This is a genomic window from Streptomyces sp. NPDC014861 (genome assembly GCF_043081625.1).
In the GTDB taxonomy this organism is placed as follows: Bacteria; Actinomycetota; Actinomycetes; order Streptomycetales; family Streptomycetaceae; genus Streptomyces.
Window position 1 is genome coordinate 75320 of record NZ_JBIBWV010000020.1, and the last position, 56185, is coordinate 131504.

The 56185-nt window shown below is 73.7% G+C and carries 50 protein-coding genes (1 of these 50 only partly in view); 20 read left to right on the forward strand and 30 right to left on the reverse strand.

Annotation, left to right across the window (positions count from 1 at the left end; all coding sequences use genetic code 11):
* Positions 1–171: 171 nt before the first annotated feature.
* The 6 genes from hflX to miaA form a co-directional block, all read right to left on the reverse strand.
* Entirely contained in the window at positions 172–1680 is a 1509-nt protein-coding gene (gene hflX / locus ACF1BN_RS29190) for a GTPase HflX (RefSeq protein ID WP_392334584.1), read from the reverse strand.
* Positions 1681–1844: 164 nt separating this feature from the next.
* On the reverse strand, positions 1845–3506 hold the full coding sequence (locus ACF1BN_RS29195) for a M1 family metallopeptidase (RefSeq protein ID WP_392334585.1): 1662 nt from the start codon (positions 3504–3506) through the stop codon (positions 1845–1847).
* Between the two features lie 270 nt (positions 3507–3776).
* A complete protein-coding gene (locus tag ACF1BN_RS29200) occupies positions 3777–5909 on the reverse strand; it encodes a RelA/SpoT family protein (RefSeq protein ID WP_392334586.1) in 2133 nt (710 codons plus the stop codon).
* Between the two features lie 208 nt (positions 5910–6117).
* Complete coding sequence (gene dapF, locus ACF1BN_RS29205) at positions 6118–6993, reverse strand: diaminopimelate epimerase (RefSeq protein ID WP_392334587.1); 876 nt, start codon at positions 6991–6993, stop codon at positions 6118–6120.
* A gap of 419 nt (positions 6994–7412) precedes the next feature.
* Positions 7413–7865 carry a hypothetical protein gene (locus tag ACF1BN_RS29210; RefSeq protein WP_392334630.1) on the reverse strand — a complete coding sequence of 151 codons (453 nt, stop codon included), beginning with the start codon at positions 7863–7865 and terminating at the stop codon, positions 7413–7415.
* Positions 7866–7973: 108 nt separating this feature from the next.
* Positions 7974–8912 carry a tRNA (adenosine(37)-N6)-dimethylallyltransferase MiaA gene (gene miaA, locus ACF1BN_RS29215; protein WP_392334588.1) on the reverse strand — a complete coding sequence of 313 codons (939 nt, stop codon included), beginning with the start codon at positions 8910–8912 and terminating at the stop codon, positions 7974–7976.
* A gap of 171 nt (positions 8913–9083) precedes the next feature.
* Between miaA and ACF1BN_RS29220 the strand changes: the two genes are divergently transcribed.
* Together ACF1BN_RS29220 and ACF1BN_RS29225 are read left to right on the forward strand one after the other, a co-directional pair.
* On the forward strand, positions 9084–9608 hold the full coding sequence (locus ACF1BN_RS29220; protein WP_392334589.1) for a hypothetical protein: 525 nt from the start codon (positions 9084–9086) through the stop codon (positions 9606–9608).
* Positions 9609–9636: 28 nt separating this feature from the next.
* The gene (locus ACF1BN_RS29225; protein ID WP_392334590.1) at positions 9637–9951 is read left to right on the forward strand and encodes an antitoxin; all 315 of its coding nucleotides are present in this window, start codon (positions 9637–9639) and stop codon (positions 9949–9951) included.
* Between the two features lie 107 nt (positions 9952–10058).
* Here ACF1BN_RS29225 and ACF1BN_RS29230 read toward each other — a convergent pair whose 3' ends face one another.
* On the reverse strand, positions 10059–10868 hold the full coding sequence (locus ACF1BN_RS29230; protein ID WP_392334591.1) for a class III extradiol dioxygenase subunit B-like domain-containing protein: 810 nt from the start codon (positions 10866–10868) through the stop codon (positions 10059–10061).
* Positions 10869–10996: 128 nt separating this feature from the next.
* Positions 10997–12526, reverse strand: coding sequence for a tRNA (N6-isopentenyl adenosine(37)-C2)-methylthiotransferase MiaB (gene miaB, locus ACF1BN_RS29235; RefSeq protein WP_392334592.1), 1530 nt, complete (start codon positions 12524–12526; stop codon positions 10997–10999).
* Positions 12527–12658: 132 nt separating this feature from the next.
* Between miaB and ACF1BN_RS29240 the strand changes: the two genes are divergently transcribed.
* The 5 genes from ACF1BN_RS29240 (at position 12659) to ACF1BN_RS29260 (ending at position 17253) form a co-directional block, all read left to right on the forward strand.
* Positions 12659–13702 carry a GlxA family transcriptional regulator gene (locus ACF1BN_RS29240; protein WP_392334593.1) on the forward strand — a complete coding sequence of 348 codons (1044 nt, stop codon included), beginning with the start codon at positions 12659–12661 and terminating at the stop codon, positions 13700–13702.
* A 176-nt stretch (positions 13703–13878) separates the two neighbouring features.
* Positions 13879–14499, forward strand: coding sequence for a cysteine hydrolase family protein (locus ACF1BN_RS29245; protein ID WP_392334594.1), 621 nt, complete (start codon positions 13879–13881; stop codon positions 14497–14499).
* 150 nt (positions 14500–14649) lie between these two features.
* Positions 14650–15309, forward strand: coding sequence for a DedA family protein (locus ACF1BN_RS29250; protein ID WP_392334595.1), 660 nt, complete (start codon positions 14650–14652; stop codon positions 15307–15309).
* A gap of 10 nt (positions 15310–15319) precedes the next feature.
* Complete coding sequence (locus ACF1BN_RS29255) at positions 15320–16618, forward strand: sensor histidine kinase (protein ID WP_392334596.1); 1299 nt, start codon at positions 15320–15322, stop codon at positions 16616–16618.
* Positions 16609–17253 (forward strand): response regulator, encoded by a 645-nt coding sequence (locus tag ACF1BN_RS29260; RefSeq protein WP_392334597.1) that lies wholly within the window; start codon positions 16609–16611, stop codon positions 17251–17253. The genes ACF1BN_RS29255 and ACF1BN_RS29260 overlap by 10 nt, the downstream gene beginning before the upstream one ends.
* 143 nt (positions 17254–17396) lie before the next feature.
* Here the strand turns inward: ACF1BN_RS29260 and ACF1BN_RS29265 are convergent, their stop codons facing one another.
* Positions 17397–18572, reverse strand: a complete 1176-nt coding sequence (locus tag ACF1BN_RS29265; protein ID WP_392334598.1) for a four-carbon acid sugar kinase family protein — start codon at positions 18570–18572, stop codon at positions 17397–17399.
* 513 nt (positions 18573–19085) lie between these two features.
* Here ACF1BN_RS29265 and ACF1BN_RS29270 point away from each other — a divergent pair.
* Complete coding sequence (locus tag ACF1BN_RS29270; protein ID WP_392334599.1) at positions 19086–20084, forward strand: TAXI family TRAP transporter solute-binding subunit; 999 nt, start codon at positions 19086–19088, stop codon at positions 20082–20084.
* 177 nt (positions 20085–20261) lie between these two features.
* Here the strand turns inward: ACF1BN_RS29270 and ACF1BN_RS29275 are convergent, their stop codons facing one another.
* The gene (locus ACF1BN_RS29275; protein ID WP_392334600.1) at positions 20262–21656 is read right to left on the reverse strand and encodes an ATP-binding protein; all 1395 of its coding nucleotides are present in this window, start codon (positions 21654–21656) and stop codon (positions 20262–20264) included.
* 18 nt (positions 21657–21674) lie between these two features.
* Positions 21675–22403: a response regulator transcription factor gene (locus ACF1BN_RS29280; RefSeq protein WP_392334631.1), complete on the reverse strand. Its 729-nt coding sequence runs from the start codon at positions 22401–22403 to the stop codon at positions 21675–21677.
* A gap of 262 nt (positions 22404–22665) precedes the next feature.
* Here ACF1BN_RS29280 and ACF1BN_RS29285 point away from each other — a divergent pair, with 262 nt between their 5' ends.
* The 8 genes from ACF1BN_RS29285 to ACF1BN_RS29320 all read left to right on the forward strand — a co-directional run bounded on the left by ACF1BN_RS29285 (position 22666) and on the right by ACF1BN_RS29320 (position 29401).
* On the forward strand, positions 22666–23451 hold the full coding sequence (locus ACF1BN_RS29285; RefSeq protein WP_376601693.1) for an amino acid ABC transporter ATP-binding protein: 786 nt from the start codon (positions 22666–22668) through the stop codon (positions 23449–23451).
* Between the two features lie 54 nt (positions 23452–23505).
* Positions 23506–24327, forward strand: coding sequence for a glutamate ABC transporter substrate-binding protein (locus tag ACF1BN_RS29290; protein ID WP_392334601.1), 822 nt, complete (start codon positions 23506–23508; stop codon positions 24325–24327).
* A gap of 167 nt (positions 24328–24494) precedes the next feature.
* Positions 24495–25169, forward strand: a complete 675-nt coding sequence (locus tag ACF1BN_RS29295; protein ID WP_392334602.1) for an amino acid ABC transporter permease — start codon at positions 24495–24497, stop codon at positions 25167–25169.
* Positions 25166–26053, forward strand: coding sequence for an amino acid ABC transporter permease (locus tag ACF1BN_RS29300; RefSeq protein WP_392334603.1), 888 nt, complete (start codon positions 25166–25168; stop codon positions 26051–26053). Before ACF1BN_RS29295 ends, ACF1BN_RS29300 begins: the two co-directional genes overlap by 4 nt.
* Positions 26054–26386: 333 nt before the next feature.
* Positions 26387–28141 carry an FAD-dependent monooxygenase gene (locus tag ACF1BN_RS29305; protein ID WP_392334604.1) on the forward strand — a complete coding sequence of 585 codons (1755 nt, stop codon included), beginning with the start codon at positions 26387–26389 and terminating at the stop codon, positions 28139–28141.
* Between the two features lie 47 nt (positions 28142–28188).
* A complete protein-coding gene (locus tag ACF1BN_RS29310) occupies positions 28189–28260 on the forward strand; it encodes a putative leader peptide (RefSeq protein WP_350813796.1) in 72 nt (23 codons plus the stop codon).
* A gap of 185 nt (positions 28261–28445) precedes the next feature.
* Positions 28446–28991: a cysteine dioxygenase gene (locus ACF1BN_RS29315; protein WP_392334605.1), complete on the forward strand. Its 546-nt coding sequence runs from the start codon at positions 28446–28448 to the stop codon at positions 28989–28991.
* Positions 28988–29401: a rhodanese-like domain-containing protein gene (locus ACF1BN_RS29320; RefSeq protein ID WP_392334606.1), complete on the forward strand. Its 414-nt coding sequence runs from the start codon at positions 28988–28990 to the stop codon at positions 29399–29401. The genes ACF1BN_RS29315 and ACF1BN_RS29320 overlap by 4 nt, the downstream gene beginning before the upstream one ends.
* Before the next feature lie 163 nt (positions 29402–29564).
* Here the strand turns inward: ACF1BN_RS29320 and recX are convergent, their stop codons facing one another.
* The 6 genes from recX to ACF1BN_RS29350 all read right to left on the reverse strand — a co-directional run bounded on the left by recX (position 29565) and on the right by ACF1BN_RS29350 (position 34791).
* Positions 29565–30131, reverse strand: a complete 567-nt coding sequence (gene recX / locus ACF1BN_RS29325) for a recombination regulator RecX (RefSeq protein WP_392334607.1) — start codon at positions 30129–30131, stop codon at positions 29565–29567.
* Between the two features lie 4 nt (positions 30132–30135).
* Positions 30136–31272: a recombinase RecA gene (gene recA, locus ACF1BN_RS29330; RefSeq protein ID WP_392334608.1), complete on the reverse strand. Its 1137-nt coding sequence runs from the start codon at positions 31270–31272 to the stop codon at positions 30136–30138.
* Between the two features lie 196 nt (positions 31273–31468).
* Positions 31469–32065, reverse strand: coding sequence for a hypothetical protein (locus tag ACF1BN_RS29335; protein ID WP_392334609.1), 597 nt, complete (start codon positions 32063–32065; stop codon positions 31469–31471).
* A 147-nt stretch (positions 32066–32212) separates the two neighbouring features.
* Positions 32213–32986, reverse strand: a complete 774-nt coding sequence (locus ACF1BN_RS29340; protein WP_392334610.1) for an SGNH/GDSL hydrolase family protein — start codon at positions 32984–32986, stop codon at positions 32213–32215.
* Positions 32987–33088: 102 nt separating this feature from the next.
* Positions 33089–34225, reverse strand: coding sequence for an AI-2E family transporter (locus tag ACF1BN_RS29345; RefSeq protein ID WP_392334632.1), 1137 nt, complete (start codon positions 34223–34225; stop codon positions 33089–33091).
* Between the two features lie 371 nt (positions 34226–34596).
* Positions 34597–34791: a DUF3046 domain-containing protein gene (locus ACF1BN_RS29350; RefSeq protein ID WP_376606151.1), complete on the reverse strand. Its 195-nt coding sequence runs from the start codon at positions 34789–34791 to the stop codon at positions 34597–34599.
* Positions 34792–34870: 79 nt separating this feature from the next.
* Between ACF1BN_RS29350 and ACF1BN_RS29355 the strand changes: the two genes are divergently transcribed.
* A complete protein-coding gene (locus tag ACF1BN_RS29355; RefSeq protein ID WP_392334611.1) occupies positions 34871–35821 on the forward strand; it encodes a hypothetical protein in 951 nt (316 codons plus the stop codon).
* 51 nt (positions 35822–35872) lie between these two features.
* On the opposite strand, the gene ACF1BN_RS29360 is transcribed toward ACF1BN_RS29355, so the two are convergent.
* The 3 genes from ACF1BN_RS29360 to ACF1BN_RS29370 are packed head-to-tail and all read right to left on the reverse strand — an operon-like array spanning position 35873 to position 37888.
* A complete protein-coding gene (locus ACF1BN_RS29360) occupies positions 35873–36199 on the reverse strand; it encodes an AzlD domain-containing protein (RefSeq protein ID WP_392334612.1) in 327 nt (108 codons plus the stop codon).
* Positions 36196–37017 carry an AzlC family ABC transporter permease gene (locus ACF1BN_RS29365; protein ID WP_392334613.1) on the reverse strand — a complete coding sequence of 274 codons (822 nt, stop codon included), beginning with the start codon at positions 37015–37017 and terminating at the stop codon, positions 36196–36198. The genes ACF1BN_RS29360 and ACF1BN_RS29365 overlap by 4 nt, the downstream gene beginning before the upstream one ends.
* A 10-nt stretch (positions 37018–37027) precedes the next feature.
* On the reverse strand, positions 37028–37888 hold the full coding sequence (locus ACF1BN_RS29370) for an AraC family transcriptional regulator (protein ID WP_392334614.1): 861 nt from the start codon (positions 37886–37888) through the stop codon (positions 37028–37030).
* Positions 37889–38292: 404 nt separating this feature from the next.
* Here ACF1BN_RS29370 and ACF1BN_RS29375 point away from each other — a divergent pair, with 404 nt between their 5' ends.
* From ACF1BN_RS29375 to ACF1BN_RS29385, 3 genes are all read left to right on the forward strand, one after another.
* Entirely contained in the window at positions 38293–42939 is a 4647-nt protein-coding gene (locus tag ACF1BN_RS29375; protein WP_392334615.1) for a DEAD/DEAH box helicase, read from the forward strand.
* A 19-nt stretch (positions 42940–42958) separates the two neighbouring features.
* Positions 42959–43753, forward strand: a complete 795-nt coding sequence (locus ACF1BN_RS29380) for an Fpg/Nei family DNA glycosylase (RefSeq protein WP_392334616.1) — start codon at positions 42959–42961, stop codon at positions 43751–43753.
* Between the two features lie 196 nt (positions 43754–43949).
* Positions 43950–44714, forward strand: coding sequence for an SDR family NAD(P)-dependent oxidoreductase (locus tag ACF1BN_RS29385; protein ID WP_392334617.1), 765 nt, complete (start codon positions 43950–43952; stop codon positions 44712–44714).
* On the opposite strand, the gene ACF1BN_RS29390 is transcribed toward ACF1BN_RS29385, so the two are convergent.
* The 10 genes from ACF1BN_RS29390 to ACF1BN_RS29435 form a co-directional block, all read right to left on the reverse strand.
* Entirely contained in the window at positions 44662–44919 is a 258-nt protein-coding gene (locus ACF1BN_RS29390) for a hypothetical protein (protein WP_392334618.1), read from the reverse strand. The genes ACF1BN_RS29385 and ACF1BN_RS29390 overlap by 53 nt on opposite strands.
* 234 nt (positions 44920–45153) lie before the next feature.
* Positions 45154–45624 carry a Dps family protein gene (locus tag ACF1BN_RS29395; protein WP_392334619.1) on the reverse strand — a complete coding sequence of 157 codons (471 nt, stop codon included), beginning with the start codon at positions 45622–45624 and terminating at the stop codon, positions 45154–45156.
* A gap of 180 nt (positions 45625–45804) precedes the next feature.
* On the reverse strand, positions 45805–46188 hold the full coding sequence (locus tag ACF1BN_RS29400; RefSeq protein ID WP_392334620.1) for a helix-turn-helix domain-containing protein: 384 nt from the start codon (positions 46186–46188) through the stop codon (positions 45805–45807).
* Between the two features lie 109 nt (positions 46189–46297).
* Positions 46298–46822: a CinA family protein gene (locus tag ACF1BN_RS29405; protein WP_392334621.1), complete on the reverse strand. Its 525-nt coding sequence runs from the start codon at positions 46820–46822 to the stop codon at positions 46298–46300.
* Positions 46819–47493 carry a CDP-diacylglycerol--glycerol-3-phosphate 3-phosphatidyltransferase gene (gene pgsA, locus ACF1BN_RS29410; protein ID WP_392334622.1) on the reverse strand — a complete coding sequence of 225 codons (675 nt, stop codon included), beginning with the start codon at positions 47491–47493 and terminating at the stop codon, positions 46819–46821. Before pgsA ends, ACF1BN_RS29405 begins: the two co-directional genes overlap by 4 nt.
* Positions 47490–49013: a 30S ribosomal protein S12 methylthiotransferase RimO gene (gene rimO, locus ACF1BN_RS29415; RefSeq protein ID WP_392334623.1), complete on the reverse strand. Its 1524-nt coding sequence runs from the start codon at positions 49011–49013 to the stop codon at positions 47490–47492. Before rimO ends, pgsA begins: the two co-directional genes overlap by 4 nt.
* Before the next feature lie 122 nt (positions 49014–49135).
* Entirely contained in the window at positions 49136–49957 is an 822-nt protein-coding gene (locus tag ACF1BN_RS29420) for a helix-turn-helix domain-containing protein (RefSeq protein ID WP_392334624.1), read from the reverse strand.
* Between the two features lie 253 nt (positions 49958–50210).
* Entirely contained in the window at positions 50211–53030 is a 2820-nt protein-coding gene (locus ACF1BN_RS29425) for a DNA translocase FtsK (protein ID WP_392334625.1), read from the reverse strand.
* A 156-nt stretch (positions 53031–53186) separates the two neighbouring features.
* Positions 53187–53861 carry a two-component system response regulator gene (locus tag ACF1BN_RS29430; protein WP_392334626.1) on the reverse strand — a complete coding sequence of 225 codons (675 nt, stop codon included), beginning with the start codon at positions 53859–53861 and terminating at the stop codon, positions 53187–53189.
* Between the two features lie 300 nt (positions 53862–54161).
* A protein-coding gene (locus ACF1BN_RS29435) for a HAMP domain-containing protein (RefSeq protein ID WP_392334627.1) crosses the window boundary here: on the reverse strand, positions 54162–56185 show its 3' end. The gene runs 3493 nt beyond the window's last position; 2024 of the gene's 5517 nt are visible here — the last part of the coding sequence; its start codon lies off the right edge, out of view — the gene reads right to left on this strand; the stop codon is at positions 54162–54164.

Sequence of the window (56185 nt, forward strand, 5' to 3'; positions counted from 1 at the left end):
GTGGGGGTGTTCGGGGGGGGGGGGGGGGGCGCGGGGGGGGGGGGGGGGGGGGGGGGGGGGGGCCGGGGGGGGGGGGCCCCCCCCCCCCCCGGGGGGGGGGGGGCCCCCCCACGCCTTCCTACGGCGGTCCGTGCCTCGTACGGCGGTCCTTGCCCGTACGGGGTTCCGAGCTCAGTGCGCGGCGGGGACGTACGGCGCGAGCGCCGCCGCCAGTTCCTCGTGCACCCGGGCCTTGACCAGGGTGCCCTCGGGGGTGTGCTCCTCGGAGAGCATCTCGCCCTCGGCGTGGACGCGGGAGACGAGACCGCCCTGCGTGTAGGGCAGGAGGACCTCGATCTCCACCTCCGGGCGGGGCAGCTCGCGGTCGATCAGGGCGAGCAGCTCCTCGATGCCCTCGCCCGAGCGGGCGGAGACGGCCATGGAGTGCTTCTCGACACGGAGCAGGCGCTGGAGGACCAGCGGGTCGGCCGCGTCGGCCTTGTTGACGATCACGATCTCCGGCACGTTCACCGCGCCGACGTCCCGGAAGACCTCGCGCACGGCGGCCAGCTGCTCCTCCGGGGCGGGGTGCGAGCCGTCCACCACGTGCAGGATGAGGTCGGCGTCGGCGACCTCCTCCATGGTGGAGCGGAAGGCCTCGACCAGGTGGTGCGGCAGGTGCCGGACGAAGCCGACGGTGTCGGCCAGGGTGTAGATCCGGCCGGACGGCGTCTCGGCCCGGCGGACGGTCGGGTCGAGGGTGGCGAACAGCGCGTTCTCCACCAGGACGCCGGCGCCGGTGAGGCGGTTGAGCAGGGAGGACTTGCCGGCGTTGGTGTAGCCGGCGATGGCGACGGACGGCACCTTGTTGCGGCGGCGCTCCTGCCGCTTGATGTCGCGGCCGGTCTTCATCTCCGCGATCTCCCGGCGCATCTTCGCCATCTTCTCGCGGATGCGGCGCCGGTCGGTCTCGATCTTGGTCTCACCGGGACCACGGGTGGCCATGCCGCCACCGCCGCCGCCACCCATCTGCCGGGAGAGCGACTGACCCCAGCCGCGCAGGCGCGGCAGCATGTACTGCATCTGCGCGAGGGCGACCTGTGCCTTGCCCTCTCGGGACTTGGCGTGCTGGGCGAAGATGTCGAGGATCAGGGCGGTCCGGTCGACCACCTTGACCTTGACGACGTCTTCGAGGGCGATGAGCTGGCCGGGGCTGAGCTCGCCGTCGCAGACGACGGTGTCGGCGCCGGTCTCGACGACGATGTCCCGCAGCTCCTTGGCCTTGCCGGAACCGATGAAGGTGGCCGGGTCGGGCTTGTCGCGGCGCTGGATGACGCCGTCGAGGACGAGGGCGCCCGCCGTCTCGGCGAGGGCGGCGAGCTCCGCGAGGGAGTTCTCGGCGTCCTGCACGGTCCCCGAGGTCCAGACTCCGACGAGCACGACGCGCTCCAGGCGCAGCTGTCGGTACTCGACCTCGGTGACGTCCTCGAGCTCGGTGGAGAGGCCGGCGACACGGCGCAGCGCGGCGCGCTCGGAGCGGTCGAACTGCTCGCCGTCCCGCTCTCCGTCGACCTCGTGGCTCCAGGCGACGTCCTCTTCCATCAGGGCATCGGCCCGAAGGCTCTCGGTGCGGCGGGACTGAGCGAGGCTCTCGTCCGCGAAGCTCTGCTCGTCCTGGGAAGGGGAAGAAGAGGAGGTCATTGGATCCTTACGTCGGTCGGAACGATGATGTCGGTACAACGTGCGGCGGCTCCGGATGATTCCCCCGGAAACCCCAGGGGGGTCCCTCGCGGGTCCGGCGTCCGGCCGCGTCGCCGACGTGAAAATGGTGACACGCCCGCCCGGCGCCCGTCACCCGGGTTTCCTCAGCGTTTCGCCTCCGTGGGCGGGAGGCTGCGCCAGTCCGGGTGGCCGGGCATGGGCGGGGTCTTCTCGCCGTGCAGCCAGCCGGCGAAGAAGGCGTCGAGCTCGCGTCCCGAGACCTGTTCGGCCAGGGCCGTGAAGTCGGCGGTGGAGGCGGTGCCGTCGCGGTGGACGGCGACCCAGCGGCGTTGCAGGCGGTCGAAGGCGTCGGTGCCGATCTCGTGCCGGAGGGCGTAGAGGACGAGGGCGCTGCCGTCGTAGACGACGGGCCGGAAGAGGCTGATCTTGGCGCCGGGCGTGGGCGGGCGGGGCTCCGCCGGCGGCCCTCCGTTCGCGCGCCAGCCGTCGGAGGCGGCGTACGCGGCCTTCATCCGCTGTTCCATGGACCGGCTGGCCTTCTCGTCGGCGTACAGGGCCTCGTACCAGCTGGCGTGTCCCTCGCTCAGCCACAGGTCGGACCACATCCGGGGGGTGACGCTGTCACCGAACCAGTGGTGGGCCAGTTCGTGGACCATGACCGCGTCCACGTACCACTCGGGGAAGCGGGGGTCGGTGAAGAGGCGCCGTTCGAACAGGGAGAGGGTCTGGGTCTCCAGCTCGAAACCGGTGGTGGCGTCGGCGACGAGCACGCCGTACGTCTCGAAGGGGTACGGGCCGACCTTGCCCTCCATCCACTCCAGATGGCCGGGGGTCTTGCGCAGCCAGGGCTCCATCAGGTCTCGGTCCTCGGTGCGGACGACGTCCCGGATCGGGAGGGAGCGGGGGCCCGTGCGGTGCAGGACGGTGGAGCGGCCGATGGAGACCTGGGCGAGCTCGGTGGCCATGGGGTGGCGGGTGCGGTAGGTCCAGGTGGTGGTGGCGCCGTGGTCGGCGCGGCCCGCGGGGAGGCCGTTGGCGACGGCGGTGAGCTCGCGCGGGGCGGTGATCCGGAAGGTGAAGTCGGCCTTGTCGGAGGGGTGGTCGTTCGAGGGGAAGACCCGGTGGGCGGCGTCGGCCTGGTTGGCCATCGCGAGTCCGTCGGAGGTGCGGACCCAGCCGCCGCTCGCGGCGGGGCCGCTCGGGTCGCTGGTGTGGCGGACGGTGACGGTGACGGGTTCGCCGGCGTCGATCGGGACGGCCGGGGTGACGACCAGGTCCTCGCCGCTGGTCTCGTACGCGGCGGGGAGGCCGTCGACGGTGACGGCGGAGACCGTGCCGTGGGCGAAGTCGAGGTGGAGCCGGTCGAGGTCGGCGGTGGCGAGGGCGTCGACCCGGGTGACGGCGGCGAGGGGCTCGGTGTTCACGCCGGAGTAGGTGAGGGCGATGTCGTACGCGCGGACGTCGTAGCCGGGGTTGCCCAGGTGGGGGAAGAGCGGGTCGCCGATGCCGAGGGGCGCGGGGGCGGGCAGCGCGGCGGCGACCAGGCCGACGGAGGCGGCGACGAGGACGGCGGACCGGAGCCAGGGCCGACGGGCCCTCCGGCGCGCGGCGGCGCCGGAGGCGGTGAGGGCAGTGAGGGTGCCGGGGGCATGGGGGGTGCCGGGGGCCGTGGGGTCGCCCGGGGCGGTGGGGGCGCCGGAGGCAGCGGGGGCGCCCGGGGCAGTGGGAGCGGTGGGGGTGCCCGGGGCAGTGGGAGCGTCCGGGGCGGTGGGGGCCGGCGGGCGGGGCGGGGAAGTGTGCGCCATGGCCCCCAGGGCTACCAGGGCCCCGCCCCCTCCCCCGGCCGACGCGCGCGCCCACCACCCGAAGGGGTCACGGACGGGCCGGCGCGGAGGCGGTGGGGGCGGGCCGCAGGCGCGGCGCCGGTCATGGACGCGGCCCCGGTCCGGCGGCCTGCACCCCCGACGGCCGCCCCGCCGCACCCCGGGGTGTCGGGTCAGGGGCGGTGGGTGACGCGCCCCCGGTCCGGCGGCCTGCAACCCCAAGGCCGCCCCGCCGCACCCCGGAGTGTCGGGTCAGAGGCGGTGGGTGCGGGCGACGTCGTAGACGCCGGGGACGGCGCGCATGGCGCGCATGAGGTGGGGGAGTTCGGCGGCGTCGGCGAGTCGCAGGGTGTACGTGTGGCGGACGCGCTGCTCGCTGGGCGGCTCGACGGTGGCGGAGACGACCTCCGCGCCGGCGGTGGCGATGGCCTCGGTGAGGTCGGCGAGCAGACCGGGACGGCCGAAGGACTCGGCGACGAGGGTGACCCGGCAGTGGGCGGCGTCGCCCCAGCGGACGGGGACGGGTGCCCGGCCGAGCCGGTGCATGACGGCGACGGCCGGACAGCCGGTGCGGTGGGCGGTGACGGCGCCGCCCCGGACCCGGAAGCCGGTGATCGTGTCGGGGGGCACGGGCGTGCAGCAGCCGGCCGGGCGTACCGGGGGCGGCGGGCCGCCGTCGAGGTCGGCGTGGAGCTCCGCGCGGGAGCGGCGGTCGGCGGCCACGCTGAGCGGCGGGCGCGGCGCGGCGGCGGGTGGGGCGGCGGCTTCCGGATGGGCCTGGAGCCAGGCGGTGATGGCGATCCGCGCGGCGGGGGTGCGGGCGTGGTCCAGCCATGCCGGGGAGGGCCCGGAGCCGGTGTCCTGGGCGAGGAGCGGCTGCACGGTGTCGCCGTCGGAGAGGACGGTGCTCAGCGGGGCGAGCCGGCCGTTGACGCGGGCGCCGAGGCAGGCGTGGGCGGCCTGGCCGTGCTGGGCGTAGGCGGCGTCGACGCAGGTGGCGCCGGCGGGCAGGCCCAGCGTTCCGCCGTCGGCCCGGAAGACGGTGATCTCGTGGTCCTCCGCGAGGTCGGCGTGGAGCGAGCTCCAGAAGGTGTCGGGGTCGGGCGTGGACTGCTGCCAGTCGAGGAGCCGGGCGAGCCAGCCGGGCCGGGTGGGGTCGGCGCGCTCGCCGTCCTCGGCGGCCGTGTCGCTCTCGGAGGGGTCCGCGGTGCCGTACGGGCTGCCGAGGGCGACGACGCCGGCCTCGGCGACCGTGTGCATGCGGTGGGTGCGGATGAGGACCTCGGCGACGCCCCCGTCGGGCGCGGCGATCGCGGTGTGCAGGGACTGGTACAGGTTGAACTTGGGGGCCGCGATGAAGTCCTTGAACTCCGAGATGAGCGGCGTGAAGCAGGTGTGCAGTTCGCCGAGGACCGCGTAGCAGTCGGCGTCCTCGGCGACGAGGACGAGAAGCCGCCCGAAGTCGCAGCCGCGTAGTTCCCCGCGCTTGAGACGGACGCGGTGGACGGAGACGAAGTGGCGGGGGCGGACGAGGACTTCGGCGGCGATGTCCGCCTCGCGCAGGACGGCGCCGACCTGTTCGGCGACGGCGGCGAGCGCGTCCGGGGAGCCGGAGCCGGTGGCGTCGGCGATGAGCGCGCGGGTGGTCTCGTACTCCTCGGGGTGGAGGATCGCGAAGACCAGGTCCTCCAGTTCGGTCTTGAGGGCCTGGACTCCGAGCCGTTCGGCGAGGGGGATGAGGACGTCCCGGGTGACCTTGGCGATGCGGGCCTGCTTCTCGGGACGCATCACGCCGAGGGTGCGCATGTTGTGGAGCCGGTCGGCGAGTTTGATCGACATGACCCGGACGTCGTCGCCGGTGGCGACGAGCATCTTGCGGAAGGTCTCGGGCTCGGCGGCGGCGCCGTAGTCGATCTTCTCCACCTTGGTGACGCCGTCGACGAGGTACGCCACCTCGTCACCGAACTCCCGGCGCACCTGATCGAGCGTCACCTCGGTGTCCTCGACGGTGTCGTGGAGGAGGGAGGCGGTCAGGGTGGTCGTCTCGGCGCCGAGTTCCGCGAGGATCAGGGTGACGGCGAGCGGATGGGTGATGTACGGCTCGCCGCTCTTGCGGAACTGCCCCCGGTGCGAGGACTCCGCGAGCACGTACGCCCGGCGCAGCACGGAGAGGTCGGCCTCGGGATGGTGGGCCCGGTGCGCCTCGGCCACATGGCTGATGGCGTCGGGCAGCCGGTCGCGCGGGGCGGGGCCCGCGGTGGCGCCGAGCAGGGCGGCCCGGCCGAGCCTCCGCAGATCGATCCGGGCGCGTCCGCGCCTGCGGACGCCCGTGTCGGTGGCGGCGGCGTCGACCGCGCTCACGGGGTTCGTGGCCTCTGCGCTCATGGGGCACCTCCGGCGACGTCGACCGGCGGTGGACGGGCGGGGAGAGCCCGGGGGGCCGGTGCTTGATGCTACCGACCCCACCACGCGGCGAAGTCACGCTCTCGCCCAGCGTGAATCGGATCACCCATTCGAGCGACACGGCAGTCGTTGACTGTTTCGATTCCGAGCCGATCCCGCCCGGCCCGAGGGCCGGGCTCCGGGTGGGCGCTCAGTCCTGGGCGAGCCAGGAGGGCTCCAGGGTGCCCTCGGCGACGATGACGGCCGGTCCGGTCATCTCGATCTCCCCGCCGGGGTGCTCGGTGATGACGAGGGTGCCGCCGAGGACGTCGACGGTGTACGTGGCGGGGGCTCCGGTCACGGCCGGGTCGGCGCCGTCGCGGCGGGCGGCGGCGACGGCGACCGCGCAGGCGCCGGTGCCGCAGGAGCGGGTCTCGGCGGCGCCGCGCTCGTGCACGCGCATGGCGACGTGGCGGGGGCCCCGGTCCACGACGAACTCGATGTTGACCCCGTCGGGGTAGACGGCCGCGGGCTGGTACGGCGGCTCGTCGTACAGGTTGCCCGCGTGGGCGAGGTCCTCGACGAAGGCGACCGCGTGGGGATTGCCCATGTTCACGTTCCGCGCGGGCCAGCTGCGGCCGTCGACGGCGACCGTGACGCCTTCCTCGGGGAGGACGGCGCGGCCCATGGAGACGGTGACGGAACCGTCCTTGTCGAGGTGGACGCGCTTGACCCCGCCGCGGGTGGCGACGGCGACCTCGCCAGCGGTGACGTGCCCGGCGTGCTCCAGGTAGCGGGCGAAGACCCGGACCCCGTTGCCGCACATCTCGGCGACCGTGCCGTCGGCGTTCCGGTAGTCCATGAACCACTCGGCCTCGCCGGCCATGGCGCGGGCCTCGGGGTGGGCGGCGCTGCGCACGACGTGCAGCACGCCGTCGCCGCCGAGACCGGCGCGGCGGTCGCAGAGCCGGGCGACGAGGGCGGGGGGCAGGTCGATGTCGTTCTCCGCGTCGGGGACGATCACGAAGTCGTTCTCGGTGCCGTGGCCCTTGAGATAGCGGAGCGGGGTGGTCTGCGTGCTGGTCACGAGATCAACTGTACGGTGCCGCCCGGACACCCGTTCCGGTTGTCCACGGGGCGGGCCGGCGGCGGCCTCTCTCCGGGCCGACGACGGGCCCTCTCCGGGCCGGCGGCGCCCTCTCCCCGGGCCGGCGGCGGGCCCTCTCCGGGCCGGGCGAGGGGGCTCGACAGCGGTGGACGAGCCGGCTCGGCCGGGGTCGACCAGGGTGCGGGCGTGGTCGGCGGGTGGCTCGGCCGGGGTGGACCGGGGGATCGGGCGAGGTCGGCGAGTGGCTCGGGCGAGGTCGATCGGGGTTTCGGGCGAGGTCGGCGAGGAGCTCGGGCGAGGTCGACCGGGGGATCGGGGGATCGGGCGAGGTGTCCAAGAGGGCTCGGTCGAGGGCGGCTGGACGGCACGCGACGGCTCGGTCGCGTGGACGAGAGGGCTCAGCGCAGGCGGGCGACGCGCCAGACCGCGAGCGCGACGAGGGCCGCGATGGTGACCACGTACAGGGCGAGGACCCGCCAGTCCGGCCGCTCGCCGGAACCGCGCTGCGGCAGCCCCGGCCAGGTGTAGCCGACCTTGCGGGCGGCCATCATGCCCCAGCCGGCCGCGCAGAAGCTGATGAGCAGGCCGAGCATCGCGACGACCGCGCCGCCATCGCCGGAGCCGAAGGCCAGCGGGAAGGCGAACATCAGGGAGCCGACGGTGGCGAGTCCCAGGATCGGGGCGAGCTGCCAGAACCTCAGCAGGCGCCGGGGACGCAGCTCGACCTCCACCTCGGCCGCGTCGACCTCGACCGCGGAACCCTCGGCGTCGTCGGGCCCGTCGGGCGTCAGCCCCGGGGCACCCCCGGGGACCGACTCGTGCTGTTCTCTGTCACGAGGGCCGGCCTCCATCGCCACGCGCCCTCCCCACTCGGACTCCACTTGGTCGATCGATGCTCGATGATGGCACGCTCACGACCGCCGAAATGACGGGCAGGGCGTCCCGATGCCATCACGTGATCAGGCTGTAACCGCTCGTTCGACCAACGACAGCGCCTCTCGCGGGAGTTCTCCCCGGTGATCGGCGGCCCCGCTGAGCCAGTGGACGCGCGGGTCGCGGCGGAACCACGAGTCCTGGCGGCGGGCGAAGCGCTTGGTGGCGCGCACGGTCTCGGCGCGCGCCTCGTCCTCGGTGCACTCCCCCGCGAGCGCCGTGAGCACCTGCTGGTAGCCGAGCGCGCGGGAGGCCGTTCGCCCCTCGCGCAGGCCGAGTGCCTCCAGGGCGCGGACCTCGTCGACGAGTCCGGCCTCCCACATGCGGTCCACGCGCGTGGCGATCCGCTCGTCGAGTTCGGGGCGGGCCACGTCGACGCCGATCTGGACCGTGTCGTAGACCGACTCGTGGCCGGGGAGGTTGGCGGTGAAGGGCTTCCCGGTGATCTCGATGACCTCCAGGGCGCGGACGATCCGGCGGCCGTTGCCGGGCAGGATCGCGCGGGCGGCCTCGGGGTCGGCGGCGGCGAGCCGGGCGTGCAGGGCGCCGGGGCCGCGCTCGTCCAGCTCGGCCTCCAGGCGGGCCCGGACCTCGGGGTCGGTGCCGGGGAACTCCAGGGCGTCCACGGCGCCGCGCACGTACAGGCCGGAGCCGCCGACGAGGACGGGGGTGCGGCCCTCGGCGAGGAGCCGGTCGATCTCGGCGCGGGCGAGGCGCTGGTACTCGGCGACGCTGGCGGCCTCGGTGACGTCCCAGATGTCGAGGAGGTGGTGCGGGACGCCGCCGCGCTCCTCCCACGTCAGTTTCGCGGTGCCGATGTCCATCCCGCGGTAGAGCTGCATCGAGTCGGCGTTGACGACCTCGCCGCCGAGCTGCTGGGCCAGGAACACACCCAGATCGGACTTTCCGGCCGCCGTGGGGCCGACGACGGCGATGACCCGCGGTGCGGGAGCTGCACTTCTCACCGCCCCAGTCTCGCAAACCTCCGGGGGCGTCCCCGAACGAGCGACGTGACAGGCGGGTGGAGGGTTCGTTGCCCGTGCGTGGTTCCGGCCGGGTTCCCCTGGTGTTCCGGCCGAGTTCGGGCCGTCGGTCCCCCGCGCGGGACCCTCTGACGAGTACGCTATGGAGTGAATATGGGCGTTTTCGCAATGTTTCGCCGGAAGAAGAAGGCAACGGCGGAGGATGTGGCCGAGGTCTCCCCGGAGTCCTCGGCGGCGGAGGCCGACGCGACGGCGGAGACGGGTGCGATGGCGGAGACGGGTGCGACGGAGCGGTCCGGTGCGGCGGCGGAGTGCGGCGAGGCGGAGGAGTCCGGTGTCACGGACGGTCCGGTGACCCGGGTGCCCGTCGCGGGACTGACCGTCCCCGAGGCGGCCGCCGTCACCGCCGCCGTGACCGCCCCCGCTTCCGTACCGGAGTCGTCGCCCGAGTCCTCGCCGGAGGCGGCCGGGGACGCCGGTGGCGCCGTGGAGGCCGGGGACGCCGGTGGCGCCGGGGAGGCCGGGAAGGTCGCCGAGGTCGTGGAGATTCCGCGGCAGCAGTCGGCCGGCACCGCCGCGGACTCGACCTCGGACCTGGGCTCCGACTCGGACTCCGGCTCGGGCTCCGACGCCGCCTCCGACGCGGACAGCGAGACCGGCGAAGCCGCCCGCAGGTAGGCAGGACACGGACACGGAGAGGTGCCCCATGGGTCTCCTGGATTCACTGAAGGCCAAGCTGGCCCCGGCCAAGGACAAGGTCTCCGACCTCGCGCAGCAGCACGGGGACAAGATCGACCACGGCCTGGACAAGGCCGCGAAGATGGTCGACGAGAAGACCAAGGGCAAGTACAGCGACAAGATCCAGTCCGGTACCGGCAAGGCCAAGGAGGCCATCGACCGGATCGGGAACAAGGAGGACGGCAAGCCCGCCGGCGAGGGCGGACCCGTCGACGGCACCCCTCCGCCGCCGGCACCGCCGACCCCGGGCACTCCCCCGCCGCCGGCGCCCCCGGCCGCCTGAGGTCACGCGCGGACGGGCGGTGGTCGAGGAGGACGTCTCCTCGACCACCGCCCGTCCGGCGTTTCCGGGGCCGTGGGGGTGCCTCGTCGGTGAAGCCTCCCCTTCGGCTACGACCAGACGGCGACCAGGTACTCGACGCCGTACGGGGCGTCCTCGTGGAGCAGCCGGCCACTCAGCCCCGCACCCTCGGCGGCACCCGCGAGGACCTGCCAGGGGGCGCGCCCTGCCGCCTTCAGTTCGTACGCGAGGGCGGCGTCGAGCGCGAGGACGCCGGGCACGTCGGCGGAGCCCAGGACTCGCGCGGCCTCGGCGTCGAAGCCGGCGGCGCGCTCGTCGAGGTAGCCGGGGGCCTTCACGGTCCGGCACGCGCTGCCGTCGCCCAGGACGAGCAGGGCGACCCGCTCACCGGAGGCGGCCAGGCGGCGGCCGGTCTCGGCGCACTCGGCGGTCGTGGCCCGCTCGTCGATCCCGAACCCCTCGACGGGCACGCCGGTGCGGTCGGCACGGTCGGTCCCGCCGATCCGCTCGGCACGGGAGTCGATGCGGTCGGTCTCACCGGCCCGGTCGGTCCCATCGATCAGGTCGGTACGGGAGTCGATCCGGTCGGTACGGGAGAGGAGCCAGGCGCCGACGGCGAGCGAGGCCGGCAGCGGGCGGCCGCCGGCGCCCTCGCCGAGCCGCACGGTGAGGTCCACGCCGAATCCGGCGAAGGAGCCGGCGGAACCGGCCGGGAAGCCGCCCTGCGCCCCCGCGGGCGCCGGCCCGACGACGAGGAGCCGGTCGGGCCGTGCGGCGGCGAGCACCCCGAGGGCGTCCGCGCAGTGCGTGCGCACGGCCTCCAGCTCGGGAGCGGCGCCGCTCGCGACCTCGGGCACGAGGAGCGGCGGGCAGGGACACACGGCTGCGGCGACAAGCATGATCCGCAGCCTACTGCCCCGGGACACCCCCGGACCTGCCGCTCAGCGGCGTGCGGCCGGTGCGGGGGCGGGCAGGACCCTCACCGCGGGGCGGCGGCGTCGCCGGGCCCCGCCTTCCCCCGTCGTTCTCAGTGGGCGGCCCCGCAGGCCGGGACCTCGGCGGCCGGGAGGGGCTCCGGGACGCCGATCCTGGGGAGGCCGAGGAGGACGCCGGCCGGCTTGGCGGAGGCCGCGGCGGTGCGCTTCTCCCAGGCGTCGCCCGCGCGGGTGCGGCGGACGGCGGTGGTCGGGCCCTCGGCGAGGAGGTGGTGCGGGGCGGCGTAGGTGATCTCGACGGTCACCACGTCGCCGGGGCGGACGTCCTCGTCGGGCTTGGTGAAGTGGACGAGCCGGTTGTCGGGCGCGCGGCCGGAGAGGCGGTGGGTGGCGCCGTCCTTGCGGCCCTCGCCCTCGGCGACCATGACGTCGAGGGTGCGGCCGACCTGCTTCTTGTTCTCGTCCCAGGAGATCTCCTCCTGGAGGGCGACCAGGCGCTCGTAGCGGGCCTGCACGACCGCCTTGGGGATCTGGCCGTCCATCTCGGCGGCCGGGGTCCCGGGGCGCTTGGAGTACTGGAAGGTGAAGGCGTTGGCGAAGCGGGCCTCGCGGACCACGTGCATGGTCTGCTCGAAGTCCTCCTCGGTCTCGCCGGGGAAGCCCACGATGATGTCGGTGGAGATGGCGGCGTGCGGGATCGCGGCGCGCACCTTCTCGATGATCCCGAGGAAGCGCTCCTGGCGGTAGGAGCGGCGCATGGCCTTGAGGATCGGGTCGGACCCGGACTGGAGCGGCATGTGCAGCTGCGGCATCACGTTCGGCGTCTCGGCCATGGCGGCGATGACGTCGTCGGTGAAGTCGCGCGGGTGCGGGGAGGTGAAGCGGACCCGCTCCAGGCCCTCGATCGAGCCGCAGGCGCGGAGCAGCTTGCTGAAGGCCTCGCGGTCGCCGAGGTCGGAGCCGTACGCGTTCACGTTCTGGCCGAGCAGGGTGATCTCGGAGACGCCCTCGGCGACCAGCGCCTCGATCTCGGCGAGGATGTCGCCGGGGCGGCGGTCCTCCTCCTTGCCGCGCAGGGCGGGGACGATGCAGAAGGTGCAGGTGTTGTTGCAGCCGACCGAGATCGAGACCCAGGCCGCGTACGCCGACTCGCGGCGGGTCGGCAGGGTGGAGGGGAAGGCCTCCAGGGACTCGGCGATCTCGACCTGCGCCTCCTGCTGGACGCGGGCGCGCTCCAGGAGGACGGGCAGCTTGCCGATGTTGTGCGTGCCGAAGACCACGTCGACCCAGGGGGCCCGCCGGACGATGGTGTCGCGGTCCTTCTGGGCGAGGCAGCCGCCGACGGCGATCTGCATGCCCGGGCGCGCGGTCTTCATGGGGGCGAGGTGGCCGAGGTTGCCGTACAGCTTGTTGTCGGCGTTCTCGCGGACCGCGCAGGTGTTGAAGACGACGACGTCGGCGCCGTCGGCCTCCTTGGGGGCGCGGACGTAACCCGCCTCCTCCAGCAGACCGGAGAGCCGCTCGGAGTCGTGGACGTTCATCTGACACCCGTAGGTGCGAATGTCGTAGGTCTTCGGTCCTTCGATGCCCACTGTGAGACTCCGGTCGCTGCTGCTGGTCATGCATCCAAGAGTAGGCGGTCCCCGGGCGGCTCCCGGCCGGGCTCCGGAGCTCGTGCCCGGGAGCCCCCGGTGTCCGGATGTGACAGGGAATCGTCATTGCCGTCATGGGGCGGAGCGGGCGAAGGTGGGGTCATGTCCGAGACACGTACCGAGACGGCGGCCGGAGGCCCGGGCGGGGAGCACCCCGTCCACCGGGTCGTCGTCGCGGTCTTCCCCGACGTGGACCTCCTCGACGTCACCGGGCCGGCCGAGGTCTTCGCGCTGGCCAACCGGGAGTCGGGCGGCCGCGCCCGCTACCGGGTGCGCCTCGCCGCGCCCGGCGGCGCCGGGGAGGTGCGGACCTCGGCGGGGGTGCGACTGGTCGCGGACCTCGGCTTCGACGAGGTCGGCGCGGACGTGGACACCCTGCTGGTGCCGGGGGCGGTGGACCCGGCACCGGGTGGCGGGGTGACCGCCCGGCTCGATCCGGAGGTCGTGCGGTGGGTGCGGGAGACCGCTCCGCACGCCCGCCGGGTGGCGTCGGTCTGCGTCGGCGCGCACGTCCTGGCGGCGGCGGGTCTCCTCGACGGGAGGACCGCGACGACCCACTGGTCGACGGCCGCGCAGCTGGCGGCCGACCACCCGGCGATCGCCGTCGACCCCGATCCGATCTTCGTGCGGGCGGACCGGGGCCGGCTGTGGACCGGGGCCGGGATCAGCGCCTGCCTCGACCTGTCCCTCGCCCTCGTGGCGGAGGACCTGGGCGAGGAGACGGCGCTGGCGGTGGCGCGGCAGCTCGTGATGTACCTGAAGCGGCAGGGCGGCCAGAGCCAGTTCTCGGTGCCGCTGAGCCGTCCGGCGGCCGGCCGGCGGGACATCGACGAGCTGCGGCTCTGGATCGCGGACCACCTCGACGAGGACCTGTCCGCGGAGCGGCTCGCGGGCCGGATGTGTCTGAGCGAGCGGCACTTCGCCCGGGTCTTCGCGCAGGAGACGGGGTCGAGCCCCGCCGCCTACGTGGAGGCGGCCCGGATCGAGGTGGCCCGGCGGCATCTGGAGACCTCGGACGCGCCGCTCGCCGAGGTCGCGGCGCGGGCGGGGCTCGGCTCGGTGGAGACCCTGCACCGGGCGTTCCGCCGGCAGCTCGCGACCACGCCCGCGGCGTATCGCCGCCGGTTCCGCACGGGGGCGGGCTGACCCAGGCCCTCTCCGCTTCCCGTCCCCCTCTTCCCTCTGCCCTTTTCCCTCTTCCCTCTTCCCTCTTCCCTCTTCCCTCACATCCGATCTCTCCCTCTCCTCCTCCTTGCGTCTCCGCGGGGCGGGCTGCTTCACCGCGCCCTCCTCACGATCGATTCGTCATGAAAGGTTCTGCCATGAGCATCACCCCTTCCACTCCCCTGCGTTCCCTCTCCGGGCAGTCCGAGGAGCCGGCCCGGCTCTCCGAGGCGGCCCTGGTCCTCATCGACCTCCAGAACACCTACCGGTCCGGCGTGATGGCCCTGGAGGGTGCCGAGGAGGCCGTCGCCGAGGCGGCGCGGCTCCTGGCCCGGGCCCGGGCGGCGGGCACCCCGGTCGTGCACATCCAGCACGACAGCGGCGAGGGCTCCCCGTACGACATCACCGCCCCGATCGGCGCGATCAGCGACGAGGTGGCCCCCGTCGAGGGCGAGCACGTCGTGGTGAAGAACTACCCGAACGCCTTCCACGCCACCGACCTGGAGAAGGTCCTCACGGGCCTCGGCTTCGCCGCCGGCAGCGGCAGGCACCTGGTGCTGGCCGGGTTCATGACCCACATGTGCGTGAACTACACGGCCCAGGCCGCGTTCAACCTGGGCTACCGGCCGACCGTGGTCGCCGAGGCCACCGCCACCCGCGCGCTCACCGCGCCGGACGGCACCGTCGTGCCCGCCGCCGAACTGAAGCGGGCGGCGCTGACCAGCCTCACGGACGTCTTCGCCGTGGTCGTACCGACGGCCGCGGACCTGCCCGCCTGAGCCCTCGGATCCGGTGCCCGCCGCCCCTGCGGTTTTCCGCAGGGGCGGCGGGCGGGAACACGCATACCGGCTGTGACCTGAGGTTTTCTAGGGTGGAGAGCGTCGTCCGGTGGTTCCCCCGGGCGGGCTTCCCTGAACCCTGGAGGGCTCATGACGCCGTACCCGACCGCTCTCGCCCAGGAGCCGGCCGGTGGCATCGCCGGCTGGGCGGCCGGCCTCGTCGACACGCTCGGCGGGCCGGGCGCGGGGCTCGCCATCGCCCTGGAGAACCTGTTCCCGCCGCTGCCGAGCGAGGTGATCCTGCCGCTCACCGGCTTCGCCGCCGGGCAGGGCGTGCTGAGCCTCGCCTCCGCCCTGTTCTGGACGACGCTGGGCTCGGTGGTGGGCGCGCTGGCCCTGTACGCGATCGGGGCGCTCTACGGGCGGGAGCGGATGCACGCGCTGTGGGCGCGGCTGCCGCTGGTGAAGGTGACGGACCTGGAGCGGACCGAGGCGTGGTTCCGGCGGCACGGCACGAAGGCCGTGCTCCTGGGCCGGATGGTGCCGATCTTCCGCAGCCTGATCTCGGTGCCGGCCGGGGTGGAGCGGATGCCGGTCCCCCTGTTCCTCCTGCTCACCACCGTGGGCAGCCTCGTCTGGAACAGCGTCCTCGTGCTCGCCGGCTACGCCCTGGGCGACCGCTGGGAGTTGGTCGAGTCGTACGTGGGCGTCGCCTCCAAGGCCGTCCTCGTCCTGGTCCTCGCGGCCGGCGCGACCTGGCTGACGGTACGGCTCCGGGCGCGCGGGGCGGCCCGCCACCGGCGCCCCTAGGGTGGACGCCGTGAACGGGGGCGGAGGCGAGGACGTGCGCGGGGTCCGGGGCGTGCAGGCGCGGGCGGGGGCCCGGCGGGCCGCGGGGGTGCTCGCAGGGTGCGTGACGGCGCCGGTCGGGCTGGCGTACCTGCTCCTCGCGGGGGCGCCGCTCGGCGCCTTCCTGCTGTGGCCGCGCACGCGACCCCACGCCCTCCGGCTGCTCGGCTCCGGTGCCCGCCGGCTCGGGGAGCTGGAGCGGAGGCGGCGGACCGGCTTCTTCGGCGACCGCTTCCCCGAGCCGTACGGGAGCGGGGCCGGCGGCCCGGACGCGCACGGGGACCACGGCGGGGACGCGGGCGGGGGCGACGGCGGGGACGCGGGCGGGGGTCACGGCGGGGACGCGCACAGGGGCCACGACGGGGACGCGGGCGCGGTCCGGTATCTGGCGGTGCGGTCCTGGTCGGGGCTGGTGTGCGGGGTCGTCCTGGCGCTGCTCGGCTTCGGCCTGGTGCTCGCGGGGATGCTGGCCGGCGGTGTGGCACGCGGGACCATCGGGGCCGCGGAGCTGCTGACCCAACTCGTCCTCGGGGGCGTCCTGCTCTTCCTCGGCCTCCAGGGGCTCACCGCGCTGACCGCGCTCGACGCGCGGCTGGCCCGGGAGCGCTTCGGGCCGTCGGAGCGGGAACTGCTGCGGCGCCGGATCGACGAGCTCTCGGTGAGCCGGGCGGCCGTGGTGCGGGCGGTGGACGTGGAACGGCGACGGATCGAGCGGGACCTCCACGACGGGGTGCAACAGCGGCTCGTGGCCCTCGCGATGCTCATCGGGCGGGCGCGCCGGGGCGGCGACCGGGACCCGGACCGGGCGGCGGCGCTGCTGGGCCAGGCGCACCGGGAGGCGCGGGAGGTGCTGGCCGAACTGCGCGAGGTGGCCTGGCGGGTGTACCCGTCGGCGCTGGACAGCCTCGGCCTGGAGGAGGCGCTGGGCGGGGTCGCCCAGCGATGCGCGCTGCCGCTGCGGATCGCGTACGAGGTGACGGGACCGCCGCTCCCGCGCCCGGTGGAGACGGCCGCGTACTTCGTCGTCTCCGAGGCGGTCACCAACGCGGCCAAGCACTCCGCCGCCTCGGCCGTCTCGGTGCGGGTCACGGGGGCGCCCGGCGCCCCGCTGACCGTGCGCGTCGAGGACGACGGCCGGGGAGGTGCCGATCCGGCGGGCAGCGGCCTGACCGGGCTGCGCGGACGGGTCTCCGCGCTCGACGGCGTCCTGCGCGTCGACAGCCCCCTCGGGGGACCCACCACCATCGTCGCGGAGCTGCCGTGCGTGTGATCCTGGCCGAGGACTCGACCCTGCTGCGGGAGGGTCTCGCCCGCCTGCTCGCGGAGGAGGGGCACGAGGTCGTCGGGGCGTTCGGCGACGCGGTGACCCTGGTCGCCGAGACGGAGGCGCGCCGCCCCGACGTGGTCGTCGTCGACATCCGGATGCCGCCGACCCACACCGACGAGGGGCTGCGGGCCGCTGTCGAGATCCGTGAACGGCTGCCGGGGACGGGCGTCCTGGTCCTCTCCCAGCACGTCGAACGGAGCTACGCGGCCCGGTTGCTCGCGTCCGGCGCCGAGCGGGTCGGCTATCTGCTGAAGGACCGGGTGGCGCAGGTCGAGGAGTTCCTCGACGCGCTGGAGCGGGTCCACGAGGGCGGGGCGGCGATCGACCCGGAGGTCGTACGGCAGCTGGTGGTCCGCAGCGCGCACGCGGATCCGCTGGCCCGGCTGACCCCGCGCGAGCGCGAGGTGCTCCAGGTGCTCGCGGAGGGGTACACGAACACGGCGATCGCGCGGCGGCTGCACCTGTCGCTGAGCGCGGTGGAGAAGCACCTCAACGCCGTCTTCGACAAGCTGGAACTGCGCGGGACCGAGGGCCACAGCCCCCGGATCCTCGCGGTCCTGCGGTATCTGGAGGCGTGACCGGCCGGCCGGCGCTCCTGGCGAGGGGGGCGAGGAGGCGTGGGGCGTGCCGGCGGCGGCAGGACCTGCCGCCGGCGCTCCCGGCGAGGGGCTTGGGGGCAAGAGGGCTTGGGGCGAGAGGGCCTGGGGCCGGCGGCTTAGCGTCAGGCGGGGCTCGCCGTGAGGAGGGCGTGGAGGCGGAGCAGGGTGCGGTCGTCGCCGAAGCCGCCGGCCTTGATGACGACGGGGATACGCGGGACGGCCCCGGGGCCCGTGAGGGTGCCGCGGGCGATGCCCGGTTCGGGCTCGTCGTGGAGGTCGATGCCGTGGGCCCCGAGGGCGCGCAGAACGGCCTCGGCGGTCTCGCCGCCGGTGAGCACGAGCCCGTCGAAGGGGGCGTGACCGGCCAGCGCCGCCACCGAGGCGGCGAGGTGCCGGGTCAACTCCGCCGGATCCGCCCGCCGTTCGTGGGGCGTGTGGAGGATGCGTACGAGGGTGTCGGCGGCCCGCAGCCCCTCGGGGGCGTCGGCGCTGACCGCGCCCGGCTCGGCGGCGAGCAGGGCGAGCTGCCTCCGGGTGGCGGGGTTGGCGCTGCCGACGGCGACCAGCGGACGTACGGCGGGCGGGAGTTCGTCATCGGTGGCGAGGGCCGGGAGGGCGTGGTGGCGGGCGAGGGCGGCGGCCAGGCCCGGGGAACCGACCCACAGGACGGCCCGGTGGTCGGGGACCGAGGCGACGAGGCGGTCGAGGTCGGCGTCCGTCTCGGCGGAGCAGACGAAGAGACCTCCCTCCGCGAGGAGTTCGGGGAGTTCGGGGAGTCCGTCGGTCCGGTCGGGGCCGACGAGGGCCGCTTCGGGGAGGATGCGGGCGAGGTCGGCGGTCCTGACGGGGTGGGCGGGGTCGCGGGCGAACTCGCTCTCGTCGACGCGTACGCCGCGCACGTACTGGACGCCCTCGCGGGTGGTACGGCCCTCGGCCGGGAAGGCCGGAGCGATCACCACCGCCGGCCGGCCCGAGCCCTCCCGCGCGGCGCGGATCTCCGCGGCCAGGTGCCCGCGGAGGGTCGAGTCGACCGTCTTGAGGAGCAGCCCCGCGCCCGCCAGGGCACGGGCCGCCTCCCGGGTGCGGTCACCGGCCGCGGCCTCGTCCAGGAGCCGGCTGCCGAGGTCCACGGCGAGGACCCCGTCCTCCTGCCCGTGGCCCGCGAGGGGGCTGCCGGAGAGCAGGACCCTGGCCGGGAGCCCGGCCCGGCGGAAGGGCGCCGCCCCGTCCCCCGCGCTGGTCAGGTCGTCGGCGAGGACGGCCACGCGGGGCGGGGCGACGGACGGGGTGGGGCGCATCGGCGGCTTCCTCGGGTCGTACGGACGGGGACGGCGTACGCCGTCGGTCCACCCTCACCCCACGCGAACCGTTCAGTCCAGCTGATCGGTCCTGCTGATCGATCGGGCTGACCGGTCCGGCTGATGGTCGGGCTGACCGGTCCGGTTGATCGATCCGGTTGATCGGTCGGGCTGACCGGTGTGGCTGATCGATCCGGCCGACCGGTCGAGCGGCTGTCGGTCCAGCGGCGTGTCCCGCCGACCGCCCGCGCCTCAGGACCGGGAAGCGGTGGCTCCCGGTGGCGGCGAGGCCTCCGGGAGCTGTATGGGCGTCACCGCCCGGCCGCGCACCCGTCCCGACGCCACCGGGACCGCCGTCCGTCGCGGTCAGCGCTCCCGCCGCCACCGGGAGTCGCCTCCCCTCGCGGTCAGCGCTCGCGCCGTCACCGGAAGCGCCCGGCCCGGCGCACATCACAACCGCCCCCGCCCGGTCACCCTGGCCAGGGCCACGGGGCACCTGGCAGGATCGCAGGCATGTTCGCCTCGCTCACCCGCGCCGTCCGCCGCCGCGTCCTCGCGCTCGCGGCCGCGCTGCTCGCGGTGTGCGTGGGGCTGCTGTGGTGGCTGGCCCCCCTCGGGACCTCCGAGCCCAGCGGTGCGATCACCTTCAGCACCGGTGTCCCCACCGGCGTCTACCAGCGGTACGGCGTACTGCTCAAGCAGGTGATGGCCAAGGACCTCCCCGAGGTCTCGATCACCCTCAAGGACAGCGAGGGCTCCCAGCAGAACCTGGCCCGGGTCGCCTCCGGCGAGGCCGACTTCACCGTCGCGACCGCCGACGCCGTGGCGCAGTACATCCGCGACCGCAGGCCGGGCTTCGAGCGGCTGCGCGGCTGCGCCCGGCTCTACGACGACTACGTCCAGCTGGTCGTCCGCACGGGCTCGCCCGTGCGGAGCGTCTCCGACCTGCGCGGGCTGCGGGTCGGCGTCGGCCAGGACGGCTCCGGAGTGCGGCTGATAGCAGACCGGGTCCTGACCGCGGCCGGGCTCGCCCCGTCCCGGAACGTGACCGCCGTGCCGGTCGGCATCGACTCGATGCCGAGGATGCTGGAGAACGGCGAGCTCGACGCCTTCTTCTGGTCAGGCGGGCTGCCGACCCAGGCCGTGCAGTCGCTGTCGGAGCGGATCGCGATCCGCCTGGTCCCGATGGACGGCCCGCTCGTGGAGGCGCTGCGGGAGGCGGGGGCGTCCACCCGCCACTACCGCTCGGCGGTGATACCGCCCGACTCGTACACGGCGGCCCCGGACGGGCGGCGGGTGGAGACGCTGGCGGTGGCGAACCTGATGGTGACGACGGCCGAGGCGGACGCGGACCTGGTGGAGGGGTTCACCCGCTCGGTGATCGACAGCAGGGACGGCATCGGCAGCCAGGTGCACCCGGCCCAGCTGGTGGACCTGCGGACGGCCATCTACACCGAGCCCCTCACCCTCCACGACGGCGCCCGCCGCTACTACCGCTCGGTCAAGCCCTAGCCGTACGCGCTCCGCCACAGCCGCCGCCGGCTCCCGGCCACGCGCCCAATCCTTGCCCCACTCCCGGCCCCACTCGCTCCCGGCCGCGCCCCCACCCCCACTCCCGGCACCGGCCCCACCCCCGGCCCCGCGTCGTCACCCGGTGGGCGCGTACGGCGTGGCTGGCGGCGGTGATCGTCACTCGGTGGGCGCGTACCGCGGCACGGTGACCGTCACCCGCAGCCCGCGGGGCTCGTTCGGGGCGAAGGAGATTCCGCCGCCGGCGGCGGTGAGCAGCACCCGGGCGATGGAGAGGCCGAGTCCCGAGCCCTTGACGTTCTGGTGGCGTCCGGCGCGCCAGAAGCGGTCGCCGACCCGGCCCAGCTCCTCCTCGGTGAGGCCGGGACCGAGGTCGGTGACGACGACCTCCACCACGCCCTTGCCGGGCAGGACCCGTACGGTGACGCGCTCGCCCTCCGGCGTGAACTTCAGCGCGTTGTCGACGACCGCGTCGAGGGCGCTGGAGAGGGCCACCGGGTCCGCCCAGCCGGTCGCCGCCCCGCACTCCCCCACCAGCCGGACGCCCTTGTCGTCGGCGACCGGCCGCCAGGAGGCGATCCGCTCGGCGGTGAGGGCGCCCACGTCGGTGAGCCTCAGGTCGGCGGCGGCGTGCTCGGCGAGGGCCAGGTCGAGGAGGTCGTCGAGGACCCGCGCGAGCCGCTTGCCCTCGGTCCGCACGGAGGCGATCTCCTCGTTCCCCTCGGGGAGTTCGAGGGCGAGCAGTTCGATGCGGAGGAGCAGCGCGGCGAGCGGGTTGCGGAGCTGGTGGGAGGCGTCGGCGACGAACGCCCGCTGCTGTTCGAGGGATTCCTCGACGTGGTCGGCCATCTCGTTGAACGAGCGGGCGAGGCGGCGCAGTTCGGGTGGCCCGCCGGCCTCGGCGACCCGGGAGTTCATCCGTCCGGTGGCGATGTCGTGGGTGACGCCGTCCAGCACGCGGACCGGGCGCAGCACCCAGCCGGTGAGGCGTACGGCCGCGCCGACGGCGAGGAGCATGGCGGCGGCCTCGCCGGCGAAGATCACCAGCCAGCCGCGGAGGATCCGGGCGCGGAGCTCGCCGGTCGGCGAGTCCGTGACGACGACGGCGACGACGTCCCCGTCCCGGACGACGGGGGAGGCCATGATCAGGCGGGCGTGCGACTGCCAGGGCCAGACCTGCGGCGGGTCGTGGCTGCGGCGGCCGAGCAGGGCCTCCTTGAAGGCGCGGCGGCCCTCCCCCTCGTAGGGGACGATGAAGCCGTTGGGGGCGGCGGCCATGACACGGTTGTCGCGGTAGAAGACGCCGGCCCGGATGTCGTACACGTCGTGGTAGCTGTCGAGCTCGCCGCCGAGGGTGGTCCGGCGTTCGTCGCCGCCGTCCGTGGGGTCGCCGACGAACTGGGCGAGGGCGGCGAAGCGCGCGGCGTCGTCCAGGCGGTCCACGACGACCCGCTGCTGCTGGGCGGCGGCGAGGGCTGCGGCGAGCGGGAAGCCGAGGGCGAGCAGGACCCCCGCCATCAGGACGATGAGCAGGGGGAGGAGTCGGGTGCGCACGGGCGGGGCGGCCGGGGGTTACGCGGCCGGGACGACCAGGCGGTAGCCGACGCCCCGCACGGTCTCGATCAGGGCGGGCATCCGCAGCTTGGAGCGGAGCGAGGCGACGTGCACCTCCAGGGTGCGGCCGGTCCCCTCCCAACTGGTCTGCCAGACATCGGAGATGATCTGCTCGCGGCGGAAGACGACACCGGGCCGCCGGGCGAGGAGGGCGAGCAGGTCGAACTCCTTGCGGGTCAGCGCGACGGGCTCGCCGTCGACGCTGACGCGCCGGGTGGGCAGCTCCACGGCGACGGCGCCGAGGTGCAGCACGGCGGCCTCGGCGGCGGAGCCCGTACCGCCCGCGCTGTCGTCGGCCGGGGCGGACGCGGCGGCGCGGCGCCGGGAGACGGCGTGGATGCGGGCGAGCAGTTCGCCGGTGTCGTAGGGCTTGACGACGTAGTCGTCGGCGCCGAGATTGAGGCCGTGGATCCGGGAGCGCACGTCGCTGCGGGCGGTCACCATGATCACCGGGGTGGCGGTGAGCTTCCGGATGCGGGCGCAGACCTGGTAGCCGTCCTGGTCGGGGAGGCCGAGGTCGAGCAGGATCACGCCGTACGAGGGCCGCTCGCCCTGCGCGGTCGGGAGGACGGCCTGGAGGGCCTCCTCGCCGTTGCGGGCGTGGGTGACGGCGAAGCCGTGCTTGGCGAGGATCGCGGAGAGGGCCGCGGCCACGTGGTCGTCGTCCTCGACGAGCAGCAGTCGCATGGTCTTCTCCTCTCGTTCGCCGGGGGCGCCCCGGACCGGGGCATGAACGTTCATGAACGCCGATCGGCGACGTCGCAGTCAAGTGTCCCCCGGCGGACCGTCCGCTTCCGTTATCCACCCGGTACGGCGCCGCAGGTCACCTTCACACAGGGTGTCCGCCCGTGGCCTTATCGTTATCCTCAATTTCCGCTCAGATGTGATGACGGTCATCCGAACGTGTCTCTAGTGTCCTCCCAACCGAGGAGGACGGAGCAAGAGGCCGATGAGCGGAGTGGCAGTGTCCAAGGACAACGAGGTCTCCCCCGGGCCGCAGGAGGATCTGGTCGTCCTGTCCGGAGTGAACAAGCACTTCGGCGCGCTGCACGTGCTGCAGGACATCGACCTCACGATCGGCCGCGGCGAAGTCGTCGTCGTCATCGGGCCGTCGGGTTCCGGCAAGTCGACGCTGTGCCGCACGATCAACCGCCTGGAGACGATCGACGCGGGCACGATCACGATCGACGGGAAGCCGCTGCCCGCGGAGGGCAAGGAGCTGGCCCGGCTGCGGTCGGACGTCGGCATGGTCTTCCAGTCCTTCAATCTCTTCGCGCACAAGACCGTGCTCGAGAACGTGATGCTGGGTCAGATCAAGGTCCGCGGCACGGAGAAGAAGGCGGCGGAGGCCAAGGCCCGCACCCTGCTGGACCGGGTGGGCGTGGCCGCGCAGGCCGAGAAGTACCCGGCGCAGCTCTCCGGCGGCCAGCAGCAGCGTGTGGCGATCGCCCGCGCGCTCGCCATGGACCCGAAGGTGATGCTCTTCGACGAGCCCACCTCGGCCCTGGACCCCGAGATGATCAACGAGGTCCTGGAGGTCATGCAGCAGCTGGCCCGGGAAGGCATGACGATGGTGGTCGTGACGCACGAGATGGGCTTCGCCCGCTCCGCGGCCGACCGGGTCGTCTTCATGGCCGACGGCAGGATCGTCGAACAGGCCACCCCTGAGGAGTTCTTCAGCAACCCGCGGAGCGACCGGGCCAAGGACTTCCTCTCCAAAATCCTGCACCACTGAGCGAGTCGACGACCTAGTCTTCGCAACTCAACGCTACCCAAGGGACGTTCACCCATGAAGCTTCGCAACGCCTCCGCGGCCGCCGCGGCCGCCGTCGTCCTCGCCCTGACCGCCACCGCCTGCGGCAGCGGCTCGGACTCCGGCAGCAACGGTGACAAGATCACCATCGGCATCAAGTTCGACCAGCCGGGTCTCGGCCTGAAGACCCCGGACGGCTCGTACGCCGGTTTCGACGTCGACGTCGCCCGCTACGTCGCCAAGGAGCTGGGCTTCGCCGACGACAAGATCACCTGGAAGCAGGCCCCGTCGGCCGAGCGCGAGAACCTCATCAAGAACGGCGACGTCAAGTTCGTCGTGGCGAGCTACTCGATCAACGAGAAGCGCCTCAAGGAGGTCGACTTCGCGGGTCCGTACTTCCTGACCCACCAGGACCTGCTGGTCCGCGCCGACGACTCCTCGATCACCAAGGTCGAGGACCTCAACTCCAAGAAGCTCTGCTCGGTCACCGGCTCGACCTCCGCGCAGAACGTCAAGGAGAAGCTGGCCCCGCAGGCCGACCTCCAGCAGCTCGGCGGCTACTCCGAGTGCCTGACCGGCCTGGAGAACAAGCGCGTCGACGCCCTCACCACGGATGCCTCCATCCTCGCGGGCTACGCCTCGCAGAAGGAGCACCAGGGCAAGTTCAAGCTCGCCGGCCTCTCCATGAGCGACGAGAACTACGGCATCGGCCTCAAGAAGGGCGACACCGAGCTCAAGGGCAAGATCAACAAGGCCCTGGAGAAGATGGTGTCCGACGGCACCTGGGACAAGCTCGTGAAGCAGCACTTCGGCCCGTCCGGCTACAAGAACGAGCCGGCGCCGAAGATCGCGGGCTGACCCGTCCCCGCGCGCGAGCGGCCGTGGAGCCCCAACCCACCCCGCTCGCGACCCGGCCGTGACGGCCGCCCCGCCTCCGTACGGTGGCGGCCGTCCGCCCGCCGGCCACCGCCCGCGCGGAGGCCGGCCGTCCGACCCACCGACCACCAGGGAGAGCGCGGGGCATCGTGTTCGACTTTCTTGATTCCGGGCAGTACGACCTGCTCGGCGCCTTCTGGGTGACGGCGCAGCTCGCCCTCTACTCGGCCATCGGCTCGCTGATCTGGGGCACCGCCCTGGTCGCGATGCGGGTCAGCCCGGTCCCGCTGATGCGGTCCTTCGGCACCGCGTACGTGAACCTCGTCCGCAACACGCCGCTGACGGTCGTCATCGTGGCCTGCTCCCTCGTCCTCGACCAGACCCTCGGGGTGACGCTCGGCGGCGAGGACTTCGAGTCGATCGGCTTCCGCCTCGCGATCCTCGGCCTCACCGCCTACACCGGCACCTTCGTCTGCGAGGCGCTGCGCTCGGGCATCAACACCGTGCCGTCGGGCCAGGCCGAGGCCGCCCGGGCGCTGGGAATGAGCTTCACGCAGGTGCTGACCGTGGTGGTGCTGCCGCAGGCGTTCCGCGCCGCGATCACTCCGCTCGCCAACGTCCTCATCGCCCTCACCAAGAACACCACGGTGGCGGCGGCGATCAGCGCCGCCGAAGCCGCGTTCCTGATGAAGGGAATGATCGAGAACGAGGCGGACGCACTCTTCGTGATCTTCGCCCTCTTCGCCTTCGGCTTCATCGTCCTGACCCTCCCCACCGGCCTCTTCCTGGGCTGGGCGGCCAAGCGACTGGCGGTGAAGCGATGAGCTCCGTCCTCTACGACGTCCCCGGCCCCAAGGCCAAGCGTCGCAATGTCCTCTACACGATCGTCTTCCTCGCGGTCATGGGGCTGGTGGCCTACTGGGTGCTCTCCGCCCTTGCGGAGAAGAACCAGCTCGCGGTCGAGAAGTGGAGCCCGTTCGTCACGGACTCGCAGGTCTGGACGACATATCTGATCCCCGGTCTGACCGAAACCCTGAAGGCCGCCGCCCTCTCCATCCTGATCGCCCTGCCGCTCGGTGCGGCGCTCGGCATCGGCCGGCTCTCCGACCACCGATGGGTCCGTGTGCCCGTCGGGGCCGTGGTGGAGTTCTTCCGGGCCATCCCGGTGCTCCTCCTGATGATGTTCGCCAGCGCGGTCTATGCGGCGTACACCCCGGTCAGCTCCGACTTCCGCCCCCTCTACGCGGTCGTCACCGGCCTGGTGCTCTACAACGCCTCCGTGATCGCCGAGGTCGTCCGCGCCGGTGTCCTCTCGCTCCCCCGGGGGCAGGGCGACGCGGCCGTGGCGCTCGGCATGCGCAAGGGCCAGACGATGCTGTACGTGCTGCTGCCCCAGGCGGTCACGGTCATGCTGCCGGCCCTGGTCAGCCAGCTCGTCGTCATCGTGAAGGACACCGCGCTCGGCGGCGCGATGCTCGGCTTCGGCGAACTGCTCAGCCAGAACCGGCAGATCACCGCGAACTACGGCGCGAACACGATCGCCACCTTCACCGTCATCGCGCTGATCTTCATCGTGCTCAACGCGGTCATCACCCACCTCGCCGCCCGGCTGGAGCGCCGCCTGCGCCAGGGCCGCAAGGCGGGCGCGGTGAAGGACGTGGCCCCGGTTGTGAACGTCGAGGCGGGCGCGGCGGGCACGGGCGGCTGACCGAAGCCCTCCTGCCCCCGACCGCCATCCGACGGGCACGGTTCCCCCGAAGTTCCGTGCCCGTCCACTTCCGGCCCCGTCGTTCTTCCCCGGACCGCCTGCTTCCGGGGAGAGCGGCGGGGCCGGAGGTCCTGGTGGGGCCGGAAGCGGCCCCGGAGGTCGCTCCGAGCGGTCGGGAAGGGCTCCGGCCCGAGGTCCGCCGCACCACACCCATCGCGTCACTTGACGCAAAACACCCTGACTGGGTTGCATACGGTCTGTGATCAAGCACCGGGCTCGTGCCACACTCGACTGTGCTGCCCCCGTGACTTTCCGGCCTTTTGGAGCCGCGCCGTGGACCCGGTGATCATCGTGGGCGCGGGGCCGGTCGGCCTCGCGCTCTCCCTCGCGCTCGCCGCGCAAGGTGTGCCCAGCGTCGTCCTCGACGAGACCTCCGGCAAGGAGGACCCGCGACCGGCGCGGACCGTCGTGCTGCGCGCCGACACGGCGGGACTGGTCGAGCGGCTGGGCTGCGCGACCGTCCGCGACGAGGGGCTGCGCTGGGTCGGCTGGCGCGGGATGCAACGCCGCCGACCCGTCCGCCAGGTCGCCTTCGACCTGGGGCTCGGCGGTACGGAGGAGTGGTCCGAGGACCCGGCGGCCCCCGCCGCGCCGGCCGCCCCCCTGCACATCCCGCAGCACGCGCTGGCCCGCGGGCTGCGCGACGCCGTCGCCCGCGAGCCGCTGGTCCGGCTCGTCACCGACTCCCGCCTGGACACCGTCGAGCAGGACCGGACCGGGGTCACCGCGCACACCCGCGGCCCGGACGGCACCTGGTGGCGGGGCAGCCACCTCGTCGGCTGCGACGGCGCCCGCTCGACCGTCCGCAAGCTGCTCGGCGTCCGCTTCCCCGGCCGCACCGCCGTCGAACGGCACGCGGTCGCCGCCCTGCGTACCGAACTCCCCTGGCCAGGCGAGGCCCTGTCGTACCGTCAGCCGCCATGGCGCGGGGTCGGCGAGGAGGTCACCGCCCGTCCGCTGCCCGACGGCGTCTGGCGGATCGACTGGCTGCTGCCGCCGCGCGGCGAGCTCGTCACCCCGGACGCGCTCGTGACCCGCATCCGCGAGACCCTGGCCGGCTGGTGCGAGGGCATGACTCCCCCGTACGAGCTCCTCGACACCGGCGTCCACACGCTGCACCACCGACTCGCCCGCCGCTGGCGCGTCGACCGGGTGCTGCTCGCCGGGGACGCGGCCCATCTGCTGGGCGCGATCGGCACCCAGGGCCTCGACGAGGGCCTGCGGGACATCGACAACCTGGCCTGGAAGCTCGCCCTCACCTGGCACCGCGCGGCCCCGGACGCGCTGCTCGACAGCTACCAGAGCGAGCGCCGCACGGCGATCGCCGCACGGCTGCGCGCGGCCGACCAGGCCCTGCCCGTGCTGCGCGGCGGCGGAGGGCTGCGCGCCTATCTGCCGGGCGTGCTGCGCGGCCACGACGCCCTGCTGACCGACGGCCACCTGGGCCGGGGGCCGCTCGGCGCCTCCCCTGCCTATCCGCACTCGCCGCTCGCCGCGCCCTTCGACGAGGGCATGATCCCGGTGGGCACGCCGATCGGCGCCCCCGTCGAGGACGTCCGGGTGACGGCTCCCGACGACACGACGGTACGGCTGCGGGACCGGCTCGGACAGGCCCGCTTCCCCGTCCTGCTCGTCGCCCCCGGCTCCGGGGTGTGGGAGCGCCGGCACTGGCGGACCGCCGGTCTGATGCCCCGTCTGGAAGAAGCGGCCGAGGCGCTGCCGGTGGCGTCGGAGGTGCTGGTGACCGACGCCTACCCGGGCGCTCCCGCCCACGCAGTGCTGCTGATCCGCCCCGACGGGCATCTGGTCGCCGCCTTCGCCGGCGTCCGCGCGGAGGAACTGCGCGCGGCCGCGGAAGCCGCCCGGGGCAACGCCCCCGAGGAGACCGAGACCGCCGCCGCGCCGGAGGAGACCGCTCCGCCCGGCGGCTCCGGCTCCCGCGAGCGGGCCGCCGCAGGGGTGTCCGCCGAGGTCCCGGCACCGGCGGAGGCGTCCGTCGGGCGCGACCGGACTGCGGACGTCCATTGATTCGCGCGGGCGCGCGTGGTGTACTCCGGAACGTGACCGACACCGATGTGCGCCTGTGGCGGAGGGTCCATATGGACCTGATCCGCTACGCGGGCTGCGTGTGTCGCCCGTCCTTCTGAACTCGCTTCCCTTCCCCCGCGCGCCCCGCCGTGCCCACCCTGCCCGGGATCCATGTGTCCGGCGCGGTGTCCCCGGCGTCCTCCGGGTCTCCCGGCGCCCTCCGGGTCTCCCGCCGGTATCCCGGTGGGGTCTCTGCCGGTCCTCCGGCGCGGCGCGCACCCAGCGAACTCCAGGACGGTCACCCGTGCCCGCGACTTCTGTCACCCCCTCCCCCGTCACCACCCGGGCGGTCCCCGGTCCGCCGACCGCCGCCGAACTGCTCGACTTCGCCCGCCGCACCGCCGCCGACCAGGCCCTCGTCGACTCCCTGCCGCTCGACCCGGAGGGCCGGACCTGGGTACGTCTGGACGGCCCCGGCGGCAGTGAGGCGTGGCTCATCGGCTGGCCGCCCGGCACCGGCACCGGCTGGCACGACCACGCCGAGTCCTTCGGCGCCTTCGCCACCGCCCGGGGCAGCCTCACCGAGCACGCGCTCGCCGTCCGCCTCCCGGCGGGCGGCTGGAAGACCCTGGAGCTGGCCGAGGGCCTGGACCGCTCCCGCCGGCTCGACGCGGGCGACGGCCGCGCCTTCGGCCGCGACCACCTCCACGAGGTGCTGAACCTCTCCACCGACACCCACGCGGTGTCGGTGCACGCCTACTACCCGCCGCTCCCGCTGATCCGGCGCTTCAGCCGGACGGGCGCGGTGCTGCGTCTGGAGCACGTCGAGCGTCCGGAGGACTGGCAGTGAGCGAGACCCATGTCGGCATCGACGAACTTCTGGAGCGGGTGCGGTCCGGCCTCGACCGGGTCGACGCCCGCACCGCGTACGAGGAGTACGAGACGGGCGCGGCGCTCCTGGTCGACACCCGATACGCGGCTCTGCGCGATCGGGACGGCCTGGTCCCGGGCGCGCTGGTCGTGGAGCGGAACGAACTGGAGTGGCGGCTCGATCCGCTGGGCAACCACCGCTCCCCCCGGGCGACCGGACACGACCTCCGGGTGATCGTCTTCTGCAACGAGGGCTACGCCTCCTCGCTGGCCGCGGAGTCTCTCCGTCGCCTGGGTCTGCGCCGGGCGACGGACCTCGTCGGCGGCTTCCAGGCCTGGAAGGAGGCGGGCCTCCCGGTCCTCCTCCCCGCCGGCCGGGCGGCCCTCTGACAGCCCGCCCGGCTCCCGGCGCGCCGCCCGCGAGGCCGTCGGCGCCCTCGGAGCCGGGTCCGCTCCCGTCCTCGGAGCCGGGTCCGCTCCCGGCCTCGGTCCCGGGTCCGCTCCCTGCCTCGGCCCCGGGAGGAAGGTCCACCACGGCCTTCCGAGGGCGGGGCTAGTAGCCCTCCTCCAGGCCGTCCGTGGACTCGCCCTCTTCCTCCAGGGCCTGGCGGACCACCCGCAGGGCCATGCCTTCCGGGTACCCCTTACGGGCGAGCATGCCGGCGAGCCGTCTGAGCCGGCGGTCGCGGTCGAGGCCGCGGGTGGCACGGAGCTTGCGCGCCACCAGCTCTCGGGCGGTGGCCTCCTCCTGCTCGGAGTCCAGCCGGCCGACGGCCTCCTGCACGAGGCCGGGGTCGACGCCCTTGGTCCGCAGCTCGCGGGCGAGGGCCCGGCGGGCGAGGCCCCGGCCGTGGTGGCGGGACTCCACCCAGGCGCCCGCGAAGGCCGCGTCGTCGATGAGGCCGACGTCCTCGAAGCGGGCGAGGACCTCCTCGGCGATGTCGTCGGGGATCTCCCGCTTGCGCAGCGCATCGGCCAGCTGCTTGCGCGTGCGGGGGGTTCCGGTGAGCAGGCGCAGGCAGATCGCCCGCGCCCGCTCAGCCGGATCCTGGGGTGACAGCTCCTTCTCGGCCCTCGACGAGTCGGGGCTGTCACCCGGCCATTCGGTGCGACCGGTCACCGGTTCAGCTCTTGGCCACGGTGGCCGCCTTGGTCGCCTTGGCGGTCTTGGCCGCCGTGGCCGGGACGGCCTTGGCGTCGTCCGCGACGGCCGTGTCCGCCGCGCCCGCCGTCTCGGTCTCCGGCTCGGCCTTCGCGGCCTCGGGACGGACGCCGACGCCCAGCTTCTCCTTGATCTTCTTCTCGATCTCGTCGGCGAGGTCGGGGTTGTCCTTAAGGAAGTTGCGGGCGTTCTCCTTGCCCTGGCCGAGCTGGTCGCCCTCGTACGTGTACCAGGCGCCGGCCTTGCGGACGAAGCCGTGCTCCACGCCCATGTCGATCAGGCCGCCCTCGCGGCTGATGCCCTGGCCGTAGAGGATGTCGAACTCGGCCTGCTTGAACGGCGGGGCGACCTTGTTCTTCACGACCTTGCAGCGGGTGCGGTTGCCGACCGCCTCCGTGCCGTCCTTGAGGGTCTCGATGCGGCGGATGTCGATGCGCACCGAGGCGTAGAACTTGAGCGCGCGGCCACCGGTCGTGGTCTCCGGCGAGCCGAACATCACACCGATCTTCTCGCGGAGCTGGTTGATGAAGATCGCGGTGGTCTTGGACTGGTTGAGGGCGCTGGTGATCTTCCGGAGGGCCTGGCTCATCAGTCGGGCCTGGAGACCGACGTGGGAGTCGCCCATCTCGCCCTCGATCTCCGCGCGCGGGACGAGCGCGGCGACGGAGTCGATGACGATGAGGTCGAGGGCGCCGGAGCGGACCAGCATGTCGACGATCTCGAGGGCCTGCTCGCCGTTGTCCGGCTGGGACAGGATGAGGTTGTCGATGTCGACGCCCAGCTTGCGGGCGTACTCGGGGTCGAGGGCGTGCTCGGCGTCGACGAAGGCGACCTGTCCGCCGGCCTTCTGCGCGTTGGCCACGGCGTGCAGGGTCAGGGTCGTCTTGCCGGAGGACTCCGGGCCGTAGATCTCCACGACACGGCCACGCGGCAGACCACCGACGCCGAGGGCGACGTCGAGGGCGGTCGATCCGGTGGGGATCACCTCGATCGGCTCCTGGGTGCGGTCGCCCATGCGCATCACGGCGCCCTTGCCGAATTGGCGTTCAATCTGTGCGAGCGCGGCGTCGAGCGCCTTCTCGCGGTCGGTTCCTGCCATGGGTTCCACCCGGGGTGCTTGAGTCGATCGCTTCATGTGAAAGACGCTAACCCCTGCCACTGACAATGGGCCCCCGCGTCTCTCCGACCTGTGGACAACTCGCCGAGATGCCCGCGATTCCAAGGGCCGGAACCTTCATCAGAATGGATGTTCGATTTTCGTGTCAAGCGCGCCACGCGCTCCCTGTGGACAACCCCTAGTCACCGTCCTCGTCCCAGCCGGGGTCGAATCCCGGGCCCCCGCCCGGCCCTGCCGCCGCCTCGCCTTCGGCACGGGAGAGCGTCTCGCCGATCATGCGGGTGGCGAAGTCGCGGTCGCCGGCGATCCGGTTGATGTGCTCGGCCAGCAGCAGCGCGGTGGCCTCCAGCGCGGTCATCTCCTCCTTCGTCCAGTCCCCGTACTGGCGCCGCCAGAGGCTGGGGCTCAGGCCGGTGCCCGCCGCGACCACCAGGCCGGTCATGGTGGGGATCGCCTCGGGGCTGACGCTGCGGGGCATCATGCGCAGCGTGGCGACGAGACTGGGGACGACGTACTCGATGACATCCTTGTCGTGCTCCTCGTGGACGCCCCGCAGCCATTTCATGAACATGAAGACGAGCGTGCAGGCGCCGTCGAGCAGGTCGTGGACGCCTTGCAGGTCCAGGGACGCGGTGAGCTGGTCCAGCAGCTTCTGCTGTTCGGGGTCGGCCCCGGACCTGCCGTCGTGCACGGCCTTGAGCCGGGAGTCGATCACCATGAGCGCGCCGTCCACGTCGCCGGCGGGGGCGTGGCGGGGGTCGCAGGACGATGACACGGGCTTCCTCCTCGTCGGACCGCGTCGGCGCGGTCAGTCCGTACGGTAGGAGGCTGATCGGACGACTTCCGGCGGATCGCCGGAAACGACCTTCAGACGACTGAACCCGACCCGGTGCGTTGACCGGCGGGGTACTTGCCGTCCCGCTCACCCCATGGGCAGGAGGTCCGGGCGCTTGGCGGCGCGCCCGTCGCCGGACGACCGTCCGCGCAGGCGGCGCCCGATCCACGGCCCGAGGAAGGATCCGGCCCAGACGACCTCGCCGGCGGCGGCGCGCAGGCCGGTCGGGACCGGTCGGGGCGGCAGCGGCCTGGTCCAGGCGTCGTCGCTGCCCGGCAGGGCCAGGGCCTCGGCGACGGCCGCGGCGATGCGGGCGTGCCCGAGCGGCGAGGCGTGGAGCCGGTCGGCGCTCCACAGCCGGGCGTCGGTGACCACGTCGTGGTGGGCGGTCTCCGCGACGGTCACGCCGTGCCGGCGGGCGGCCTCCCGGATCCGGTCGTTGAGGGCGTGGACGCGGGGCGCCAGGGGGCGGGCCAGCGGGGTGATGCGGCCGACGTCGGGGAAGGTGACGGTCGCCACCCGGGCCCCCTGGGCGGTCAGGGCAGCGAAGGCGGCTTCCAGGTGCCCCGCGGTCTCGTCCGCGTCGAAGCCCGGCCGGAGCAGGTCGTTCACGCCGGCGACGACGGTGGCGAGGTCGGGCCGGAGCGCGAGGGCCGCGGGGAGCTGCTCCTCGCGCACCGCGCGGGCCAGGCGGCCCCGTACGGCGAGATTGGCGTACCGGACGCCGGGGTCCGCCCGGGCGAGGTGCTCGGCGAGCCGGTCGGCCCAGCCGCGCAGCCCGGTCCGGTCGTCGCCGTCACCGACGCCCTCGGTCTGGCTGTCCCCGAGAGCCACGTACCGCCGGTATCCCGCCGCGTCCATCTGTCGGCCACCTCTCCCGTACCCCACACGCCACCTATTCAATTTTTTGAGTATAGAGGGAGCGGGGCGGGTTCCGGGACCGATTCGGGGGTGCCCGCCGGTTCAGGCGTCCCCGGACTCCCCCGAGCTCTCCTTCTTGTGGTGCAGGGCCTTCTGGAGCCGGGCCACGACCGCCTCGCCGTACCGCCGGTGGCCGTGCACCCGGGGGTCGTCCGTCACGTCGTACCGCTTCACGTACGCCCCCAGGAACGCCTGGAGGGTCGCCACGGCGGGGATCGCGATCAGCGCGCCGACCGCGCCCAGCAGGGCGGTGCCCGCGATCACCGAGCCGAAGGCCACCGCCGGGTGGATGTCGACCGTCTTGGAGGTGAGCTTGGGCTGGAGGACGTAGTTCTCGAACTGCTGGTAGACCACGACGAAGCAGAGCACCCACAGCGCGTACCAGGGGTTCACGGTGAAGGCGATCAGCATCGGCAGCGCGCCGGCCAGGTAGGTGCCGATGGTGGGGATGAACTGCGAGACCAGGCCGACCCAGACCGCGAGGGCGGGGGCGTAGGGCACCTCCAGGATCTCCAGGAGCACGAAGTGGGCGACGCCGGAGATGAGGGCCATGAGGCCGCGCGAGTAGAGGTAGCCGCCGGTCTTGTCGACCGCGATCTCCCAGGCGCGCAGCACCTCGGCCTGGCGCTCGGGGGGCAGGACGGAGCAGAGCGCGCGGCGGAGCCGGGGTCCGTCGGCGGCGAAGTAGAAGGCGAAGAGGAAGATCGTCAGCAGCCGGAAGAGCCCGCCGAGGACGGTCGCGGAGACGTCGAGGACCCCGGTGGCGCTGTTCTGCACGTACTTCTGCAGCCAGTCCGACTTGAGGATGTTGTCCTGGACCTCGACCCGGGAGAGCTCCGTGTGGAAGGTCTCGTTGATCCAGTTGATGAGCGAGTCGAGGTACTTGGGGAAGTTCTCGACCATGTCGACGATCTGCCCGGCGAGCATCGAGCCGAGCAGCACGACGAAGCCGATGCCGACGGCCAGGACGCCGAAGAAGACGAGGAAGGTGGCGAGCCCCCGGCGCATCCCGCGCGCCGCCATGCGGCCGACGGCCGGTTCGATGGCGAGCGCGAGGAAGAAGGCGAGCAGGATGTTGACGAGCAGGCCGACGAGTTGGTGGAAGGCCCAGTCGCCCAGCAGGAAACAGGAGTAGAGGGCGAGCGCGAGGACCATCGCGCGAGGCAGCCAGCGCGGCATCCGCGCCCCGGCCGCGGCGGTGGTCACGACACCGTCGGAGGGCGGCTGTCCGCCGGGGTCCGCCGCGACGCCGGGCGACGCGCTCGCCTCGGTCGCCGCGCTCCGGGCGGCGACGGGCGCCGCGGCCGGCGCGGCGGGCGTCGCCGGTGTCTTCTGGGTGGTCTTCTCGGTGTCGTCAGTCGGGGCCACCCCGCCAGTCTCGCGCACCCGGCGGGCGATCCGTCCAGGCCCTGGCGGATCGCCGGCGGGGCGCGCCCGGCGCTCCCCGCCGGAGCGCTCTCGGCACGTGTCGCCGGACCTGCTCGGACTGGGCGCCGGAGCGCGCACGACAGTTGTCGCCGGAACCGCTCAGCGCTTGTCGCCGGACCCGCTCAGCGCTTCTCCGCCGGCACGTCCATGGCGGCGCAGACCACCCGCCACACGTCCTTCGCCTCCCAGCCGGCGTCCAGCGCCTCGCGCACGGTCCGGCCGCCCAGTTCGGACAGGACGTGGTCGCGCGCGAAGGAGTCCGCGTACCCGGAGCCGAAGTGATCGGCCATCCGCTCCCAGAAAATCGTCAACCGCATGACCCCAGTATCCCGCTCCCAAGAGTGCAGCCAGCCCGCCGGGGCTTGTCACCGCGCGGTTCCGCCCTACCGTCGGAACATGGCCGAAAAACCCCTCTCCTCACCGCCCGCTCCCCCGGCTGCACCCGGATCTCCGCTGGCCCGCGCCGAGCGGTTCGTCTGGCTGACGGCCCGCGTGCTCGAACAGCGCCGTTTCGCCTACCACTTCCTGCGCGGCGGCGCGGACCCGGTGGAGGCCGCCCTGACCGCGTACCTCGACGAGGACGGCGGTTACGGCCACGGGCTCGAACCCGACCTGCGGGGCCCGGTCAGCCAACCCCTGCACACCGCCCACGCGCTGCGGGTCCTGGACTCGATCGGCCGCTGCGGCGGGCTGCGGGTGGAGCGCGTCTGCCGCTATCTGACGGCGGTCTCCACGCACGAGGGGGCGCTGCCCGCGATCCACCCCTCGCAGCGCGGCTACCCGTCCGCGCCCTTCGTCCCGGTGGTGGACGACCCGCCCGGGGAGCTGCTGTCGACGGGCCCGGTCGTCGGCACCCTCCATCGCAACCAGGTCTGGCACGCCTGGCTGTTCCGCGCCACCGAGTTCTGCTGGGCGGCGGTGGAGTCGCTGGGGAAGTCGCACCCCTACGAGGTGCAGGCGGCGGTGGCGTTCCTCGACTCCGCGCCGGACCGGCCGCGCGCCCAGGCGGCGGCCGACCGGCTCGGTCGGCTGGTGCGCGAGCAGGGCCTCGCCGTGCTGGATCCGGGCCGGCCGGAGGACTTCCCGGTGGCCGACGGGTACGCGCCCGGCGAGCTGCACTTTCCGCATGACTACGCGCGCGTGCCGGACTCGCTCGCCCGCGGCTGGTTCACGGACGAGGAGGTGGCCCGCTCGCTGGACTTCCTCGCGGCCGAGCAGGCCGAGGACGGCGGCTGGCCGATCCGGTGGCGGGCCTGGGCGCCGGGATCGGAGCTGGAGTGGCGGCCGATCGTCACCATCGAGGCCCTGCGCACCCTGCGGGCGTACGGGCGTCCGCTGGACGACTGATCCCGGTCCACGCGCGCGCGTGGACCGGGATCGGGTGCTCGGCCCCGCGGTTCAGCCGCCCAGGGCCCGCACGCCCGCGGTCACGGCGACGGCGGCCCCCACCACGACCAGGAAGGGGGCGCGCAGGACGAGGGCGAGTGCGGCGGCGGCGACGCCGGCGGCCCGGGCGTCGAGCGTCAGGGCGGTGCCCGTGCCGAAGGTCTGCTGGGCGGTGAGCGCCGCGAGCAGGGCGACCGGGAGGAGCGCGGCGAGCCGCTGCACCAGCGGACGCTCCAGCGTCTGGGCCGGCACCAGCAGGCCGGTCAGCTTGACCAGGTAGCAGCCGACGACGGTGAGACCGATCGCGATCCAGACCTGGGTGGTGTTCAGCGCGTTCATCGGGCGGCCTCCGTGTCCTCGTCCTTCTTCCCGTCCCGCTCCTGGGCCCGGCGTCCCTGGAACCAGAGGACGGCCGGGGCGGCGAGCGCCGCGACGAGCACCGGCACGCCGGCCGGGAGGACGGGCAGCAGGCCCAGGCCGAGGACGACGGCGATCCCGGCCGTGGCCCGCTCGGTCGCGGTCCTCAGCATCGGGGCGAGCAGGGCGAGAAAGACGGCGGGACCGGCGGCGTCGAGACCCCAGGCGGCGGTGTCCCCGATGGCCTCGGCGCCGAGCGCCCCGAGCAGCGTGGTGAGGTTCCACAGGACGTACAGGGTCAGCCCGGTGACCGTGAAGCCGATCCGGGCGGAGCGCCGGTCCGGCTGCGCGAGCGCGACGGCCGTGGTCTCGTCGATGACCCACTGCGCGGCGAACGGCTTCACGGCCCTCGGCAGGGCGAGGAGCTGGGAGAGGCGCAGCCCGTAGAAGGCGTTGCGGGTGCCCAGGAAGAAGGCGCCGGCGGCGGCCGTGAACGGGTTCCCGCCGCCGGCGAGGGCGCCGACGAGGGCGAACTGCGAGGCGCCCGTGAAGACGAGCAGGCTGAGCACGCAGGTCTGGAGGAGGGTCAGCCCGGCGCCCGCCGAGGTGACGCCGAAGGCGAAGCCGGAGAGCCCGACGGCGACGCCGACGCCGAGCGCGTCCCTGACCACGGCCGCGTCGGCCTTCCGGGGCTCGGCCCCCAGGGCGCCGACGGCCCCGGTCCCGCCGCTCCCGGTCGTACCGGCGGGCGGGTCCTCACGTATGTCCCGCGTGGCGGGGTGTGCTGTCTGTTCTGCCACGCCCCCGACGTTACGGAGCGGCCGGCGGCCCGTCTTGTACGTTCTTGCGCACCAGGCCCCGGGCACGCTGGTAGGCCCCGGGCGGGACGCCGACACTGCGGGTGAAGTGCCGGTTCAGGTGCGGCTGGTCCGTGAAGCCGACGGCGACGGCGGCCTCGGCCGGTGGCGTCCCGGTGTCCAGCAGCCGCCGGGCCCGCCGCACGCGCGCGTCGGTGAGCCAGGTGTGCGGCGGCATGCCGTACTCGGTACGGAAGGCGCGCAGCAGGGCGAACGGGCTGGTGCCGAGGTCGGCGGCGAGCCGTTCCAGGGTGGGCGGCTCCGCCATCCGCTCCTCCAGGACGGCACGCGCGCGTGCCGCGTCCCTGGCGCCCGCGCTACGGGGCGTGAGCGGGCGCAGCCGGCCGCCGTGACTGCGCAGCATCCGCGCGGTGACCAGGCGCAGCAGGCTGTCCGCGGCGAGCGCGTTGCCCTCCTCGGCGGCCCGGTGCACGCCGATGACGAGCTCGGCGGCGTGGGGGTCGTCGACGACGGGCTGTGTGAAGCCGACCGGGCCGCGGACGGCGAGGACGTCGGCGGCGATGGACCGGATCAGCTCCGCGTCCGGGTAGATCGTGCGGTAGGTCCAGCCCTCGGGTGTGCCGGCGTACCCGGTGTGCGGGGTGTCCGGGTTCACCAGGGCGATCTGGCCCGGCCCGGCCCGGACGAGGTCGTTCTTGTAGTGGAACGCCTCGACGCCCTCGGTGATGGCGGCGTAGACGAAGCTCTCATGGGTGTGCCGGGAGAACGTCTTCTCTATGTAGTGGGCGTGCAGCAGGTCCACACCAGGCAGCTCGGCGTACTGCCAGTACCGTGCCCGCTCGCCCCTCGCCATGCCTCCATTCTGCGCCGACCCGGGCCGGGGCGACGACCGGGTGTCCACAGGTCAGAACGGGTGCGGACAGATCCAGCGGGGAACGGGACGGCCTCGGGACAGAGCTGGGGCGGGTCCGGGGCCGGACCCGGGCCGGGGCGGGGTAGGCCAGGATCCGGAGCCGGGTGGGCCAGGAGCCGGAGCCGAGTAGGCCAGGAGCCAGGACCGGACCGGAGCCAGGACAAGGACCAGCGACCAGGGACCAGGCAGGGCCTGATCCGGCCCCGGGGCGGGAAGCCCGGAGCGGGACCGACGCCCGGCCGACGCCCGGCCGACGCCCGGCCGACTGCGGGCCCACGCCCCGCCGACGCCGGGTTGTCCACAGGTCCGAGCGCTTGTCGGTGCCGGGGTGCACGATGGGGAGCATGGTCACGTCCGCACTCGAAGACTTCTCCCCGGCCACCCGCGGGTGGTTCACCGGGGCCTTCACCGCGCCCACAGCCGCCCAGGAAGGTGCCTGGCGGGCCATCGGCGCGGGTTCCGACGTGCTCGTCGTGGCTCCGACCGGCTCGGGCAAGACCCTGGCCGCCTTCCTGGCCTCCCTGGACCGGCTGGCGTCCGCCCCGGCCCCGGCCGACCCGAAGAAGCGCTGCCGGGTGCTCTACATCTCCCCGCTGAAGGCGCTCGCGGTGGACGTGGAGCGGAACCTCCGCTCACCCCTGACCGGCATCCGCCAGGAATCCGTCCGGCTCGGTCTGCCCGAGCCGGACGTACGGGTCGGCATCCGCTCCGGGGACACCCCGCCCGCCGAGCGCCGCGCCCTCGCCACCAAGCCGCCGGACATCCTGATCACCACGCCCGAGTCGCTCTTCCTCATGCTGACCTCGGCCACCCGGGAGGCGCTGGCCGGGGTGGAGACGGTCATCCTGGACGAGGTCCACGCGGTCGCCGGCACCAAGCGCGGCGCGCACCTGGCCCTCACCCTGGAGCGGCTCGACGAGCTGCTGCCCCGCCCCGCGCGCAGGATCGGCCTGTCGGCCACGGTCCGCCCGGTCGACGAGGTCGCCCGTTTCCTCTCGCCCGGCCGCCAGGTGGAGATCGTGCAGCCGCCGTCGGGCAAGGAGTTCGACCTCTCCGTCGTCGTGCCCGTGGAGGACATGGGCGAGCTGGGCGGCTCCCCCGCCTCCGAGGGCAAGGACGGCGGGGACAAGCCGTCGATCTGGCCGCAGGTCGAGGAGCGGATCGCCGACCTCGTCCAGGCCCACCGCTCCACCATCGTCTTCGCCAACTCCCGGCGCCTCGCCGAGCGGCTCTGCAACCGGCTCAACGAGATCGCCTACGAGCGGGCGACCGGGGAGCCCGCTCCGGAGGACGCCCCGCCCGCCGAGATCATGGCCCAGTCGGGCGCGGCGAAGGGCGCGCCGCCGCTGCTCGCCCGCGCCCACCACGGCTCGGTCTCCAAGGAGCAGCGGGCCCAGGTCGAGGAGGACCTGAAGGCGGGCCGGCTGCCCGCAGTGGTCGCCACCTCCAGCCTGGAGCTCGGCATCGACATGGGCGCGGTGGACCTCGTCGTCCAGGTCGAGTCGCCGCCCTCGGTGGCTTCCGGGCTCCAGCGCGTGGGCCGCGCGGGGCACCAGGTCGGCGCGGTCTCCACGGGCGTGGTGTTCCCCAAGTACCGGGGCGACCTGGTGCAGGCGGCCGTGGTCACGGAGCGGATGCGGTCGGGCTCGATCGAGTCGATGCGGATCCCCGCGAATCCGCTGGACGTGCTGGCGCAGCAGCTGGTGGCGATGGTCGCCCTCGACACCTGGCAGGTGGACGACCTGCTGACGGTGGTCCGCCGCGCCGCCCCCTTCGCCTCCCTCCCGGAATCGGCCTTCACGGGCGTGCTGGACATGCTCGCGGGCCGCTACCCCTCGGACGCGTTCGCCGAGCTGCGCCCGCGCGTGGTGTGGGACCGGGTCGCGGGCACGGTGACCGGCCGTCCGGGCGCGCAGCGGCTCGCGGTCACCTCCGGCGGCACCATCCCGGACCGGGGCCTGTTCGGAGTGTTCCTGGCCGGCGCGGACCCGAAGAAGGGCGGTGGCCGGGTCGGCGAGCTCGACGAGGAGATGGTGTACGAGTCGCGGGTCGGCGACGTCTTCACGCTGGGCACCACGTCCTGGCGGATCGAGGACATCACCCGCGACCGGGTCCTCGTCTCGCCCGCGCCGGGGGTGCCGGGCCGGCTGCCGTTCTGGAAGGGCGACCAGCTGGGCAGGCCGCTCGAACTGGGCCGCGCGGTGGGCGCGTTCCTGCGCGAGCTGGGGGCGCTCGGCGAGGAGGACGCCCGGCTGCGGCTGGTGTCGGCGGGCCTGGACGCCTGGGCCGCGGACAACGTCCTCTCGTATCTGCGGGAGCAGCGCGAGGCGTGCGGGCACGTGCCGGACGACCGGACGATCCTGGTGGAGCGGTTCCGCGACGAGCTGGGCGACTGGCGGGTCGTCGTCCATTCCCCGTTCGGGGCGCAGGTCCACGCGCCGTGGGCGCTGGCGCTGGGCGCCCGGCTCGCCGAGCGGTACGGCATGGACGCGCAGGTGATGCACGCGGACGACGGCATCGTGCTGCGGCTCCCGGACGCCGACCTGATGGGCCTCGACATGGGGCTCGACCTGCTGGACCACGAGCCGGTCGACCCGGGCCGCCACCAGGACACGGCGTACGACGCCGACCAGGCGCCGGTCGGGGCGGCGGACACGCTGTTCGACAAGGGCGAGGTCGCGCAGATCGTCACCGATCAGGTGGGCGGCTCGGCGCTGTTCGCCTCCCGGTTCCGTGAGTGCGCCGCGCGTGCCCTGCTGCTGCCGAAGCGGAACCCCGGGAAGCGGACCCCGTTGTGGCAGCAGCGGCAGCGGGCCTCGCAGCTGCTCCAGGTGGCGAGCGAGTTCGGCTCGTTCCCGATCGTCCTGGAGGCCGTCCGCGAATGCCTCCAGGACGTCTTCGACGTCCCCGGTCTGATCGAGCTGATGGGGGACGTCGAGGCCCGTCGGGTCCGCCTCGTCGAGGTCACCACCCCCGAGCCCTCGCCCTTCGCCCGCTCGCTGCTCTTCGGCTACGTGGCGCAGTTCCTGTACGAGGGGGACTCCCCGCTCGCCGAGCGCCGGGCGGCCGCGCTCTCCCTGGACTCCCGGCTCCTCGCGGAGCTGCTGGGCCAGGCGGAGCTGCGCGAGCTGCTCGACCCGGAGGTGCTGACGGAGCTGGAGCGGGAGCTCCAGTGGCTCACCGAGGACCGGCGGATCAAGGACCTGGAGGGCGTCGCCGACCTGCTGCGGGTCCTCGGTCCGCTGACCGACGCGGAGCTGGCCGCGCGCGGCGCCGAGGAGGACTGGGTGCGCGAGCTGGCCCGGGCCCGCCGGGCGATCGCGGTGCGGATCGGGGGTGCCGACCACTGGGCGGCGATCGAGGACGCGGGCCGGCTGCGGGACGCCCTCGGCACCGCGCTGCCGGTCGGCGTCCCGGAGGCGTTCACCGAGCCGGTCAAGGACCCCCTCGGCGACCTCCTCGCCCGGTTCGCCCGCACCCACGGCCCCTTCACCTCCTCGCAGGCGGCCGCCCGTTTCGGTCTGGGCGCGGCCGTCACCGACGGCGCCCTCCAGCGCCTCGCCGCGGCCGGCCGGGTCGTGCAGGGCGAGTTCCATCCCTCGGGCATCGGGCAGGAGTGGTGCGACGCGGCCGTCCTGCGCCGGCTGCGCCGCCGCTCCCTGGCGGCCCTGCGGCACGAGCTGGAGCCGGTGCCCCCGGCGGCGCTGGCCACCTTCCTGCCCCAGTGGCAGCACCTCGGCGGCAACAGCCTGCGCGGGATCGACGGGCTGGCCCGGGCGGTGGAGCAGCTCCAGGGGGCGCCCGTGCCGGCCTCGGCGCTGGAGAAGCTGGTCCTGCCTTCCCGGGTCGGGGGCTACGCGCCGGCGATGCTCGACGAGCTGACCACCACCGGCGAGGTCGTCTGGGCCGGTGCGGGCTCGCTGCCCGGCAAGGACGGCTGGGTCTCGCTCTATCTGGCGGACGCGGCCCCGCTGCTGCTGCCCCCGCCGCACCCGCTGGAGCTCACCGCGCTCCACGAGTCGGTCCTGACGGCGCTCTCCGGCGGGTACGGCCTGTTCTTCCGCCAGATCGCCGATCAGGTCCGGATCACCACCCACCCGGACGCCACCGACCCCCAGCTCGCCGACGCCCTGTGGGACCTGGCCTGGTCGGGCCGGCTCACCAACGACACCCTGGCGCCGCTTCGCTCCCTCCTCGGTTCGGGCCGCACGGCCGGCTCCACCGCCCACCGGGCGCGCCGCACGGTGCCGCGCGGCCGGTTCGGGACGCTGGGCGCCACCCGTCCGGCGTCCCGCTCGGGCCCGCCGACGGTCTCGGGCCGCTGGGCGCTGCTGCCGCCCCCCGAGCCGGAGCCGACGCACCGGGCGCACGCGCTCGCCCGCACTCTGCTGGACCGGCACGGTGTGGTGACCCGCGGTGCCGTCGCCGCCGAGGGGGTGGAGGGCGGTTTCTCGGCCGTCTACCGGATCCTGTCCGCCTTCGAGGAAAGCGGCCAGGCCCGGCGGGGCTATGTGGTGGAGGGACTCGGCGCGGCCCAGTTCGCGATGGACGGGGCCGTGGACCGGCTGCGGGCGGCGGCGACCGCCCGGGACCGGGGCGCCGAGGCGGGGACAGGCCCGCGCGCGGTGGTCCTGGCCGCCGCCGACCCGGCGAGCGCGTACGGGGCGGCGCTGCCCTGGCCCGAGCCGCCGACCGGCGCCGGACACAAGCCGGGCCGCAAGGCGGGTGCGCTGGTGGTCCTGGTCGACGGCGAGCTGACGCTGTACGTGGAGCGCGGCGGCAAGACGGTGCTGTCCTGGCCGATGGAACCGGACGATCCGGCCCTGGCGGCGGCGGCCGGAGCGCTGGCCGACGCCGCCCGGGCGGGCGCGCTGGGGACGGTCACGGTGGAGCGGATCAACGGCGCGACGGCCCTGACCTCCCCCCTGTCCCGGCCCCTGGAGGCGGCGGGCTTCGTGGCCACTCCCCGCGGCCTCCGTCTGAGGGCCTGACCACCGCGGAGGATCGCCGATGCCCGAAGGAGACACGATCTGGCAGGCCGCCCGCCGGCTGCACGAGGCGCTGGCCGGGCGGGTCCTGACCCGGGCGGATCTACGGGTGCCGCGCTTCGCGACCGCCGACCTCACGGGCCGGAAGGTGCTGGACGTCACCCCGCGCGGCAAGCACCTCCTGACCCGTATCGCCGGCGGGCTCACCCTCCACTCGCACCTGCGGATGGACGGGGCGTGGCGGCTGTACGCGACCGGGGAGCGCCCGCGCGGCGGCCCCGAGCACCAGATCCGCGCGATCCTCGGGAACGACCGGTACACCGCGTACGGCTACCGTCTGCCGGTCCTGGAGCTGATCCGTACCGCCGAGGAGGCCGGCGCGGTGGGCCATCTCGGCCCCGACCTCCTCGGCCCGGACTGGGATCCGGAGGAGGCGGTGCGCCGGCTCCTCGCCGACCCGGCCCGTCCGCTCGGCGAGGCCCTGCTCGACCAGCGCAACCTCGCCGGCATCGGGAACGTGTACAAGTCGGAGCTGGCGTTCCTCGCGGCCGTCACCCCGTGGCTGCCGGTCGGGGAGCTGGCGCCCGACGTGCCGCCCCGCCTGGTGGCGACCGCCCATCGCCTTCTGGAGGCGAACAAGGACCACCCGGACCGGCGCACCACGACGACCCGCCGCCCCCGCACACCGCTGCACGTGTACGGCCGCGCGGGCCGCCCCTGTCTGCGGTGCGGCGCCGCCGTCCGCAAGGCGGAGCTGGGCGACCGGGTCACGTACTGGTGCCCGGGCTGCCAGCAGGGCCCCGACGCCGACCGGTGAGACCCCACCGGTGGCCGGCGGGGCCCGCCCATGCCCGACAAGGCCCCCCGACCGACAAGACCCCACCCTCGACCCACCAGACCCACCGACGCCCGGCAGGGCCCCGACCGCCGAGCAGCACACCCCCGTCGCCCCTCCCCGGGATCGGCGCCCCGCCGGATTGACGGCCCGTCAGATCCGGCCGTACGGTCCCCTCATGAGCCTCCCGGCGTACGACCTCACCGGCCGCACCGCGTTCGTGACGGGCGCCGCGAGCGGCATCGGCCGCGCGAGCGCGATCCTCCTCGCCCGGGCGGGCGCGCGCCTGCACGTCGCGGACCGCGACGAACCGGGACTGGAGGAGACGGCCGCCCTGATCGTCGGCGAGGGCGGCACGGCCCGCGTCCACCCCCTCGACGTGACCGACCGGGCCGCGCTCGCCGCCGCCGTGGACGCGGCCCGCCCCCTGCACGTGATGGCGGCGGTCGCCGGGATCATGCACACCAGCTCGGTCCTGGAGACCCGGGAGGAGGATCTCGACCGGGTCCTCGCCGTGAACTTCAAGGGCGTGCTCCACGCCTGCCAGGAGGCGGCCCGCTCGATGATCGCCTCCGGCACCCGGGGCTCCATCGTCACCATGGCCTCGGGCGCGATGGACACCGCGAGCCCCGGCCTGCTCTGCTACAGCGTCGCCAAGGCCGCCGTCGTCCAGCTCACGAAGACGCTCGCGGTCGAGGCGGGCCCGCACGGCATCCGGGTGAACGCGGTCGCGCCCGGCTGGGTGCGCACCCCCATGACGGACCGCCATGAACCGGCCGCCCAGGAGCAGGCCGAGGCCGCGATGGTCCGTCACTCCCCGCTGCGCAGGGTCGGCGAACCGGACGACATCGCGCACGCGGTCCTTCACCTCGCCTGCGACGCCTCCTCGTTCACGACGGGCCAGATCCTGCGCCCGAACGGTGGCGTCGCCATGCCCTGGTGAGACGCGCGGGCGGGCGGGAGGAGGCGGCCACGTGCACCGGCAGCAGGCTCAGCCCCCAGCCGCCCGCGGCGACCGCCCCCTCGACCGCTCCGGACTCGCCCGGAACCAGCAGCAGGCGCAGCACCGCCCACCACCAGAGCCCCCCGGCCACCAGTCCGACCGCGATCAGCGTGAGCGTCACCAGCGGAACCCGTCGCCGTACCATGGCCGCCTCCTGCGCTCGACGCTAGACCGGCGGGATCACCCGGCGGGAGGGCGCACCGGTGTCAGTCCCGGCGCGCACTCCGCGCACGATCCGGCGGACGCCCCCGCGCGCGGAACACCGCGCGCCCTCGGGACCGGCCCCGCGGGGGGCGGAGGACCGCCCGTTCGCCGAGCCGCCCCCGTGCACCCCGCAGACCTTCTCGCCCCCGGCCTCGCGTATCGCCATGCCGGCCGCCTAGGCGCTCTCGGCCTGGAACATCCACGAATGCTTCTCGAGGTCGGCCGTGAGCGAGATCAGGATGTCCTGGCTGACCGGGTCGGGCTCGCCGGTGGCGTCCACGCGCTCCCGCATCCGGGTGATGACCGCGCCCAGCGAGGCCACCAGGATCTTCACCGCCTCGGCGTCCTTGATCCACCCCTCCGGCACGGTACCGATGGCGCTGTCGGAGGCCACCGTCGCGGCCCGTCCGTCCGGGTTGACCCCGAGCGCGGAGGCCCGCTCGGCCACCGTGTCGGAGTGCAGCCGAGCGGTGTCCACCACCTCGTCGAGCTGCAGATGGACGGAGCGGAAGCGCGGTCCGACCACGTTCCAGTGCACCTGCTTGGCGACCAGCGCCAGGTCGACGAGGTCGACGAGTGCTCCCTGGAGGGCGCCGCCGACCGTCTTGAGGTCGGCGTCGGACAGCGGGCTCTTCACGACAGACATGCGGACTCTCCAACCAGTCGTACGTATCCCCCACCATGGCACGCCTGTCCGGAATCCGACATCTCAAACAAAAGGCCCTACGCTTCGAACGAAAGGCCCCGCGCGCGGGTCTGTCGACACGACGAAGCCCCGACGGGCGCCCCACAGGGGGCACCGACCGGGGCTTCGACCCGTTCGGAATCAGGCGGCGACGACGTCCACGGCCTCCGCGGGCGCCTTGATGGTCACCCGCTCGGTGGGCACACCGGCCACCGACGTCACCGACACCGAATTGAGCATCGGACGGACCGGTGTCGGCACCGGTCCGCTCGAAGCCGCCGACTCGGCCAGTTCGGCCAGTGACAGCTCGTCGCTCACTTCGCGCATGAGCTCGGACATCCGTACGTCCAGCGCGTCGCAGATCGCGGAGAGCAGTTCGGAGGAAGCCTCCTTCTGCCCCCGCTCCACCTCGGAGAGATAGCCGAGCGAGACTCGGGCGGACGAGGAGACTTCGCGCAGAGTACGGCCCTGGCGCTGGCGCTGCCGACGCAGCACGTCACCCAGCAGGCGACGGAGCAGAATCATCGGTGGCTCCCTCCTCGGACCGCGTAGCCGCATCCTTCACGCCCCACCGTACCGCCTCGCGCCGCGGCCGTGCGGGGAGCGATGTCGTGTTCACTCAGGGCTGCAAACATCAATTCCCCCCGTTCTGTTCCGTATCCTGTGCCCGCGCATTTCCCGAGAGTTCCCCGTGGAGCAGTTCCAGTACGCTCCGCACACTCTCTCTACGAATGTCCGCGCGGTCGCCGTTCAATCTCAACGACACCACTTTCCCCGCCGCGGCGCCTGTCGTGGCGGGTCCGGCGACCGCCACGTAGACGGTCCCGACAGGCTGCCCGTCCTGCGGCTCGGGCCCCGCGACCCCGGTCGTCGCCATGCCCCAGTCGGCGCCCAGCCGGTCCCGTACACCCCGTGCCATCTGCACCGCGACCTCGGGATCCACCGCCCCGCGCTCATTCAGCAGGCCGGCCTCCACCCCCAGCAGCGCGTGCTTGAGGGGCGTCGCGTACGCCGTCACCGAGCCGAGGAAACTCCGCGAAGCTCCCGGCACCTCGGTCAGCTCCGCGGCCACCAGGCCCCCGGTCAGCGACTCGGCGGCGGCCAGCGTCTGGCCCCGCTCCGCGAGCAGACCGAGGACCCGGGCGGCCGCCGCGCTCATCGCGCCGACGCCTCCGCGCGGGCGGCGGCCCGCTCGGCGGCGAGCCCCTGCCGCCTCAGGACGACCGCCTGTCGCACATAATCCAGGCCGGTGACGACGGTCAGCACGACCGCCACCGTCATCACCCAGAAGCGGAGCGTCGCCAGCGGGCCGGTGAGCATCAGCACGTACATGCCGACCGCCGTGCCCTGGGCGAGCGTCTTCATCTTGCCGCCGCGGCTGGCCGGGATGACCCCGTGCCGGATCACCCAGAAGCGCATCAGCGTGATCCCCAGCTCACGCGCCAGGATCACCGCCGTCACCCACCAGGGCAGGTCGCCCAGAGCCGACAGGGAGATCAGGCCGGCCGCCATGATCGCCTTGTCGGCGATGGGGTCGGCGATCTTCCCGAAGTCGGTGACCAGGTTGTACGTACGGGCCAGATGTCCGTCGAAGACGTCCGTGATCATGGCGACGGCGAACGCGGCCCACGCCCAGGCCCGCCAGGCGGGGTCGTGCCCGCCGTCCTGGAGGAGCAGCACCACGAAGGCCGGCACGAGGACGAGCCGGATCATGGTGAGGATGTTGGCGATGTTCCACACGCTGACGGGGTTCACGGCCGCCGCGCCCAGCTTGCCGCGGGGCGCGGGCCTTCCGGTCCCGCCCGTCGCGGATGCCGGGACTCCGGTCATCTGCCCACCTCCTCGACAACGGGGGTCTGGGGGTCGCTCCCCAGCAGCTCGGCGCACTCCGCCACGAGGTCGACGCCCTCGGTGCTCACGACCTTCGCCCTGACCATACGGCCCGGGGCCAGGTCGAGGCCCACGCCACCACCGTCGACGAGGTAGACCTGCCCGTCCGTCTCCGGGGCCTGGTGCGCGGCGCGGCCGATCCAGCCGTCCTCCTCGTCCTCGGTCTCGACCAGTACCTCCAGCATCTCGCCGATCCGCTCCTCCGCGCGCTGGGCGGTGAGCTCCTCGGCGAGCCGGGAGAGGTGGGCGAGCCGCGCGTCCACGACCTCCTGGTCGAGCTTGTGCTCGTACGTGGCGGCCTCGGTGCCGTCCTCGTCGGAGTAGCCGAAGACGCCGATGGCGTCGAGGCGGGCGTGGGTGATGAAGCGTTCCAGCTCGGCGAAGTCGGCCTCGGTCTCGCCCGGGAAGCCGACGATGAAGTTGGAGCGGGCGCCGGCCGTCGGGGCCTTCTCGCGGATGGTGGCGAGCAGGTCGAGGAAGCGGTCGGTGTCCCCGAAGCGGCGCATGGCGCGCAGCACGTCCGGGGCGCTGTGCTGGAAGGACAGGTCGAAGTAGGGCACGACCTTGTCGGTGGAGGTGAGCACGTCGATCAGGCCGGGGCGCATCTCGGCCGGCTGGAGGTAGCTGACCCGGACGCGCTCGATGCCGTCGACGGCGGCGAGCTCGGGGAGCAGGCCCTCCAGGAGGCGGATGTCGCCGAGGTCCTTGCCGTACGAGGTGTTGTTCTCGGAGACCAGCATGATCTCCTTGACGCCCTGCTCGGCGAGCCAGCGGGTCTCGTTGAGCACGTCCGAGGGGCGGCGGGAGACGAAGCTGCCGCGGAAGGACGGGATGGCGCAGAAGGAGCAGCGGCGGTCGCAGCCGGAGGCCAGCTTCACGGAGGCGACGGGGCTGCGGTCGAGCCGGCGGCGGAGCGGGGCGCGCGGGCCGGAGGCGGGCGCCAGGCCCTCGGGCAGGTCGCCCGGGACGTTCTGCGGCTCCTCGGCGGCTCCGTGGCCCGGGAGGGCGACGTCGGCGGCGGCCTGCTGGCGGTCGACCGGGGAGAGCGGAAGGAGCTTGCGCCGGTCACGCGGGGTGTGCGCCTCGACACTGCCGCCGTTGAGGATGGTCTGGAGGCGGTTGGAGATGTCGGCGTAGTCGTCGAAGCCGAGCACGCCGTCGGCCTCGGGGAGGGCCTCGGCCAGCTCCTTGCCGTAGCGCTCGGCCATGCAGCCGACGGCGACGACGGCCTGGGTGCGGCCGTGGTCCTTCAGATCATTGGCTTCGAGGAGGGCGTCGACGGAGTCCTTCTTGGCGGCTTCGACGAAGCCGCAGGTGTTGACGACGGCTACGTCCGCTTCCTCGGCGTTCTCGACGAGCTCCCAGCCGTCCGCTGCCAAGCGGCCTGCGAGCTCCTCCGAGTCCACCTCGTTACGGGCGCAGCCGAGAGTGACAAGGGCGACGGTACGGCGTTCGGGCATGGGCTCAAGACTACTTCGTCCCGGACGTGACCCCGTCGCCCAGGGTTCACCTGCGCGACGGAGGTCACACCGGACGCGCCGGTGACACGGGGGTCACACCGGACGCGCCCGTCGCACCGGCCTCAGCCGGCGGTGGGGTCGCCCTTGGTGTAGCTGAGGCGCTCCACCTGGCCGTCCTCGAACTTCTCCGAGACCTTCCTGCCGTTCACATACAGCTCGATCGCGCCGGCGTTGCCGAGGACGAGGTCGACCTGCTCGTCGTCCTGGAAGGTCTTCGTGTCGCCCTCCTGGAGGAAGCCGTCGAAGATCATCTTGCCGTCGGACGCCTTGGCCGAGATCCAGCTCTTGCCGTCGGCGCTGAGCCGGATGGTGACCTTGTCGGCCGGGACCGCCGCGATGGCGCTCTCGGACGGCTTCGGGGCGGGCTTCACCGGCTTCGGCTTGGCCGTGGAGGAGGCCTTCTCGGGGGCGGGGGCGGGTCCGCCCTCGGCGGCCGTGGTCCCCTTCGGCTCCTCGGCGCCGTTGAACATCGTGAAGCCGACGAAGCCGACGACGGCGACGATCGCCGCCACCATGGCCGCGGTCCAGTTGGGCCGCCGGGGCTCGGGGCGGATGCGTTCCGCCTCGAAGAGCGGGGCGGCGGGGGTGGGCGAGGGACGGCCACCGTGCTCGGCGTCGTACTGCTCGATCAGCGGCGCCGGATCGAGCCCGACGGCACGCGCGAGCGTGCGGATGTGGCCGCGCGCGTAGACGTCGCCGCCGCAGCGCGAGAAGTCGTCCTCCTCGATGCCGTGCACGATCGGGATCCGGACACGGGTGGAGGCGCTGACCTCTTCGACGCTGAGGCCGGCGGCGATGCGGGCCTGCTGGAGGGTGCGACCGATCGGTTCCCGGTCGTCTGACGGGAACGTCCGGTCGTCTTCGGGGGAGTTGCCGATGGACACGAGAGCGCCTTTCGAGCGTGTAACCACCTGCTGGACGTTCAGTCTATGGGTGGTACGAAAGGGTGGGGCAACCGGGCGGGTGCGGTTTGTACGCCATGAGGTTGTACTTCGCGAGGATGGGACATCCTTCTGTCCCTCCGTCCAACTTGACGTACGGCCAGGGGAAACGGTTGCCCCCGGTTCCCTTACGAGTGAGTCTCGGCCAGGTCTCGAACGGGTACCCCGCCCCGGCCGCCCCACTCCTCCCGCCCGGTCACTCCTCCGACTCGCCGCGGATCACGGCGAGCACCCCGTCCAGCTCGTCCGGCTTGACGAGGACGTCCCTCGCCTTGGAGCCCTCGCTCGGGCCGACGATGTTCCGCGACTCCATCAGGTCCATCAGCCGCCCGGCCTTGGCGAAGCCCACCCGCAGCTTCCGCTGGAGCATCGAGGTCGAGCCGAACTGCGTCGAGACGACCAGCTCCGCCGCCTGGCACAGCAGGTCGAGGTCGTCGCCGATCTCCTCGTCGATCTCCTTCTTCTGCTTGGTGCCGACCGTGACGTCGTCCCGGAAGACGGGCGTCATCTGGTCCTTGCAGTGCTGCACCACGGCCGCGACCTCGGCCTCGGTGACGAAGGCCCCCTGCATGCGGGTCGGCTTGTTGGCGCCCATCGGCAGGAAGAGGCCGTCGCCCTTGCCGATGAGCTTCTCGGCGCCGGGCTGGTCGAGGATGACCCGGCTGTCGGCGAGCGAGGAGGTGGCGAAGGCGAGCCGGGAGGGCACGTTCGCCTTGATCAGACCGGTGACGACGTCCACCGACGGGCGCTGGGTGGCGAGCACCAGATGGATGCCGGCCGCGCGGGCCAGCTGGGTGATGCGGACGATGGCGTCCTCGACGTCCCGGGGGGCGACCATCATCAGGTCCGCGAGCTCGTCGACGATCACCAGGAGGTACGGGTAGGTCTTGAGCTCGCGCTCGCTGCCGGGCGGCAGCTGCACCTTGCCGTCGCGGATGGCCTGGTTGAAGTCGTCGATGTGCCGGAAGCCGAAGGCGGCCAGGTCGTCGTAGCGCAGGTCCATCTCGCGCACCACCCACTGGAGGGCCTCCGCGGCCCGCTTGGGGTTGGTGATGATCGGGGTGATCAGGTGCGGGATGCCCTCGTAGGCGGTGAGCTCGACCCGCTTGGGGTCGACGAGCACCATCCGGACGTCCTCCGGGGTCGCCCTTATCATCACGGAGGTGATGAGGCAGTTGATGCAGGACGACTTGCCGGAGCCGGTCGCGCCGGCCACCAGCACGTGCGGCATCTTCGCCAGGTTGGCCATCACGTAGCCGCCCTCGACGTCCTTGCCGAGCGCCACCAGCATCGGGTGCTCGTCCCCGGCCGCGTCCGCGAGCCGCAGCACGTCCCCGAGGTTGACCATCTCCCGGTCGCTGTTCGGGATCTCGATGCCGACGGCGGACTTGCCGGGGATCGGCGAGATGATCCGCACGTCCGGCGAGGCCACCGCGTAGGCGATGTTCTTCGTCAGCGCGGTGATCTTCTCGACCTTCACGGCCGGCCCGAGCTCGACCTCGTAGCGGGTGACCGTCGGCCCCCGGGTGAAGCCGGTGACGGCCGCGTCCACCTTGAACTCGGTGAAGACGTTCGACAGCGCGTCGACCACGGCGTCGTTCGCGGCCGAGCGGGTCTTGCCCGGCCCGCCCCGCTCCAGGAGGTCCAGGGACGGCAGCGCGTAGGTGATGTCCCCGGAGAGCTGGAGCTGCTCGGCACGGGCCGGCAGATCCGTCGGCTCCGGCGCCGGCTTGGTCAGATCCGGTACGGACCCGCCCGCCGCACGCTTCTCCCCGCCCCGCGCCGTCGGCACGTTCGGCGGCGACTTCGGCCTGGGCGGTACGGACCCGGTCGCCTCGTCCGTCGCCCCGCCGGCCCCCTCGCCGAGTGCCGCGGCCCGCTCGGCGGCCACGTCCCGGGTCAGGTCGGCGACCAGTGGCGAAGGCGGCATCCCGTTCAGCACCGCCCCGTCCAGCGCGGCGGCCGCCGCGGCGGCCACGTCGACCGGGTCCATGCCATGGTCCTGGCCGGCCGCCGTACGGGACCGGGAGCCGCGCCCGCGCCGCTCCAGCGCCTCCGCCTCGGCCCGGTCCACGTCGTAGGGGTCGGCCGGGCCGCCGGTACGGCGCCGGACCGGGCGGGCGGCGCGCGGCGGCGCCTCCTGCCAGTCGTCCTCGTACGCCTCCCTGCCCTCGTACTCCTCGGCGGTCTCCTCCTCCACGGGTTCGACGAGACCGAGCCGGACGCCGAGCGCGCGCAGCCGCTGCGGGATCGCGTTGACCGGCGTGGCGGTGACGACGAGCAGCCCGAAGAGGGTGAGCAGCACCAGGAGGGGCACCGCCAGCGCCTCCCCCGTCATGAAGACCAGCGGCTGGGACGAGGCCCAGCCGATCAGCCCGCCCGCGTCCTGCATCGCCTCGGAGCCGGCGTCCCGGCCGGGCGAACCGCAGGCGATGTGGACCTGGCCGAGGACGCCGATGACGAGGGCGGAGAGCCCGATGACGATCCGTCCGTTGGCCTCGGGCCGCTCCGGATAGCAGAAGAGCCGGAAGGAGATGGCGCCCAGCAGCAGCGGGACCAGCAGGTCGAGCCGGCCGAAGGCACCGGTGACCAGCATCTCGACGAGGTCGCCGACCGGGTTCTCCAGGTGGGACCAGGTGCCGGCGGCGACGATCAGCGAGGCGGCGAGCAGCAGCAGGGCGAGCCCGTCCTTGCGGTGGGCCGGGTCGAGCCCCTTGGCGCCGCGCCCTATCCCCCGGAACATCGCGCCGACGCCGTGCGCGGCGCCGCGCGCCACCTTGTACACGCCCCCGGTCGGGGACGGCGCCGGCTTGGGCGCGGGCCGCTTCGCCGCGGCCTTCCTCGCGGGAGCCCGCTTGGCGGGCGCGGCCTTCCTGGCCGCCGCCTTCTTCGCGGGCGGCTTGCCCGGGGACTTCGCCGTGGACTTGGCCGCCGCCTTCTTCGCGGCGCCCGTCGTCCGGCCGGCGCGCGACGCCGCGGTGCCCTGAGTACCCTTGCCGGACGTACGTGAAGCCATGGTGCTGAGGTTACCGGTGAGCGGCCGGGCTGTCCGCCTCACCCGAACGTGTCGCCCTTGCCCCGGCGCGGAGCTGACGGCCGGTCACCCGCCCCGGCCGCCCGTCGGGGAGGCACCCGGCGGGCGCCCAGGTCGCCTGCGGGATCGGCCGGGCCCTCAGCCCTGCGCGGGCAGCGAGGGCGCTCCGCCGGTCCCGGGCTCCAGCGCGTCGAGCGCCCTCCGCAGCCCGGTGAGCTTGCGCTCCAGGTGGGCGGCGGTGGCGACGGCCGCCGCGTCGGCGGACTCGTCGTCGAGCTGCTTGGACAGCGCCTCGGCCTGCTCCTCGACGGCGGCGAGCCGGGCGGACAGCTCCGCGAGCAGCCCGGCGGCCTCCTTGCCCTGGCCGCCCTCGCCACCACCCTCCAACTGCAGCCGCAGCAGCGACGCCTGCTCGCGGAGCTTGCAGTTCTTCATGTAGAGCTCGACGAAGACCGAGACCTTCGCCCGCAGCACCCACGGGTCGAAGGGCTTGGAGATGTAGTCGACCGCGCCCGCCGCGTACCCGCGGAAGGTGTGGTGCGGCCCGTGGTTGATCGCCGTCAGGAAGATGATCGGGATGTCCCGGGTCCGCTCGCGGCGCTTGATGTGCGCGGCGGTCTCGAATCCGTCCATACCGGGCATCTGGACGTCGAGCAGGATGACCGCGAAGTCGTCCGTCAGCAGCGCCTTGAGCGCTTCCTCCCCGGACGATGCCCGCACCAGCGTCTGATCGAGCGCGGAGAGAATGGCCTCCAGCGCCAGCAGATTCTCCGGCCGGTCATCGACCAGGAGGATCTTGGCCTTCTGCACCATGCCCTGTCCTCCTCGTCCCGGCAACGGCTCGACCCGGATCCCGGAACCGCTGCCGGAACCGGGGGAAGCACCGGGCGCCGCCCCGGAGGACGGCTTCCTGGCGCCGTCCGTCCTTGTGCCGGTCATCGTAGCCGCACCCCGCACGTCGCCACACCCTGTCACCGTGATGTCACTGTGCACAGTTCGGAAACGGGGCGCGGGTCCAGAAGGTTCCCCGTCCCGGAAGGTCTCACACGCGGACGGCGGGCGCACGCCGCGCGGTACCGGACTCCCGCGGGTCCGGCACCGCGCGGCGACCCGTCACGCGCCGCTCATCCACTGCTCCATGACGGAGAGCAGGTAGTCCGGGTCGACCGGCTTGGTGACGTAGTCGGAGGCGCCCGACTCGATCGCCTTCTCCCGGTCGCCCTTCATCGCCTTCGCGGTGAGCGCGATGATCGGCAGCCCCGCGAACTGCGGCATCCGCCGGATCGCGGTCGTCGTCGCGTACCCGTCCATCTCCGGCATCATGATGTCCATCAGAACGACCGTCACGTCGTCGTTCTGCTCCAGGACCTCGATCCCCTCCCGCCCGTTCTCCGCGTACAGCACCGCGAGCCCGTGCTGCTCCAGCACGCTGGTGAGAGCGAAGACGTTGCGGATGTCGTCGTCGACGATCAGGACCTTCTCACCGGAGAAGGAGTACGTGCGGCGCGGCGCCGGGGGCTCCTCCGGCTCGGCGGCGGCGGTCTCCGCGAGGGTGTCCGGCGGCACCTGCGGACCCGGCTGCCCGGGCACCGCGCCCCGGGCGCCGCCCGCACCCGCCGGGTCCGGCGTCTGTGCCGCGGGCCCGGCCTTGCGCCGGTGGCGGAAGAGCGCCCCGGTGCCCGGCCGCCCGTCGCCCCGTGCGGGAGCGGGCGGGAAGTGCGGGAAGGCGTACCCGCCCGGTCCCGCCTCGGCCTCCGGCTCCGGGTCGTCCGTCTCGCCCTGCCCGTACCCGTGCGGCGGCACCTCGGTCGGGTTCAGCGGCAGGTACAGGGTGAAGGTGGAGCCCCGGCCGGGCTCGCTCACCGCGAAGATCTCGCCGCCGAGCAGCCGGGCGATCTCCCGGCTGATGGACAGCCCGAGGCCCGTACCGCCGTACTTGCGGCTGGTGGTGCCGTCGGCCTGCTTGAAGGCCTCGAAGATGACCCGCATCTTGCTGGCCGCGATGCCGATGCCGGTGTCGGTGACCGAGAAGGCGATCAGGTCGGCGTCGGCGTCCCGCAGCGAACCGGCCTCCAGGAGCTGCTCCCGGATGGACTGCGGCACGTCGGCGCCGGCCGGCCGGATCACCAGCTCGACCGCGCCGGAGTCGGTGAACTTCACCGCGTTCGACAACAGGTTCCGCAGCACCTGGAGGAGCCGCTGCTCGTCGGTGTGGAGCGTGGCGGGCAGCTCGGGCGAGACGCGGACCGAGAAGTCCAGGCCCTTCTCCGCGGTGAGCGGCCGGAAGGTCGCCTCCACGTAGTCGACGAGCTGGACGAGGGCGATCCTCGTCGGGGACACGTCCATCTTGCCCGCCTCGACCTTCGACAGGTCGAGGATGTCGTTGATCAGCTGGAGCAGGTCGGAGCCGGCGCCGTGGATGGTCTCGGCGAACTCGACCTGCTTCGGTGTGAGGTTGGTCTCCGCGTTGTCCGCGAGCAGCTTGGCCAGGATGAGCAGCGAGTTGAGCGGGGTGCGCAGCTCGTGCGACATGTTGGCGAGGAACTCCGACTTGTAGCGCATGGAGACCGCGAGCTGTTCGGCGCGCTCCTCCAGGACCTGCCGGGCCTCCTCGATCTCGGTGTTCTTGACCTCGATGTCCCGGTTCTGACGGGCCAGCAGCTCGGCCTTGTCCTCCAGCTCGGCGTTGGAGTTCTGCAGCTCCTTCTGCCGGTGCTCCAGCTCCGCCGACCGCTCCTTCAGCTGCTCGGTCAGCTCCTGCGACTGCTGGAGCAGCACCTCGGTCTTGGTGTTGACGCTGATGGTGTTGACCGTGGTCGCGATCAGTTCGGCGATCTGGTTGAGGAAGTCCCGCTGGATCTGCGCGAACGGCTGGAAGGAGGCCAGCTCGATGACGCCGAGGACCTTCCCCTCGAAGAGCACGGGCAGCACGATCACGTGCGCGGGCGAGGCCTCGCCGAGCCCGGACGAGATCTTGAGGTAGCCCGGCGGCACGTTGACCTGGATGGTCCGCTTCTCCTCGGCCGCCGTCCCGATGAGGGTCTCGCCGGGGCGGAAGGAGGTCGGCATGGAGCCGGCGGAGTATCCGTAGCTCCCCCGCATGCGCAGCTCGTACGAGCCGCCGCCCTCGCCGACGA

What these genes read in the sequence shown, in the direction of transcription:
- ACF1BN_RS29240 (WP_392334593.1), top strand. Translation starts at nt 12,659, where the DNA reads ATGTCCGAGACACGTACCGAGACGGCGGCCGGAGGCCCGGGCGGGGAG.
- hflX (WP_392334584.1), bottom strand. Translation starts at nt 1,680, where the DNA reads ATGACCTCCTCTTCTTCCCCTTCCCAGGACGAGCAGAGCTTCGCGGAC.
- ACF1BN_RS29285 (WP_376601693.1), top strand. Translation starts at nt 22,666, where the DNA reads ATGAGCGGAGTGGCAGTGTCCAAGGACAACGAGGTCTCCCCCGGGCCG.
- ACF1BN_RS29385 (WP_392334617.1), top strand. Translation starts at nt 43,950, where the DNA reads ATGAGCCTCCCGGCGTACGACCTCACCGGCCGCACCGCGTTCGTGACG.
- ACF1BN_RS29345 (WP_392334632.1), bottom strand. Translation starts at nt 34,225, where the DNA reads ATGCCGCGCTGGCTGCCTCGCGCGATGGTCCTCGCGCTCGCCCTCTAC.
- miaB (WP_392334592.1), bottom strand. Translation starts at nt 12,526, where the DNA reads ATGACCAGCAGCAGCGACCGGAGTCTCACAGTGGGCATCGAAGGACCG.
- ACF1BN_RS29280 (WP_392334631.1), bottom strand. Translation starts at nt 22,403, where the DNA reads ATGCGACTGCTGCTCGTCGAGGACGACGACCACGTGGCCGCGGCCCTC.
- ACF1BN_RS29380 (WP_392334616.1), top strand. Translation starts at nt 42,959, where the DNA reads ATGCCCGAAGGAGACACGATCTGGCAGGCCGCCCGCCGGCTGCACGAG.
- ACF1BN_RS29230 (WP_392334591.1), bottom strand. Translation starts at nt 10,868, where the DNA reads ATGCTTGTCGCCGCAGCCGTGTGTCCCTGCCCGCCGCTCCTCGTGCCC.
- ACF1BN_RS29265 (WP_392334598.1), bottom strand. Translation starts at nt 18,572, where the DNA reads ATGCGCCCCACCCCGTCCGTCGCCCCGCCCCGCGTGGCCGTCCTCGCC.
- ACF1BN_RS29250 (WP_392334595.1), top strand. Translation starts at nt 14,650, where the DNA reads ATGACGCCGTACCCGACCGCTCTCGCCCAGGAGCCGGCCGGTGGCATC.
- ACF1BN_RS29245 (WP_392334594.1), top strand. Translation starts at nt 13,879, where the DNA reads ATGAGCATCACCCCTTCCACTCCCCTGCGTTCCCTCTCCGGGCAGTCC.
- ACF1BN_RS29350 (WP_376606151.1), bottom strand. Translation starts at nt 34,791, where the DNA reads ATGCGGTTGACGATTTTCTGGGAGCGGATGGCCGATCACTTCGGCTCC.
- pgsA (WP_392334622.1), bottom strand. Translation starts at nt 47,493, where the DNA reads ATGACCGGAGTCCCGGCATCCGCGACGGGCGGGACCGGAAGGCCCGCG.
- ACF1BN_RS29210 (WP_392334630.1), bottom strand. Translation starts at nt 7,865, where the DNA reads ATGGAGGCCGGCCCTCGTGACAGAGAACAGCACGAGTCGGTCCCCGGG.
- ACF1BN_RS29200 (WP_392334586.1), bottom strand. Translation starts at nt 5,909, where the DNA reads ATGAGCGCAGAGGCCACGAACCCCGTGAGCGCGGTCGACGCCGCCGCC.
- ACF1BN_RS29270 (WP_392334599.1), top strand. Translation starts at nt 19,086, where the DNA reads ATGTTCGCCTCGCTCACCCGCGCCGTCCGCCGCCGCGTCCTCGCGCTC.
- ACF1BN_RS29360 (WP_392334612.1), bottom strand. Translation starts at nt 36,199, where the DNA reads ATGAACGCGCTGAACACCACCCAGGTCTGGATCGCGATCGGTCTCACC.
- ACF1BN_RS29430 (WP_392334626.1), bottom strand. Translation starts at nt 53,861, where the DNA reads ATGGTGCAGAAGGCCAAGATCCTCCTGGTCGATGACCGGCCGGAGAAT.
- ACF1BN_RS29195 (WP_392334585.1), bottom strand. Translation starts at nt 3,506, where the DNA reads ATGGCGCACACTTCCCCGCCCCGCCCGCCGGCCCCCACCGCCCCGGAC.
- ACF1BN_RS29405 (WP_392334621.1), bottom strand. Translation starts at nt 46,822, where the DNA reads ATGAGCGCGGCGGCCGCCCGGGTCCTCGGTCTGCTCGCGGAGCGGGGC.
- ACF1BN_RS29370 (WP_392334614.1), bottom strand. Translation starts at nt 37,888, where the DNA reads ATGGCGAGGGGCGAGCGGGCACGGTACTGGCAGTACGCCGAGCTGCCT.
- ACF1BN_RS29340 (WP_392334610.1), bottom strand. Translation starts at nt 32,986, where the DNA reads ATGGACGCGGCGGGATACCGGCGGTACGTGGCTCTCGGGGACAGCCAG.
- ACF1BN_RS29395 (WP_392334619.1), bottom strand. Translation starts at nt 45,624, where the DNA reads ATGTCTGTCGTGAAGAGCCCGCTGTCCGACGCCGACCTCAAGACGGTC.
- ACF1BN_RS29425 (WP_392334625.1), bottom strand. Translation starts at nt 53,030, where the DNA reads ATGGCTTCACGTACGTCCGGCAAGGGTACTCAGGGCACCGCGGCGTCG.
- rimO (WP_392334623.1), bottom strand. Translation starts at nt 49,013, where the DNA reads ATGCCCGAACGCCGTACCGTCGCCCTTGTCACTCTCGGCTGCGCCCGT.
- ACF1BN_RS29290 (WP_392334601.1), top strand. Translation starts at nt 23,506, where the DNA reads ATGAAGCTTCGCAACGCCTCCGCGGCCGCCGCGGCCGCCGTCGTCCTC.
- ACF1BN_RS29220 (WP_392334589.1), top strand. Translation starts at nt 9,084, where the DNA reads ATGGGCGTTTTCGCAATGTTTCGCCGGAAGAAGAAGGCAACGGCGGAG.
- ACF1BN_RS29355 (WP_392334611.1), top strand. Translation starts at nt 34,871, where the DNA reads ATGGCCGAAAAACCCCTCTCCTCACCGCCCGCTCCCCCGGCTGCACCC.
- ACF1BN_RS29375 (WP_392334615.1), top strand. Translation starts at nt 38,293, where the DNA reads ATGGTCACGTCCGCACTCGAAGACTTCTCCCCGGCCACCCGCGGGTGG.
- recA (WP_392334608.1), bottom strand. Translation starts at nt 31,272, where the DNA reads ATGGCAGGAACCGACCGCGAGAAGGCGCTCGACGCCGCGCTCGCACAG.
- ACF1BN_RS29225 (WP_392334590.1), top strand. Translation starts at nt 9,637, where the DNA reads ATGGGTCTCCTGGATTCACTGAAGGCCAAGCTGGCCCCGGCCAAGGAC.
- ACF1BN_RS29300 (WP_392334603.1), top strand. Translation starts at nt 25,166, where the DNA reads ATGAGCTCCGTCCTCTACGACGTCCCCGGCCCCAAGGCCAAGCGTCGC.
- ACF1BN_RS29400 (WP_392334620.1), bottom strand. Translation starts at nt 46,188, where the DNA reads ATGATTCTGCTCCGTCGCCTGCTGGGTGACGTGCTGCGTCGGCAGCGC.
- ACF1BN_RS29390 (WP_392334618.1), bottom strand. Translation starts at nt 44,919, where the DNA reads ATGGTACGGCGACGGGTTCCGCTGGTGACGCTCACGCTGATCGCGGTC.